The sequence below is a fragment of the Bacillus sp. MZGC1 genome, assembly GCF_002998605.1.
Taxonomy (GTDB): Bacteria; Bacillota; Bacilli; order Bacillales; family Bacillaceae; genus Bacillus.
This window is the reverse complement of record NZ_PVRE01000004.1, coordinates 1-57,671: the sequence shown is the minus strand read 5'-3', so window position 1 is coordinate 57,671 and position 57,671 is coordinate 1. Positions and strand designations below refer to the sequence as shown.

The window sequence follows — 57,671 nt, the reverse complement described above, 5'->3', positions numbered from 1 at the left end:
CAGTGTTTCGTTGATCAGACGCTGGACGAAAAAGCGCAAATGCGTGAGGAAACGGTAAAAGTTGAGTGAGTCTTCATCAAATTCCATATTGAGATGATATTTCACAATGGTGAGAATGGCGTTTACTTCTTTTGTGATATTGACCGTTGTATTCATGTCCTCATTGAGCTCTGCATTAATGATATGCATCGCAATAAAGCCTGCTTCATCCTCAGGCAGTTCAATATGAAGACGCTCTTCAATCATCTCAAGACAGTCCTTTGCCACAAGAAATTCATCTTTGTATAAGCGTTTAATCTCCCAAATGAGCGAATTCTCAATGAGGTGATTTTTCTTCAATCGTTCGATGGCGTAATGAATATGGTCTGCGAGCGATACATGCAGACTTTCGTTTAATCTTCGGTTCAGCTTTGTATGTGCATATTGAATCATTTCTTCGGTTACCTTGACCACATCATACGGAACCTCCAGAAGCAGCATTTTCATCCGCTCATGAACGGAGTGATCCTCCAGCCGGAAGACTTTATCGATTAACGCTTCGTCCACCGGGTCTCCAGGCCGTCGTTGAAACGCGATGCCTCTGCCCATGACGACGATTTCTTTTCCTTGTTCATCTATCACACTAATGACATTATTGTTTAGAACTTTTTGTATCTGCAACCCCAAACACCTCCGTCTATGACCCACAATCTTCACTCAAAATATGCTCTCATCTTAACACAACTGTCAAATCACTTGGTGTTTTTATCTGACTTTTGAAATAGATTTCATCATGATTCTACCCCTTCATAGCTGGTCTGATCATTCAATTGCCTGCATACAATACTCCGAGGAGGTGACCTTCAGTGAAGGCTTTTTTCTGGTCTGCATCATTTTTATTCGTGCTTTTATTCACACTCGTCTTTCTAGGAATCGTGTTTTTGCTTAGTGGACAAGGCATGAATCAGCTTTGGAAGTATGTGCTCATCTCATTTGTCACAGCAGCCGTTTTGCGCGGTGTCACCACTTGGCTGAGGCAGCACGTGATCCATCATTTATCAAAATAAAACGGCTGCCCGCGATATTCAGGCAGCCGTTCCTTTATTCTTTGGATGATGCGGCTTCTTGCTGAGAAGTACGCAGCTCATCATTAATTTTTTTCGCATCCTTTAGAAATTCTGTTTCAAATCCACTTTTGAGTGCCCACATATAAAATAGCAAGGCAACCACTGTAATAAGTGCCATGTCCCAGCCATAATGAATGACGTTATAGCCGCCGAATTTGTCACTGCCAAGGCAGGAAATCGTCATCATCACAAGCAAGTACACGACCATCCAAGCACCCGCCTTAAAGTTGCGGCCGAAGCCTTTCCACTTCGCTTTTGCTTGATAGTAAAAATAGATCGGAAGACCGATGAGGATAATGAACAGCACCTGACCTGTTAACGGCCACCTCGCCCAATACAGCGTCAATGAGGCAAAGACAAAGCCGAGAGGAGCAATGATGCTGAGTCCTTTTATTCGAAGCGGACGATATAAATCTGTCCCTGTCTTTCTCAGTGTCATAACGGTCACTGGACCTGTCAAATAAGAAATGAGCGTCGCAACTGAAATGATTTCTGCAAGTACACCCCAGCCTCTAAATAAAAACAGAAAGATAAACGATACGGCTAAGTTAAAAAACATCGCTGGACGAGGCACACCGTAAATAGGGTGCAGACGGCCAAGCACGCTTGGCATGTATTTGTTTTTTTCCATTCCATAAATCATACGGGACGTCGTCGCCGTATACGTAATCCCTGTACCAGAAGGTGATACAAAAGCATCTGCATATAAAATCAGAACCAGCCAGTTAATCCCAAGCGCAATGGCAAGGTCAGCAAATGGCGAGTTAAAATTCAAATGGCCCCATCCATTCACAATCATGGACGGATTGACAGCACCGATAAAGGCGATTTGTAAAAGCACATAAATTAAAGTCGCAATCAAAATGGATCCAACAATGGCGATCGGAATCGATCGGCCTGGATTTTTCGCCTCACCTGCCATATTAATCGGGCTTTGGAAGCCATTGAAGGCAAACACAATCCCTGATGTCGCAACAGCTGTCAGCACACTCGCCCAGCCGTTAGGGGCAATACTTGTTCCAGAAGTAAAATTCTCACTATGAAAACCTACGAATAAGAGCGCACCAATTGTTAATCCTGGAATGACAATTTTAAACACAGTAATGAATGTATTCGCTTTTGAAAATAACCCAACTGTCCAATAATTGAGCAGAAAGTAAATCACAAGAAGTACACTGGCGACCATGAGCCCTTCTGTCGTCAAAACCCCTTTTGTGACCAAATGGCTTGTCCACTTTGCCCACTCCCAAGGCCATGAGCTCATATACTGGACAGAAGCCACCGCCTCAACAGGAATGACGGAGACAATAGCGATCCAGTTTGCCCAAGCAGCAATAAACCCGATAAAAGAGCCGTGTGAATATTGCGTATATTTCACCATTCCGCCTGCCTCTGGAAACATCGATCCGAGTTCACTATAAGACAAAGCGATAAATAAAATCACGACCATCCCAATCAACCAGGACAAAATAGCAGCAGGTCCGGCAATTTGAGCGGCACGCCAAGCACCGAAAAGCCATCCTGAACCAATGATTGAGCCAAGACCTACCATCATTAAAGCGAAAGTTCCCATTCTACGATGCAAATGATTCATGTTCATAACACCTTTCGATTAAATTACAAAGCATGTGCCCAAGTAAGCATCTTTCTTACTTGCAGCTCACTTTTCATTCAATTGACAAATATTTCTTCAATTAAATCTTTACCCTTGTTCATTTTTTCGCCTGTTTTATTATCTCTCAATTCTCTATTTTCTGAAATAGTCGAACATGCTTATTTCTAAAGAAAGCGCTTTTTCAACGATTCAATCTATTAGACTGAATAACTACCTTTACCCTTATTTTGAAAAAAACAAAACAAAAAAAGAAAGAGGAAATGAATCCCTCTTTCTTCTGAACCCTCTCGTGTATAGAAAAAAAGGATAAAGGGGTCCCTCTATCCTTGTGAGATTGCTTGTTCTTTTTCAATCACAGCTAGTCTTTCTTGCACTTCTTCTTCAGACAGATTGTGCTGTTTCACATAAAGGTTACGTTCACTTGTACGGCATTCATGGCTGCAGCTGCGCATATACTTATGCTCGCTCTCTTCTGTTGCAATCATTTTGCGGTTGCATGCAGGGTTTGCACAGTTCACATAACGCTCGCAAGGCTCACCGGTGAAGAAATCTTTTCCGACAACTACATGCTCTGTTTGATTCACTGGCACTGTTAAGCGGGTATCAAACACATAGCATTGACCATCCCATAGCTTTCCTTGAACTTCTGGGTCTTTTCCGTACGTGACAATTCCGCCGTCAAGCTGAGAGACATCTTCAAAGCCTTCACGCTTTAACCAGCCTGAGAATTTCTCACAGCGTACGCCGCCTGTGCAATACGTCAGGATTTTTTTCCCTTCAAGAATCTCTTTATTGTCACGAATCCACTCAGGTAATTCGCGGAATGTCTCGATATCAGGACGTACTGCCCCTCTAAAGTGGCCGACATCAAACTCGTAATCATTACGTGCATCAATCACAACGGTATCAGGTGATTGCATTTGCTCGTAAAATTCAACCGGGCTGAGATGTTTACCTGTTAATTCTAACGGATTCACGTCATCTTCAAGGCTAAGATTCACTAGTTCATTCCGATGGCGGACGTGCATTTTTTTAAACGCATGACCATCTGCTTCGTCAATTTTGATCGGCATAGACGCAAAGCGCGGATCTTCTTTTAACGCTTGCATGTACTTGTCCGTTTGCTCAATGGTACCAGAAACAGTTCCGTTCAAGCCTTCTGCTGACACAAGGATACGGCCTAACAAACCAAGCTCCTTACAGAATGCTAGATGCTCTGCTGTAAACGTCTCTGGGTCCTCAATGGGGACATATTGATAGTAAAGTAAGACACGATATTGTTTTTCCATATATATAAACACCTCTTAAATTTAATCAAAACATACCGTTCTTTATCATACAGGAAATACATACCTAAAGGCAATGTCAGCGGCTCAATTCCATAAAACGGAAGGGTCTTTCTCCTCATATTATCGATTGTTTGACAGAACTTTCTGTAAAATGAGATGATTTATGAAATATGATGTTGTAAAGGAGCAGAACGCAATGATCCAGCCAGAAGATATCGTCAGAGACATTCTTCTTTCCCATAGCGAAGAAGCCGTCCACAGCTTGACAACAGGGCAGCACTCGCAAGCATTTGCGGATGTAACGGATACCATTATTACATTAGCCGGCACGGTCGGCGGGTACGGGGGACGCTACGGCAGAATGGCAGGAGCTCACGCCATCCATAACGGATTGACATTTATTGAAGAAACGCATCACGTATTACATGGTCAAAAAGTGGCCTATGGCATTCTTGTTCAGCTTGCCGCAGAAAACCGAATGAGCGAAGTAGAAGAATTACTTGAGCTTTATGAAACACTCGGATTACCTAGAAATATGCGTGAGCTTGGCATCACAGCTCAGCTGGAAGAAGCCGCAAAAACAGTGGCAAGCCATGCTGCACGTGAAGACGAAACCTTTTGCTTGATTGGAGACTATTCTAAAGAGCAAATTGCCGACGCCATTCAAGTCATTGAAAACGTATCAGCCTCGAAAAACCGTTAAATAAAAAAAAGCACAGGCATCCACCTGTGCTTTTCTTTCGATTAAAAATCAAAGTTATCTGGATCTGGACCTGTGCGCTCATCTTCATTGAGCTGATCGATGACACCCATCTCATGTGCGGACAGCTCGAAATCGAAGACTTGTGTGTTTTCGATGATTCGGCTCTTCGTCACAGATTTTGGAATGGTGATAATGCCATGCTGCAAGTCCCAGCGAAGAATGACTTGTGCCACGGATTTGTCATGTTTTTTCGCAATATCCTGAAGAACAGGATGGTTCAGAAGCTTCCCGCTGCCTAATGGTGACCACGCTTCTACATGAATCCCTTTCTCCTTGCAGTAGTCTCGTAAAGGCTCCTGCGTCAGCTTGGGATGCAGCTCGATTTGATTGACCATTGGCACAACTTCTGCCTCTTCTAATAAATCATCTAGGTGGTGCTGATGGAAGTTACACACACCGATGGCTCGAACGCGTCCATCCTTATACAGCTTCTCTAGTGCTTTCCAAGTATCTTTATATTTACCTTCAACTGGCCAATGAATTAAATAAAGGTCTAATACATCTAGCCCAAGCTTGTTCATACTTGTTTCAAAGGCTTCAAGTGTTGCTTCATAGCCTTGATCACGATTCCAGACCTTTGTCGTAATAAACAGATCATCGCGAGAGATGCCTGATTGCTGAATGGCTTTGCCTACCCCTTCTTCATTTTGATAGGCCGCTGCTGTATCAATGCTGCGGTAGCCCGCTTCAAGAGCGTCTTTGACTGCATTTACAGCCTCATCCCCATCTTTTACCTGCCATACACCAAAGCCTAGCTTCGGCATTTTTACTCCGTTTGCTAATGTGACTGTATCTGTTAACCCACTCATCAAACAAACCTCCGCTTCATTTTTGCTTACCAAGCACTATACCCAAATTTTCTATTGATCATGCATGAATGTGCGTTGGTGTTATTTGATATATTGTCCTATATCGACCTGATTGGCGTCAACGATTTGGTATTCGCTGATCTTATTTTTCGTTTTAGAACCATCATATGTCTCTAAATAAGCTTGATCATAAAAGACGAATCCGTATGTAACATTGCCTTCCTCTAACACCCTAATCCAATAAGACTCTTTTGTTTCTTTTTTAGCGCCATTCGCCTTCTTTAATTTCATACCTGAAAATTCATTCAGCAGCTTTTGAATATCTTCTTTCTTATCTACCACAACTTGCTCATTATCATGCTCAATTTGAATCGAAGTCACCTTATTCTTATCCAGTGAGGTCACATCATCAAAAGAGTATGTTTTGGTATTGATCATAAAATAAATACCTATTCCTATTAAAACCACTACACCTACACCAATGATCCACTTTTTCAACCTAGCTCCTCCTTCTATCCACGCCACACCTATTGAAACAACGAAGTCCAATCATCCTCCTCAGAGAACACTTGAATCCCGTGCTGTTTCAGCAAGGCGGACGTCACACCATCACCCGCTTTTGTCTTACCGTTAAACTCTCCCTGGTAAATCAGCCGGCTCCCGCAAGAAGGGCTGTACTCTTTTAACACAACCGCTGTTGCTTTCAGAGACTGAACCTGTTCCAGCGTGGCTTTTGCACCTTTTACATAAATCTCTGTGACGTCAGTTCCATGAACATCGACAACAGCAGCCTGCCCCCGTAAAACATCATATCCATCTCCGCCAATGATTTCTGCCGGTGGTCTAGGCGTAGAGAAGCCGCCAAGCAGTTCAGGACAAACTGTCACAGCCTTTCCTTCCTGCACAAGCTCTTCAATTCGCTGATCTAATCGATGGCTGCCATTATACCGGACCTTCAACCCAGCAAGACAAGCGCTGACCACAATCACGTCTGTTCCTCATTTTTATGGATTGAGCGTTTTTTACTGACTTTAAAATAAATACATACAGGCAGATAGAAGATCGTGTACCCTAAAAAGGGCAGGGCACAATACAAAGCGGCCGCCCAAACAGGTTCTTCAACTCCTGTAATACCAAAATAGTAAACAAATAATAGCAAGCTGACAAACAGTCCTACGAACGGCATGATGGCTGCTGACTTTTTAAAATTTTCCATCATTTCTTTCCCCAGAGAAGCTCCCTCCCTTTTAACATGATCAGGAATAACGTCAATATATGTTAATTTTACCATATAAAAAACCGAAATCATCTCATTTTCTACGATGGTTTCGGTTTTTTTAATCTATATTTTTTCTTTCCATGCCTTCAAAAAGCGCTCAATTACTTGTAATTCATCTTCATGAAACTGCTGGAGAAATTCTAAGTAGGACGCGACGGCTTTTTCATGTAGTTCATCATGCAGCGCTGCCAATTGCGTGCCTTTCTCTGTCAATGAATAGTAGACAGATTTCTTATCCCCTTGCCGGTGGCAATAGTCCACCATGCCTTTATCAATTAGTTTTTTCACAGCCTTTGTAATGGCAGGCTTTGATAGTTTTAGTTGTTGAGAAAGAAATGTATTATTTGATTCGTTTGGATTGGCTTGAATCATCGATAAAATGTGAAGCTGTGTGAGTGTCCAATCTTGCTTGAGTGTATCAGTCGTGGTAATCAGTGGATCTGTTGGATCATTCCGTCTCTTTTCCCTATGCATAATCAGATCTTGAATCGCTTTTAATACAATCTGCTCTTTAGTTTCCATCTGAACCTCCACTCTTAACTGGTTAATAAAATGGTACTAATAATTAAAAGAGGAGTCAAAAGAAATGTCAGTGTGAGAAAAAGAACAGGCCATCAGACCTGAAAATGGTGTATGCACTTTTCTACTAGTTGACCCATCATGTCACAGCTCCTCTTTCTTTTATTTGCTATAATTCATGGAAAGAAAGGCTCTTTTCGTGAGATGTTGAAATAATATAGAACAGAAAAAAAGCTGCCTATCATGAGGCAGCTATTCAGCACGATGCTGACGATCCATATAAAGTGGTGGTCTCTTCAACGAAATCACCGCACAGCTAAAGGCAATCAGCACAAACACTGCACCGAATTTCGCCAGATCAACAGATGAACCGGTCATCGTAAACAGGACACCGCCAACCGCTGATCCAATTGAGATACCAATTTGCAAGGCCGATGTATTTAAGCTTTGCTGAATATCAGACGTCACAGGATCTGTTTGAATCAAATAACTCTGCAAGGCAGGCGTTAATGCCCAGCTAAGCGCTCCCCATAGGACAACCATGATCATAAAGAGGACAAACACACCCGCTGTATAAGGAATGATAAACATCACAACTGCAAACGCGATTGTCACCAGCAAAATGGCTTTCCCTGAACCCAGCTTGTCACTAAGCCAGCCGCCAAACCCATTCCCGCCAATAGATGCAAGCCCAAAGACCAAATAACAAATACTAATCCAGAACGGGGTCATATGCAGAACTTCCATTAAAAACGGAGTGAAATAAGAATAAAGCATATAATGACCTGCCAGCATAAACAAACTAATCAAGTGTGCACTAAAAATTTTCGGATGCCCTAAAGAACGTATTTGCTCTCTAAGAGGTGTCACTTTTTCAACAGGCATTTTCTCCAATAGGAAATAGATCAGCACCATCGATATCGCTGATAAAATACTGATTCCTAAAAACATCACTCTCCAGCCAAAGCTCTCTGTAATAAAAATACCGATCGGTACACCGAGAACAAGTGAAGAACTAATCCCAATAAAAATCAGCCCTAATGCCTTCGCACGATGCGCTGGTTCCACCAATTTAGCAGTGATCGTCAGTGACAACACCACGACAAGCGCTGTACTCATTGCGATCAATACCCTAGAGATCATGACAAGGGCAAAAGTCGAACTAAAATATGTGAATACATTCCCTATTGTAAACACCAATAACGCGATTAGATAAAGACGCTTTCGTTCAATTTTAGCTGTGGCAGTCAGCAGCACAGGTGCTGAAATGGCATACACAATGGCAAATACGGTGATAAGCTGCCCAGCTGTCGCAAGAGATACATTCAAATCCTCTGCAAGGCTTGGCAAAATGCCCCCGACCACAAGCTCAACTAATCCAACCGCAAAAGTAGAAACGGCTAATAAATATACTCTCCAGTTCATGTCTAACATCCCTTCTCTATATCATCGCTTTCACTTTTGATACAGGGCGCAGACAAACAAAAAAACCCTGATTACAAAAAAGGAAAGCGCGCTTTTGTAATCAGGATTTATCGGATCCTGGTAGAAACCCTCAAACCATATTATTGAGGTTATACAAGTCTATTTTTTTCTTCAAATATATTAGCATAGCCTTACATAACTGGCAAGCTGTAAAAATAGGAAATGACTGCAAATTCACGATCAAACAAAGCACTCAGAACAGCATGAAAAGAAACCCCAGTACAACTTGCTTTCTCCTGCATTTACAGGTAAACTGATGAAAAATCAACGAACATTGATCAACGTAGATCTGGAATAGTAGCTTGAATTGACCTTTAACAGAGAGGGAACCGTGCTGAGAAGTTCCTACTGACATCTTCAAGTGAACCTGCCGATTTAGTTCTGTTTCATACAGCGGTTCATACCGTTATCATGATCGAGTGTAAAGCTGTGCTTTAAATTAGGGTGGTACCACCAGGAATGGTCCCTAACTTAAAGCACAGCTTTTTTGTTTTTACAAAGGAGGAACATGCAATGTCAAAGAAACAATTTGTTGAAAAAATCACAAGCATGGAAGACGACTTTGCCCAGTGGTATACAGATGTTGTCACAAAGGCACGCCTCGTCGATTATTCAAGCGTCAGAGGCAGTATGATCATTCAGCCATATGGCTTTAAAATTTGGGAGAATATTCGCGACGAACTTGACCGCCAAATCAAAGAAACAGGGCATGAGAATGTGTATATGCCGCTCTTTATCCCAGAGAGTCTGCTCCAGCAAGAAAAGGATCATATCGAAGGCTTTGCTCCTGAAGTGGCGTGGGTGACACATGGCGGTGATTCGGAATTACAAGAAAGACTCTGCGTCAGACCAACCTCTGAAGTGCTGTTCGCCGAGCATTATAAAAACATCATTCACTCCTATCGTGATTTACCGAAGCTATATAACCAATGGGCCAATGTCGTCCGCTGGGAAAAGACAACACGTCCATTCCTTAGAACCCTTGAATTCCTCTGGCAGGAAGGGCACACTTGTCACGAGACTGAGCAAGAAGCGATTGAAGAAACAGAAAGAATGCTCCATATCTATGCGTCTATTTGTGAAGAGCTTCTAGCGATCCCTGTCATTAAAGGCAGGAAAACAGAGAAAGAAAAATTCGCTGGCGCCCGCTTCACCTATACAGTCGAAAGTCTGATGCATGACGGAAAAGCCCTGCAAACGGCCACTTCTCACTTCTTCGGAAACGGATTTGCCAAAGCATTTGGCATCGAATTCTTAAACCGCGAAGGAAAACTAGAGCATGTCCAGCAAACCTCTTGGGGCTTTACGACAAGAATCATCGGTGCCATGATCATGGTGCACGGTGATGACAGAGGACTCGTCCTTCCGCCAAACATTGCGCCAGCCCAAGTGCGAATCGTGCCAATCGCCTCTCATAAAGAAGGCGTACTCGATCATGCCTACGAGTTGAAAGATCGACTCACCCGCATCGCACGTACTGACATCGATGCAAGTGATAAACAGCCAGGCTGGAAGTTCAACGAATGTGAAATGCAGGGCATCCCTCTACGTGTCGAAGTAGGACCAAAGGACATCGAAAAAGGACAGGTGATGCTCGCAAGACGAGACACTGGTGAAAAGCAAGCTGTCACATTAGATGCACTTGAACAAACCATCACATCCACGCTTGAAGACATTCAACGGACAATGTACGAAAAGGCGAAAGAACGATTACATGAAAAAACATCAAAAGCTCACACAATTGAAGACATTGAGCACATTCTTTCAGAAGAAAACCGATTGATTAAAGCCATGTGGTGCGGTGACGAAGCCTGTGAAAACGACATTAAAGAAAGAACAGGGGCGACCTCACGCTGTATCCCATTTGAACAGGAATCCGTTTCAGACACATGTGTCTGCTGCGGAAAGCCTGCATCTGATATGGTCTTCTGGGCGAAAGCTTATTGAGAATCGAAACGAAAGAGAAGCATCCTTTACGATGCTTTTTTTTTGTTAAAAAGACCCAAACACCCATTGACCTCACCTGCACGATCCCCTATAATTCATATTAATATAATCGGTTTTTAAGACTTTAACTGGAGTGGTGATATATGAAGCGCTGGCCCTCACTGTTTGCCGAACGCTGCCCTAAATGTAAAACAGCATTAGAAGTCTCTAAGTCCAATGCCCTGCAAGGCAAAGTCGTGAAAACATGCCCCAACCTTCATTATCAAAAAGAGTTTCATCCAGCCCTTGAAACATATATCGAGCACGATGACGTCAAATAAAAAAGACCAACACGCTTTGTTGGTCTTTTCTTTATAATAAATCCAGCCAAATTTTGACCGCTGTCGCCGTAATCATCACAGCAAGTGCCCATTGTAAGTAGACGGCGTTGATTTTCTGACCGACCTTAGCACCAATCGGAGCGGCTATTAAACTTGCCAGCATCAGCACAACCGCAGGAAGAAGCATGACTTGACCCGTCAATACCTTTCCAGTCGATGCACCGATCGCAGATAGAAACGTAATCGCAAGTGAGGACGCAATCGTCATCCGGACAGGAATTTTTAAAATAGACAGCATCACCGGTACCAATATAAATGCTCCACCCGCGCCTAGCACCCCGGAAACACTGCCAATCACAAAGGCAATACCTGCCGCAAGCCCTTTATGAAAAGTGACTTCTCCCTCTGAGTCTGCACGCTGTCCCTTTTTTGGGATCAGCATAAGGATCACAGCCACTACCGCGAGCAATCCATAGACGAGATTCATCCCATTCTCTGGCATAAAGTGAGATACATAACTGCCTAATAAGCTGCCCGCCAATATACTGCTCCCCATATATAAAATCAACGACCGATGTAAATACCCGCTTTTTCGGTAGGCCAATACCCCACCGAGCGTCGAAAAAAGCACTTGAATAGCGCCAATTCCTGATACCTCGTGAGCCGATAGTGCCATCACACCGACCAGTGGCGGGATATAAAGCAGCATAGGATAGTTGATCACAGATCCCCCGATCCCCACCATTCCTGATAAGAAGGAACCAATACATCCGATGATAAAAAGTGTAATCAAAAACGCAAAATCCACGCTGGTCTCCTCCTTTGCAAAAGGAAAAGGGGATCTTCAGCAGATACCCCTAACATCCTTTAGGACCCTTTTCTCACCCAGAACTTCAGCACATGTCCTTCATCCGTCTGCGTGATCAATTCATGTCCGCTTGACTTCGCCCATGCTGCCAAGTCAGCTTTAGCTCCTTTATCTGTTGCATGTATTTCTAAAACTTGACCTTCCGCCAAGTCGTTCATTTTTTTCTTTGTTCGAATAATCGGCATTGGGCATGCAAGCCCTGTGACGTCTAACATTTGATCTGATGTCATTTCGTTGTTCCTCTCCTCTTATTTTATTGGACATTACCGAATCGCACAACGGTTTGGACCAATTTCCATTTCACGCTGCGCTTCATCGTCTGGGCTCAGCTTCCCCATATTGGTTTGACGAATGTCTTGATAGGCGTTTGGTTGTGCAGGTAGGTTCTTCGTGACCATTTCTCTAAATACGGCTTCATCATCAATATTCAGTCCATGATTTTCTTCAAATAGAACGCCTAGCTCCTTCCAAACGCTTCCGTCTTCATTAACTTCATCCATGATCATGAAATGCGCTGGCAACACAATCAATTCTTTTGAAAGTGCGCCATATCGGTCATATAGGGTTTCTCTCAAATCACCTACCCAGTCCTCCGCCATTCCAGCGAGGTCGGGTCTTCCAATCGAATCCACGAACAAAATATCACCTGAAAGAAGATATTGATCATCCACGATAAAAGATGTTGACCCAATCGTATGCCCCGGCGAGTAAAGGGGGTGAATATCAATGGAAGCCGCTCCAATCGTCATCCGCTGCCCTTCTTCAAGACGGTGATATTCAAAGATCACCTCTTCTGCATCTTTTGGCGGCAGCCAGTAGCTGGCACCAGTCTGTTCAGCCAGTCTTTTCCCGCCAGAAATATGATCCGCATGAAGATGAGTATCCAACACTTGCGTGATAGAGACATGATGTTTTTTAGCAAAACGGGTATAGATATCCGTCATTCTAGCTGCATCTACAATTGCGGCTTCTCCATTCGACATGATCATATAAGACAGACATCCCTTGCCCATACGCACAAATTGATACAGCTCTCCACCGCCGGTTAAATCCCCGATCTTCACTGGCTCTAGATGCTCGCTCCACGCCTTCATACCGCCTTCTAAATAATGGACCGTTCTGCCCGTCTCTGACAGCATCTCCGCCACCATGATAGAGGAGCCTTCCTTGGCACAAACCACCAACACTTCACGGTCATAAGGAATGTGAGATAAAATGCCCTCTACTCCTTCAAGGAGATCAAAATAAGGCACATTCATATGAACGATTGCTTCCCCTTCGATCTTCCAATCCTGAACATCCGCTTGATTTCGCACATCTAGCAAAAAGAGCGGTTCTTTGTTCACGATCTTTTTTGTTAACTGCTCTGCGTTCATCGCTTTTACCGTCATGTTCCATTCAGCTCCTATTTTTCAATCGCTCCTGTCCAGCTATTCATGCCTGGCACGATGTTCACCAATTGATGAAATCCTTTTTCTTTTAACTTTTGCGCAGCTAATTCACTTCTTCTGCCTGAGTGACAGATCAGGTAAATGTCCGTCTCCCGGCTCAATTCCTCCGCACGTTGTTCAACCTCACCAAGAGGAATATGAACAGCTCCTGGAATATGCCCCGCCTCGTATTCATCCAGCTCTCGCACATCTAAAATAAACAAAGATGGATCTTCTTTTACTTTCTGTTGAAAAGTCTCCAAAGACATTTCCGAAATCATGGACTTCCCTTCTTTCTCTTGTTCTCCGCCCTTACGAATCAAATGATGAAGCACCTGGCCTTCTACTTTTGTTCCTAAAAATTCGTGGCCTGCACTTTTTGACCATGCCGCTAGATCCGCTGCTGATCCTTTATCAGTGGCTTGCACTTCAAGCACATCGCCTGGCAAGAGCTCATTCATTTGTTTTTTTGTTTTTACAATCGGCATCGGGCATGCCAGTCCTTTTGCATCTAAAATGACAGTTGGTTGCTGCATGTCTTCTCCTCCTTTAAATAGGGGTAGGGGTATATTTTATTGCGCATTTAATGCCAAGCATTCATGCCACCCTTGATGTTTGTAATCTGAGTAAATCCCTGCTTCTTCAATATTTTCGCCGCCTGCATACTTCTCATTCCGCTTTGACATATCACATAGACCTCTTCATTTTTCTCAAGCTGAGAAGCTCGTTTCTTCAAATGAGACAACGGGATGTTTTGAAAGCCTTTGATATGATTTGTTTGAAATTCACTAGAAGATCGCACATCAATGAGCTGTTGACCTTTGCTTTTCAGCTTCTTTTTCATATGAGCTGCATCCATTTGCTTCACACCTCGTACCGGCAGAAAGCGGCTCACGAGTAATCCAATCACGATGATGAGTAAAATCGTCTGCATCATCCTGCTTCACCTCCCTAGATAAATAAATTCACACGTCCGATTTCAGCTTCTGCTAAATATGCCGCTACACCAGCATATTGAATATCATTTAATAACTCTTTCTCCTGTAATCCTAAAAGGTCCATCGTCATTGTACATGCCACGAGGTTAATATCCTGCTCCTTCGCCATCTCAATAAGCTGCGGCAAGGTCATGGCGTTGTGCTTTTTGATCACATGCTTGATCATTTTCGGCCCCATTCCTGCAAAGTTCATCTTGGACAGCCCCATACGATCAGCACCGCGCGGCATCATTTTGTCGAACATTTTTTCTAAAAATCCTTTTTTCATCGGTACCATCTCATCCTTACGCAAGGCGTTCAGCCCCCAAAACGTATGGAAAATGGTCACCTCATGATCATAGGCTGCTGCACCATTGGCAATAATGTAAGCTGCCATCGCTTTATCATAATCTCCACTGAATAACACAATCGTCGTGCGTTTTTTCTGTTCTTCCATTCTGCTCCTCCTTCAATAATTACCTATAGGGGTATATAGAAAATAAAAAATATACATATACCGGTAAGGGTATATTACATCAAGTAAAAAAATCCGTCAACCACCAAAGGCTGAGGAATTTCTTACCGGCTTTTCACCAATAGCTCAACTGCCTCTTTCACAAGACCTTCCGTATCCTTGCCTTGTTCAAGACTTTCACGAACACATTGCTCAAGATTTGTACTCACAATCACACCCATTGCCCGATCAATGGCATTACGTGATGCAGACAGCTGCGTCACCACCTCGCGGCAATCCTTGCCTTGCTCCATCATCGCAAGAACCCCTTTAATCTGCCCTTCAATCCGGCGAAGACGGTTCTTCATCTGCTGATTATATTCCATGAATAAGCACTCCTTTCTAATCTTTGTATGAACAGATAGTATACCCTAAGAGGTATTTCGTCAAACATGATGATTGTATTAAAAAGAGAGTTACTGAGATGAATGTCACAGCAATTCCTCATGTTTAAGTACTTCCTCCCTCCTTTGAACGGATAAAAATGTAGATTTCAAACCTATAGGACAATGCACACTTTTACAATATCATTCTATTTCCGTATTACTTATTAAATCATACTTGGATAAGTATATTCCTCCAACTATCAAAAGAATAATACAAAGAAAAGGTACTATAATTAGTGTCATAGTAATTGAGACAACTGGAGATAAACCAAACATAGGATGCCTAATCAGCATAAATGCATTTCCAAGTAGCATTGGGTTGTCTGAGAAAATGGAAAGAAATAGTATGCAGATACAGACTATGAAACTATAAATTGTTTTAAAAATTAATGATAATAAAGCAAAGATAAAAGTGAAAAGAAATGTCCCAGCTATATTTAAGAGAATTGAATAAACAATAATTTGACTATAAGAGAATTGAAAAGAGGAATATCTTAAAATACTTTCGCCGTAATCTGTCAAATTATTTACTGTACCCCCACTCAACTTCCATACAAAACAGGTTAAGGACAATATTAATATGTAAAAGATCAATATTGCAGTACAACAAAATAATAGTTTGCTTACCCATAATTTAAATATTGACTTTGTTCTAACTCTAATAAAGGCACTATGGGCAAATAGATCTTCTTTTATAAAAGTATTTACCAATATTGCACCACTTAATTGAAATATAATCCATCCAAAAGGAAATTCAATTGTTTGTTGTTCGACAAGTTCAAAGGGAACACCCGTAAAGGTTTTACCAATAATATCCCAAAACGCAACATTACTTTTAGATAAGCTAATATGCAGAAAGTAAAGGTAGTATAGAAAATTAAATAAGCCTAGAATAACTATAATGATAAAGATCTTTGCAGTTCTATGAAACCCAAGAATCATATCTCTTTTAAAAAGTAATAATAAACCAATCATGTATAAAACCCTCTCTTATCAACTAACTAGAACATAGCATAACATAACGTTTAAGTTAAAAAAATGCAAAAAAAGGTGTATTTTTCTTTATTTTATTGTATAATCTTCACGTACCGGTACAAATTATGGTTTTAGTGGTGAAAATAGTGAAAAAGATATTTACATTTTTTTTAATTTTATTAATGATATCTTTGATTAGTGCTTGTCAATCAAATAAGTTCAATAACACAATAAAAGACAAAGCTCCAGATCCTTCTGTAAGTATAAAAGATTTGGATAATAGTACAAAGGATGAACCAAAACTATTCTATTTTGATACTGAACAAAAGCAAAGTCTTTTCAAAGTTATATTTTGGGAAAACCTGAAAGAGGACCTTTATTATCAAGGTCAGATTAAGAATAATGATGTCGCAATTGAGAATGTTTTCAAAGGAGAGGACCTCGAAGTTGGACCACTTCCTAAAAATTACGAATTAGCGATGACCTTTAGTCAAAAAGAACCTACCCCAACAAAAATTTTAGGAAAATTGAAAGATGATAGGGGTATTACACATCAATGGGAGCAATCTTATGATATCCCAGATGCTGATCACGATTTTTTAATTAATTTACCAAGATTCAAAGGTCAGAAAGCAGAAATAGCATTAAGAATGATTTGGCTAAATAAAGATAATAATTGCATAGGTGTTGCAGATAAATATTTTGTTGTAAGTAAACAGTGAGGAGAAGACCGTTGAAAAATAAAATAATCATTACCCTAACTTTAATTCTAGGAGTAACCTTTTCTACTATAGGAATTGTGCATGTCTATGCAGGAGAACCAAGTGGCAACTATAAAGATACTAATTATAATTTTAGATTTCTAAAAGGAAATCCATATGATGAGACAACATCTAGAACAAAATTTACTAAATCTTGGTATTATATGAACAGTGAAAAGAATAATACTTCTTATGTAGCCTGGGCCAGATCTAAAGGAAAAGATGTTTCAGATGGCCACTATTATACAATTAAGAAAAATTATAAAGGAGTACAACTCCTATACAATTTGGCAGTTGAAAAAACATTCTTGGGAATAGGATATCCGCCTGTTTCGATTGGTGCTAAGAAGAATGCAGCTGGTTATGCTAATGGCGTATGGAGTCCCGATTACGATAAAAAAAGCCCTTGATTCTATTAGGCTTTTTAAAATCAAAAGAGAACTATATGACACAGCGACTCAGAATTAACTGAGTCGCTTCTACATTTATTTTTAAATAAACGAAATGGAGAGATACATGTTTTATTTGCTTATATTACGATTAATAAAACGCCCATCTTTTTACATATCATTAGCCATTGGAGCAATTCTAGCAATTGCATATTTTTGGACAGAAGAAATGCCACTAAAAGAACATTTAGAACTTACTGGAGGAATTTCTTTTACCCCTTATACAAAATGGATGGGGATTGGTGGAATATCAGATTATCCAGCACTTTACATGTTCTTATTACCAATTTTAGCAACACTTCCATTTTCAGATCTGTACTCAAGAGATCGATCAACTGGTTTTATTCGCTTTTTAATGATTAGAGGAAAACAAAAACAATATTTCTTTAGTTTGTTTCTTATAAACTTTTTAGCAGGTATGCTCACAGCTGTCTTTCCTCTATTATTAAATATTTATTTGTCTTTCATGAGACTTCCAAATATAAAACCTGATAGAGCGATTAACAATGAGATGCCTTTAGACTCTGATAATACTTTCTTACCAGATCTATATTATACACATCCCTTTGTTCATATGCTTTTATATGTCATATTGATTGGTATTTTCTCTGGTATGTTCGCAAGTATAGCTTTGGGATTTGGAATGTTTATTAAAAAATCATTTGTTGTTCTAATTACACCTTTTGCAAGTTTATATGTCATAAACATGGTACTTTCAACACTAGGGCATCAGGAAATGATATCAACAAGCTTCTTGCAACAACAGGCTACAGATGGTGTGAGTCTAGCAAGTCTTGTTTTACACTTGTTTATCGGATTTATGTTAAGTTTTTCATTATACATTCTAGGGGTTAAAAAGAATGTTATTCGTTAAAGAACTACATATCGTTTTACTCGACATATACCGTTATAAAGTGCGATTATTCATCTGGTTTTTTTGTTATTTGCTCTGTATTTTATATTTAGTCAAAGAAAGTATACCGCAACATGGAATAATGGGAATACCACAATCTTTAAATTTATTTTTCTCTTCCTATACATTTATTTTTCCAGTATTACCTCTTTTTCTAATGTTTTTTTCATTTGGAATCGTACCTTTTTTTGACTCTTCTCGTTTTGTTCGTTATCAAAAAAGAGAAAGAGTATTTTTATCGTTATTATTACGTGTCTTTTGGATCTGTCTAATATTCACTCTCATATACCTAATCGGTGGTTCCCTTCTGGGTGGCTTCCTGTCAGGAAGGTGGGACAACGTTTGGCTGTCTACAAAAGGCGCTCCGTACTTAAACTATGGCGATCAACTACCTTTAGATGAATATTTTTCATCTAATATCATGTTAATTAGATATCTGATTACAAGTTTATTGGTATTCTATCTGATCGGACTATTTGTTGTGGTTTGCTATTTGTTAAGTAAAAATTATATATACAGCTTTATTATCATTTCATCTACTGTGATTCTTGATAAAATGCTTAATATTTATTTTGGCTTTTCTTTCATTAATGACTCTCTGTCATTAGAAATGACATCTTGGCTTATACCAGGTTTATTTTCTAGAATGATTTATTTATTTAGTGGTTTTGGATTACTTTTTACTTTTCTTGCATATAAAATTTTTATCAAACAAGATTTTTTAAATGATTACGGCATTGATCATGAAAAAGAATGTTAATCGAGGTGAAACTCATGTCAGAAGAATATATTAAAATTGAGGCATTAAACAAATTTATTAAAAAAAACCAAGTCCTTAAGAATATTAACTTATCATTAAAAAAGGGGAATATTTATGGTTTTCGTGGACCTAATGGATCCGGAAAAACAATGTTATTTCGTGTATTATCCGGATTAGTAAAACCAAGTGATGGAAAAGTCACTGTAGGTGGGAAACAATTACACAGAGACATCTCATTTCCCGAAAATGTTGGAATATTAATAGAGTATCCTGGTTTTATCCCAGAATATACTGGTTTTGCTAACCTAAAATTACTCTCTATGATTCAGAATAAAATTAACGATAACGAAATTTCTGCTGTGCTTTCTCGTGTAGGGCTTGATCCAAATGACAAAAGAAAGTTTAAAAAGTATTCACTTGGAATGAAACAACGTTTGGGAATAGCTCAAGCAATTATGGAAAAACCGGATTTGCTCATTTTAGATGAACCTACTAATGCTTTAGATGAGAAAGCAGTCGAAATAGTACATCAATTACTCGTAACATTAAAAAATGAAGGTAAAACAATTTTAATTGCTAGCCACGATAAAGAAACTCTTCAAAAGGTTTCAGATACGATTTATGATATTGAATCTGGTGAAATTATAAAAGAAACGATTGTTAATAGGGATAAAGAAAAATGAGAAAAAAAGTAATAGTAATTTCAGTGATGACTATAATTTTTATCTTAATCAGCATGCTCCGCTATCAACAAGTGAATAGTGAATACTCCAACTATAAAGTAACAGAAAAAAACCTTACGACAAATGAAACATTTGAATTTCTAAAAATAAGTCATACGTTTAAAAAAGCTAAGAAAATTAATACCATTGATGAAATGAGAAATAAAATAACAGAATACCGCATACCATTTACATTAAAAAATAAAACAAACGATAAACTACCCCTCCATCCTGAATTTTATAGAATGATGAGGGGAGAGGAAGAAACCCAGACAATAGATTTTATTAATAATAAAACAGGGAAAAGAATTAAAGATATAAATCCTCATCAATATATAAGCGGTATAGTCACCTTTACATTTGGAAATAATGGTGAGAGAAATTTAAAAACTCCTAAACTCCATATGATTGGGAGCGATGGAGTATCAGTTGAGAAATTCATTGTGGAAATTGACTACTTCAAGTAACATATACTATTCATATCAAAAGAAATACATCCTATTGTCCTCTTCTACTTTAAGAGGATTTTTTTTATAAAAAGACGAATTCTCACTAAAGGAAAAATACACAGTAAAATAATACATGAAAGCAGGTGACCCATGCCAAACAACCAAACACCCAATCCACTCATCAAAGAAAAATCACCATACCTCCTTCAACACGCCCACAACCCAGTTCACTGGTACCCGTGGGGGCAGGAAGCCTTCGACAAAGCCAAACGTGAAAATAAGCCAGTGCTTGTCAGCATCGGTTACGCCACTTGTCACTGGTGCCACGTCATGGCCCACGAAAGCTTTGAAGATCAGCAAGTTGCTGATATCTTAAATGAGCATTTCATTTCAATCAAAGTCGATCGTGAGGAGCGTCCAGATATCGACTCGATGTATATGTCTGTTTGTCAGATGATGACGGGGCAAGGCGGCTGGCCGTTGAACGTGTTTGTCACACCTGATCAAAAGCCTTTTTATGCGGGAACGTATTTTCCAAAAAGAAGTGCTTACGGACGCCCTGGCTTTATCGAGGCACTGACACAACTCTTGGACGCATATCACAACGATCGCGATCATATCGAATCATTGGCAGAGAAGGCGACAAATAATCTGCGGATCAAAGCAGCAGGGCAGACAGAGAATACGCTCACCCAAGAGGCGATCCACAAAGCCTATTATCAGCTCATGAGCAGTTTTGATACGCTGCACGGCGGATTCGGCTCTGCGCCAAAATTCCCTGCACCTCATATGCTTTCATTCTTGATGCGCTATTACGAATGGACTGGGCAGGAAAATGCGCTATATGCAGTCACGAAAACATTAGATGGAATCGCAAATGGTGGTATATACGACCACGTCGGCTCAGGTTTTTCTCGTTATTCAACAGACGAAAAATGGCTTGTGCCGCATTTTGAAAAGATGCTGTATGATAACGCCTTGCTCATGGAGGCTTACACAGAAGCGTATCAGCTTACTCAACAGCCTGAGTATGAAAAGCTTGTCCAACACCTGATCCACTTTATTAAACGAGATATGATGAATCCGGGCGGCTCCTTTTATTCAGCGATAGATGCAGATTCTGAGGGGAAAGAAGGGCAATATTACGTTTGGTCAAAAGACGAAATCATGGCTCATTTAGGCGAGGACCTTGGCGCTTTATTCTGCGCTGTCTATCACATCACAGAAGAGGGGAACTTTGAAGGGGCGAACATCCCTCATACTATTTCCACCTCTTTTGATGACATCAAAGCCTCTTTTTCGATTGATGACCATACGCTTCAGTCTAAGCTGCAAGAAGCCCGGCACATTTTACAATCTGTCAGACAGCAGCGACCCGCACCGCTTGTCGATGACAAGGTGCTCACATCTTGGAATGCGCTGATGATCTCTGCGCTCGCCAAAGCAGGAAGGGTATTCGGTGCAGAGGAAGCCATCCGCATGGCGAAGCAGGCGATGTCTTTTCTAGAAACACACCTCGTCCAACATGAGCGGCTCATGGTCCGCTATAGAGAAGGTGACGTGAAGCATCTTGGCTTTATCGAGGATTATGCGCATATGCTTTCTGCCTATATGTCCTTATACGAAGCAACCTTTGAACAAGAATGGCTGGAAAAAGCCACAACAGTAGCTGAGAACATGTTTGAGCTGTTTTGGGACAAGGACAAAGGGGGCTTTTTCTTCTCAGGATCAGATGCGGAAGCGCTCCTCGTTCGAGAAAAAGAAGTGTACGACGGCGCCATGCCTTCTGGTAACAGCACCGCACTCAAGCAGCTTCTCACGCTAAGCAGACTGACCGGACGTCAGGACTGGCTAGACACATTAGAGCAGATGTTCAAAGCCTTTTATGTCGATGTCTCTTCCTATCCAAGTGGGCACACAGCGTTTCTGCAAGGGCTCCTTGATCAATATGCAACAAAAAGAGAGATCATCATTCTTGGGAAAAATGGCGACCCTCAAAAAGAACGGCTTTTACAGGCGCTTCGGAAACGATTCATGCCTTTTGATATCATATTGACCGCCGAAACTGGACATGATCTAGCACAAATCGCACCTTTTGCAAAAGATTACAAAACAATCGACGACAGGATCACTGTTTATATTTGTGAAAACTACAGCTGCCGCCAGCCCATTACCAATATTGACGAGGTGATGGGGCAATTATTCCACGATTGAGCTTGTCATAAGATGACTGTGAGAAGACAAAATGAGGACAAACAGATAAAAAACATGTCAATCCGCTAACAAATCGGCTGTAAGGTTTTATTTTTCCTAAAAAACGGTTAGAATGCGCACTAGACGTTCTCATACCGAAGGGAGAGAAAATGATGAAAAAGATATCATATACACTCATCGCTTGTCTGTTATCTGTTGGGCTTGCAGCTTGCTCGTCAAACGATGCGAAACAAGATAAGCAAAACGATTCAGCCAAAAGCAAAGAAACAACACAGGCTGACCAAAAAGAGCAGCAAAAGCAAATGGAAGAGATGCAAAAGAAATTAGACGCACAAAAAATCGATGATCAAAAGGTCGTTGCGACCGTCAACCAAGACAAAATCACAGGCAGTGAATATAATAGCGCTCTATCAACCATTCAAGGGCAGCTTCAGCAATCAGGGCAAGACCCAACATCTAAAGAAGGCGCAAAAGCAGTCAAGAAACAAACCATTGATGCGCTCGTAGGTCAAGAGCTCATCCTGCAAGATGCTGAGAAAAAGGGCATCAAAGCCTCTGACAAGCAGGTAGATAAACAGCTAAAAGAAGAAAAGAAACAATTCAAAGACAACGCTCAATTTGAAGAAGCTCTTAAGAAAAGCGGACTCACAATGGATCAGCTGAAAAGTGACATTGCCGACAGCATCAAATACAGCCAGTATGTCGACAAAGAAATCAAATCAGCCTCCGTCTCTGAAAAGGACGTCAAAGCGTACTATGATCAATACGCTGATGAAATGAAAAAACAAAAGCAAAAAGCACCTGAATACAAAGAGGTTAAATCACAAATTAAAAAACAGCTAGAATCTCAAGAAAAGCAGAAAGAAGTACAAAAAGAAATTGAAAAACTAAAGAAATCTGCGAAAATTAATGTATCTCTGTAACAGCTAAGAAAAATCCGCCATTGTGCGGATTTTTTTCGTTACTTGACGAACTGTTTTTCCAAAATAATGACAAAAGCCTCATCATAAACGTCTCTTCCATCCGATATGATGGGAGTACAAAAGAAAGCGCTATCAATTCTTTTGTCTCTTAAAAAGTACAAGATCAAACGCCGATCTCGTACTTTTGCTTCAGTCAATCGGACAACTACAGGAGGAGGATCTTTATGTTCAAATGGTTTAAACCCGCTCCGCATATCGACAGGCTCGATGATGCCAAAACAGATGAGACGTATAAGCGGCTGCGGCTGCAAGTCTTTTTAGGCATTTTTATCGGGTATGCGGGCTACTATTTGCTGCGGAAAAATTTCGCTTTTGCTATTCCTTATCTACAGGAAGAAGGGTTCACGAAAAGTGAATTAGGCTTTGTACTCGCAGCTGTCTCTATCGCCTATGGCTTTAGTAAATTCATCATGGGGATGATCTCAGACCGCTGTAACCCAAGATACTTTTTAGCCACCGGACTCTTTCTTTCAGCCCTTATCAATATCCTATTTGTCTCATTTCCATGGGTGACGTCAAGTGTATGGATCATGTTCTTATTCATGTTTTTAAACGGCTGGTTCCAAGGCATGGGGTGGCCGCCATGCGGACGGACGATGGCACATTGGTTTTCGGTTAGTGAACGTGGAACGAAAATGTCCATTTGGAACGTCGCTCACAATATCGGCGGGGGAATTCTTGCACCGCTCATCACCTTAGGGATCGTGCTGTTTGCGACGTGGAAAAGTATCTTTTTCTTCCCTGCCATCATTGCCATTATCGTCTCCTTCGTGATCATTCTTCTCGTCCGGGATACCCCGCAATCCACTGGTCTTCCGCCAATCGAGGAATATCGCAATGACTATCCGGCACAGCAGTATGAAGATCAAGAAAAAGAATTAACAGTGAAAGAGATTTTATTTAAGTATGTACTCAACAATAAATTCCTTTGGTATATCGCCATTGCCAATGTCTTTGTGTACTTCGTCCGTTACGGTGTCGTTGACTGGGCGCCGACCTACTTAACAGAAGCAAAGGGCTTTTCACCAGAGCATTCACGCTGGTCTTATTTTCTTTATGAATATGCAGGCATTCCGGGGACATTGTTGTGCGGCTGGATCAGCGACCGATTCTTTAGAAGCCGCCGTGCACCAGCGGGCGTCCTCTTTATGGCTGGGGTATTAATTGCGGTGCTCGTTTACTGGTTAAACCCTGCTGGCAATCCAATGGTCGATAACATCGCCCTTATCAGCATCGGCTTTTTGATTTACGGACCTGTCATGCTCATTGGACTTCAAGCCATTGACCTTGCTCCTAAAAAAGCGGCTGGCACTGCGGCCGGACTCACTGGCTTCTTTGGCTATATTGGCGGCTCTGCCTTTGCCAATGCAATGATGGGCGTCGTCGTGGATCATTACGACTGGACAGGAGGCTTCATTTTACTGGTTGGTTCTTGTGTGCTTGCGATTGTCTTCCTGGCGATGACATGGAATACAGGGAAGCGCGTAGAGCAGGCTTCATAAAAATCACATAAAAGATTCATATCCGCCCAACATGCCCTTTACATCTATTTCTTATGATGGAGGCAGTTACCGTAAAAGGAGGATAAAATATGAAGAAAAGTAGATTACTTGCTTTCGTGTTGCTCTCTTTTGCTTTACTGTCTTTTGCGTGGGTGCCGACCACCATATCGGCACATGAACATCTTTTATCTCCAGATCGTATTTTAACCGTTGCACACCGCGGAGCATCAGGGTATGCACCAGAGCATACCCTGGCTTCTTACAAACTCGCCACAAAGATGAATGCGGATTACCTCGAACTCGACCTTCAAATGACAAAGGATGGACATCTCATCGTCATGCACGATGAAACCGTTGACCGGACCACAAACGGAACAGGCTGGGTCAAAGACCTCACACTTGCCGAAATCAAACAGCTTGATGCTGGTACTTGGTTTAATGAAGTCAATCCCGACAGACAAAACGCCAACTATATCGGACAGCGAGTCCTCACATTAGATGAAGTGCTGCGATATTTCGGTAAACGAGAAAATTATTATATTGAAACAAAAAAACCAGACATCTATCCGCAAATGGAAGAAAAACTATTGGCGACCCTAAAAAAACATCATCTTCTCGGGAAACACACAAGAAAAGGGCAGGTCATTATCCAATCCTTTAGTCAAGACAGCCTGCTAAAACTACAGAAATTAGATCCACGCCTTCCCAAAGTACAGCTTTTAGACAGAACCCAAATGACGTCCATCACAGATGATCAACTCGACTTCATCAAATCTTATGCATTGGGTGTCGGACCGAATTTTAGAGCATTGACACTTGAAAACGTACAACAGGTCAGAAGCCACGGACTCCTCCTCCACCCCTATACGGTCAACAACGAAGCAGACATGACCCGTCTACTTCAATACGGCGTCACCGGTCTTTTCACCAACTTTCCAGATGTTTTTCAGCGTGTGAAAGCTTCACTTTAAACAAAAAGCCTTGCGGTCCATCCCGCAAGGCCTTTGATTATTTTACCGTTTGATCAGAAGAAGCTGTTTCGATCGGTTTCCGTTTCCCGATCCCAAAGACATAGAAGCTAAGCGCTACTAGAATCAAGAACCCAATGGCCACGATTAGAGAAATACGCGTATCCTGATTAATGAGCATAAATACAAGCACCATCAGTAAGAAACCGATTGTCAAATAATTAGAAAATGGCGCTAGCGGCATCTTGAATGGATGTTGATCAAGCGCAGATCCCTTCGCCTTTCTAAAGCCGATATGACTAATCAAAATCACAAACCAAGGCACCATACCAGGAAGTACACTCGCACTGTACACATAGACGAAAATGTTTGGTGGAGCAACATAATTGAGGACAACTCCTATCGCTAAGCCAATCAGCACAGCGAATGTCCCAAAATACGGTACACCATTCTTCGAAATCTTGGTGAAGAAAGCAGGCGCCTGCCCATTCACACCTAATGTATAAAGCATACGACCCGCACTGAAAATACCACTGTTACAACCAGACATAGCTGCTGTAATCACGACGAAGTTAATAATACCAGCTGCTGCTGTAATCCCAATTTTCGCAAACGTCGCCACAAATGGACTGCCAAGGGTATTCAGCTGATCCCAAGGATACACTGTCACAATGACAAAGATCGCACCGATATAGAAAATCAAAATACGCCAGATGATACTTTTGATAGCATTGGTCAGTGTCTTTTGCGGATTTTGCGCTTCACCTGCTGTAATTCCAATCAATTCTACACCTTGATAAGCAGCAATGACGAGCGACAATGCAAACAAGAATCCGCTAAATCCACCTGTAAAGAACCCGCCATGCGCCCACAGATTAGACAATCCAATAGGTGTTCCGCCATTTCCAAATCCAAAGAAAATAATGCCTAGACCCGCAATGATCATCAAAATAATCGTCACAATCTTGATCATCGCAAACCAAAATTCGAACTCACCGAACGATTTAACCGAAATCAAATTGGCCGCTCCCAAAATAATCATCGCAATTAATCCTGGAATCCAAGCTGGCAGCTCTGGGAACCAATATTTCATATAAGCGCCTACTGCAATAATTTCCGACATCCCGACAATGACCCACTGGAACCAGTTACTCCAAGCTGTCATATAACCCGCAAGCGGATGAATATATTGGTGACCAAATGTAGCAAATGAACCTGTACTCGGTTCAACGTATAACATTTCTCCCATCGCACGCATAATAAAAAAGATAAAGATACCACATACTGCGTACGCGAGAAGAACCGATGGACCTGTCCATTGAATGGCCTTGGCTGACCCCATAAATAAGCCAACACCAATCGTGCCGCCGAGTGCGATCATTTGAATATGGCGGGCACTTAACCCTCTCTTTAATTCCTTTTGAGCCACTTTTCTTCCCCCTCATCAACAAACAACATAAAAAATAAAAATCAGAATGTTCATTCTGATTGAGAAACATCAATCTTTCGATGTATATTATCATAATAAATCTACCCTTAAAAAACAATTGTTTTTTTGAGGAAAACACTATTATCAAAATATTCCGACGATAAAAGAGATTCAAATTGTTTTATATTGATATATTGAATCAACGAGTGAAAGTCACCTTCAATGCTTATGACTTATTAGAAACTGACCGCCTCTTATATCAATCTCAAAGGATCGTAGTCCATTTTTATGCACCATTTTGCCCTTCTCTAGATGACAAGAAAAGTCATTCCGAAAAGCACCGGATCTTTTCTTTACATAACAAGTAAACCCATCATTTTCCGGTATCTCCACTTTGACATATGCTCCTGTTGAAGTAGATTTAAGTGAATCTAGCATCTTAGTAGAATGAATCTGCATCCTTCTACCTGTTACATGCAGATCAACGTCCGAAAAAGCACCCGTCAACTCAACTTTTGACGATGTGGCGTGCAGTAATAATCTCTGCGCGACCAGCTGCCGACTAGAAATAAGTCCACCTACTGTCTCTAAATGGAGATGTTTGATTTCACCTGATAGCATCGTCTTTCCAGAAGTTAAATGACAAGAGACATTTTCCACCTTCAGCCTCTCTGCCTGAAGATTTGTTCCTTTACAACGAAGAGATATGGACTGTAATTGTTGTTTAGGAAGATAAATAGCTACATCGGTTTTATAAAGGTGAAGCCCTAAGCTGAGTATTTTTTTTCGTCGATCTTGAATGACCAGCCGTCCATCTCTTACCTGATGATGCAGCAAATAACGTTGGGGAAAAGCTTGATTGGTCGTTTGACGAATGAATAGATAAGGATGATCATGATGATGAATACGCACCTCTCCCAATAGCCAATCCAGCGATAATTCTACGACCGATTCTTCAATTCGAACCGTATGCTCCACAATGTCTCCCTCCTTTTTTCAACGCGGCTCATCTCTCTTGAAGCCGGATGATACTGCCCCATAATTCCAAGATCACAATGAGAACGGCTGCGATCATGACTCCTGACAGAATGAAATTCATTTGATCATTTCCATAAAAAGCAATTAATAGGTTTCCTAAAACAGCACATAGAACAATCGCAGTCAGAATGGTCATGGAGGTAGATTTCTTCATTAACCCCACTCTCATCGCAATCATGCCAATACCGTTGATACAACAAGTAAACACTAGGTACGTTTTGATCACAGTGAACATCACATCAGCTGTCAGCGCATCCTGAACAAAGGGGAAGAACGTTTCAGTGACACTAAACACAACAAATGAGGGAATGATGCTACACAGCATTGCAATCGTAGAAAAGCACAGCATCCAGACCATTCTCGAAAGGAGTGATGCTTTCAGACTTGATGAATGAGGTTCATGCTCTTTCAATGCAGTCACCATCACTCGACAATACATCAAGGCTGTGACGATCGAAAAAAAGATCATCCATACTATACTGGTCAACAAATAGATATTCGGATATTGCTGAAAACCTATTTCCTGTTCAACCTGTGCAACAAACGCGACAAAATAAATAAACACCAGCAGTACAATGCTTGCAATCATACTAGATTGAATATAATGTTTCATATGGCTTTTTCTTAGCTCAAGTTTTATGAAGTGAAGCATAAGGCATCCTCCTATGAAATGAATTTTTCTTTTTGTCTTTTATCTGACCATTTAGGTTCCAGGCTGATCATATCCACCAATTCCAGCATAATGCGCTGTGACCTTTTGAATAAATAGATCACTCACTACATCCACTCCAAGCCCTTTCATCATCTGTTGTAAAAACAGCAAACGCTGACTAGTTTCCTGCTCATCACGAGCAAATAGTGTTGGATTCAGCCATATATTCACGAGAAGCATAAACACTTCTGCCACTTCACCAGGAAAAGCAGTCTTCATCGAACCATCATCAATTCCTTCTAGAATGAGCCTTTTAATTTTAAGCGCATCCTGATTTACTCCTGCCTTCATCCCTTCCACCACAAACTGCGGGTTTTTGATCTGATCAACTAAGATTCCATCAATTGAGTGAGACTGTGGATCTGCCACAAGCTTCTCTAAAATAAGCTGCAGCTTCTCTTTTGCATGAACTGCCTCTGTATGCTCAATCAGATCTTCAAGCTTCTCTGTCGCATGACGAAATTGCCGATCCATCACGGCACGTAATATTTCTTCCTTCGATTTGAAATGATGATAAATAGCACCCTTAGACATGTTCAATTCATGGATGATATCCTGCAAACTCGTCTTTTCAAATCCTTTTTCCTGAAACAGCTTCGTCGACACATCTAAAATTTGCTTGATTGTCTTTTCTGGATACTTATTTCTGGCCAAATGAAACGCCTCCTCTTACATACCGACCGTTGGTATGTATTTTAATCTACTTCATGATAAACTGTCAATATAGGTTCTTTATATAAAATAAATAAAAAAGACCGCTCACACGGTCTCCTCAAGCTCAAACTGTAAATTCACTGGAACATCTGGCAATGCAGAATCCTCCACCATATTGGTTGTAGGTGTCTTCTCATTCACTTCCTCAAATCGAAACCCATCTGCCCATACCGTTCCCTTGCCGCTGAGCAAGACACCAAAATGAATGGATTCACTGTGAGAAGGGATATCTAAAACAATCGCATATTGAAATGAAAATGAGAATATCCCACTATTTCAGGCACCTGCCCTAATACAGCTCATCCATCAAATGCGACTCAAAATAGAAAATCGCCTCTTGCGTGACAGACTATACATCATCTCGCTCACCTCTACTTGGTCATAATTGCGGTCATGATCTACTTTGAATAGATTCAGCTATTTTTCCTAGAACGCTTTCCTTTGATAAATAGCAGTAGAAAGCCCCCAAGACAGCAGGTAGATAAGCATAATCAGCACAGCTGACCCAGTATATAAAATAGGTATCGATAATTTCATGATAAAATCTGTGATCCCACTGAATTGCTCCGCTAAATAGGCAACAAATGGCGGTCCTATACCAGATAAAAGGATAAAGCCAATAATCACTGCCGTTGTGATATAGCCAGGCTTCAAGATATAAAACAATGGAAACGTACACGCCGCAAACAATAAAAACAGCCCGCTGCCAATCGCAATATCCGTCAGCGAAAACAGCTTCCCAAAAACAAATAAAGCAGCACTTGTCAGCCCGATTGCGATAATCATATAGAAAACGGCACCAAGATAACGTGATGCGATAATTTCTTTACGTGTATAAGGCAAAGAGTTTAATAGAATATTCGTTTCTGCCTTCTCATCGTACGCATATGTGTTAAAAGGTATGAAGAAACTAGCGACTAGAAAAATCAATGCCGGATGCGCATCCATGAGAATAAAAAATAAGATAAACGGAAGAAAAATAATCAGCTGCTTTTTCTGCAAAATCACATCACGCTTCATTAAATGAAACATGCGCCACCCCGCCTTTCAAATAAAACATGATATCCTCAAGCGACGCCGGTTCGATCACAACAGCGTCTCCAAAAATATGATTCACTTCACCGATCCGATCTGTTAATGCTTCAAACCCTGCTGCTGTACGCTGAATATGGACAAAAGCCTTTTCTGTGTCTCGATCCAACAAATCCAGGCTTCCCTTCACAAGCGCATAATTCTCCGCTACCTCATGAACCGACTGTTGAAAGACCAATTGTCCATTTTGTATAAACGCAATATAATCCGCAATCCGGTCTAAATCTGTTGTCATATGTGTTGAGAAAAATATGGTCCGGTTCTCATTAATCATTAACTCTTGTAACGTTCCTAACAGCTCTCTTCTAAAAACTGGGTCTAAACCGGCTGTTGGCTCATCCATGATAATCAGCTCTGCATGATGTGATAGCGCAATCGCAAGTGACGCCTTCATCTGCATCCCTTTTGAGAATGTTTTGATTGCTTTATGCAGGGGCAGGCCAAACTGTTCAATATATTGATGGAAAAGACGGTCATCCCAGCGTTTATAAGCAGGTGCCACAATCCGTTTAATGTCTTTTAAATTCAAACCTGGGAAAAAAACGTTGGCATCGTAAACAAAGCCGATTCGTTCCTTAATCTCTTTTTCATGGGTGTGATAATCTAATCCGAAAATCTTGACCTCACCTGAATCTGGTTTTAACAAATTCATGATCATTTTAATGGTGGTCGACTTACCAGCTCCATTTTCTCCAATAAACCCTGTAACAAAGCCTTTCTTGACCTGCAAATCGAGACTCTTAACTGAAAAGTCCTTGAATCGTTTTGATACTCCTTTGAATTCAATCACATGCTCCACTCTTCTCACTCCTCATACAAGAACTTTAATAACTGCTGCAATTCATCAAAAGATAAGCCTAATTCCTTGCCGTTTGTGACAACCGCTCCAAGCTGATCTTCAATCACCTTCAATTTTTTCTCTCTCATGACCTCTAGGTTTTGTTCCGCAACAAATGATCCCTTGCCTACAATCGAATAAATAAATCCTGCCTTCTCTAACTCTTCATATGCTCGCTTTGTTGTGATGACGCTAATTTGCAAATCCTTCGCCAGCTTTCGAATAGACGGCAGTGCCGAGCCTTCCGCCAGCTCCCCCGTTAAAATCATCGATTTGATTTGATTCGTAATTTGCTCATAAATGGGCTCCTTAGAGTGGTTTGAAATCGTAATCTGCATATAAAAACCTCTTTTTTCTGTACTGGTGTTTGGAACAAAATAATGTATATACACTATATATACATTATATACACTTTGGAAGAATAATCAACCACTTTTTGATTGCAACTCAATTAAAAAAACCGCACAGCTCTTCAGCTATGCGGCCTTCCCCAACAAAATTTATCTCCAATACACCCATTTTCCCATCATCCACTCCACCGGACCTCTTCTCCATTTTTTCAAATAGAGATGGCTGATGAACAGCTGCGCTGTATACAGTCCGACAGCGAGCAGCAGTCCCAACATTGACCCCAATTGTCCAAATAGACCAAGTCCATAAGAATAGAAAATCGTTGTACAAATGATCGACTGCGCCAAATAGTTTGATAGAGACAAACGGCCAAGTCCTGCAAGCAGACGTTTGAGGCCTTGGGCTGCCTTCGAATAGTAGAAAACAATAAAGGCTTGAATATACCCGATCGCCAGCACATAACCACCAAGAATCATCACAAATTCACTCCAAGGCGCATCAATGAACGTCGTACATTTTAGCGCAAGGCCGACGACAATGACCCAGACCCAGCCTTTGCGATAGGCCATCCCTCGATCTTCTTCTGTGAGATGCCCTCGTTTACCAATCACCATGCCTAGCAAGGCGAACGGTCCCACCATCATCGTACCGAAAAGAAACCCTAGTATTGGCATGAACATAATGGTCATAATCGCCAGAATAATGGTCACAATCATCATATCGTCTTCAACTGTAACCCTGCTGAGCAATATATCCCCATATGCACCCTTCGCATACACATCGGTTAAAAGTTCATCGTTCCCATAAACGAGGTTCATCATATATGGCACAACGACTAAAGATAACGCCCCTAATACACCAGACCAAATAAGCATTGTTTTGATCCGGCTGCTCAAAAACATCATCAAGAAAAACGTACAAGCCCCATAATAAAGAAGAATGTCGCCATTCCAAATAAAGATGTAATGCAGCATCCCAAGCACAATCAGACCAAAGCCTCGGCGAACGACAATGGCATTCGTATTTAGTCCCTTGGCTTTCGTTGATTCAATCAGCTTGATAAAAGAATACCCAAACAAAAAGGAGAAAATCGGATAAAACGACCCTTGGAACAAAATTTCCGTCAGATAAACGCCGAATTCCTGCCCCCAAAAACTCGAATCAAACATTTTCTCAAAATCATAATCATATTGAAAATTAAGCATATTCACGATCAAAATACCTAATAAACTAAAACCACGCAAACTATCAATGAACTCAACCCTAGATCCCTTCAACACGACAGCTCCTTCGGAAAATATAAAAGCATATTTATCCTACCACACTTTCAAAAAATTGGTCTCTACACCCATGTAAAAACATGTGTTTTAAGGTAAATTTAATAAAAAAACCTAGAATATACATTCTAGGTATCTTACTGATGAATTATGAATGATGATTTTCTTCTTTCCGCATCACACGTTTCAAATAAAACAAAATCCCCAATCCGAAAAAAATCAACGCTAACTCCCAGTCTGCACGAATCGAAAACCATTTCAATATCATTAAAATCAACAAAACCGCTCCAAACCCTGCGAAAAAAACTGCGTTTCGTTTTAATTCTTTGTTGGATTGAAACAAAATAACATCCCCTATTTTTATTTAAGATCATTTTCTCCCTTCAATAAGAGAAGATCAAACCTCCTCATCACCCTAAACCATCTCCTGACACGCCCAAGCATCCACCTCTACCTTTAAAGCAGGAGAAGCCAATGCCACCACATAAATCATCGTCATACAAGGGAGATGATCGCCTAAGAACTGCCCCATGATTCGTTTTCTACTCTCAGCATCGAACTCTCCCACGAGATAAAATACTAGTTTCGTTATATCTTCCACGGCCATATCTGCCGCTTCTACGTTTCGTTTCACATTCTCTAACGCTAGTTCGAGCTGCTCCAAAGGGTCCAACAACCTATAATTCTTGTTTTCTAAAAAGAAACCATCCGATGAGAAAAAAGAAACCAATCAATACCGATACACCTAGAAAGCTTGTAAGCGCCTGATCCGAATAAGTCCCTCTATGAATCATCTCCTCGGCGGCACTTGTCACGCCTTTAGGCGCAAACTTCCCTAATGTATCCTCATAAAATGAAGGAACAGTAAATAGAATAAGGTTGATCACAAGCGATACACCGCCGGCTGTGACCGAACGCGTAAAGAACGCCGAAGCACAAATGGTCGACACGACAATCAGCAATAAATTGGGGTAATAAAGAAGCGTTCCTTTTAACACATTGACCCAATCCAGATGCCCAAATTGAATGTCCACATAATAAACGGAGGCAAGCACCGCCACCACCAAACTAAACAAGGTCAAACCAGCATAGGCGCATATTTTTGAGACATAATAACTCATTCGACTGATCGGCTTCACCATAATCATCGCAGTCACCCCAGAGGCACGCTCTCCAGCGATCGTCCCCATCACAATCATAATGAGAATAAAAACACCAAGCGAATCGAATTTACTCAATGCACTCGCTAAAGCCTCACCAGCGCTAGGCTCTGGTATATAAAATGTGGACCCTTCAGGTAAATTAGCTGATTTCGATAAAAGATCCGGCAGCATTTTGAGCGTAATAGGCTGCGTGATCATTAAAATCGTAAAAATGATTGGCACAAACAACATTTTATAACTAGTGAATAACTCCCTAAATTCCTTTTTCAACATCATCATGCAGTCACAACCTTCATGAAAATATCTTCAAGCGTCAGCTTAGATAGTCGATAATGGAGGATAACACCACCTGATTCAGTGATCAGACAAGGCAGCTCCTTCAATGCCGTTTGCTGATCTTTGACTCGAACCTGATAACCGTCCCCTGTCTCAATGCATTCCTCCATCCAATCCTGCTCTTTTAACAAAGCCACTAATTTCGTATTCTTTTGTTCTAATTGAAATTCAATCACTGGCTGGATATAGTCTTCTTTGATCTGTTTCATGGAAGAGGACATTTCAATTTTTCCACTGTTGATCATGATAATATGATCCGCCACTCGTTCAATGTCATCTAAAATATGGGTCGACATAAAGATCAGCATCTCATGCTTTAGACGCTCAATCAAAGTCAGGACGTCTTTTCTCCCCATGGGATCAAGTGCAGACACAGGCTCATCTAGAATAAGAACCTTCGGGCTGTTGATGAGCGCCTGTGCAATGGCGAGCCTCTGCTTCATCCCTCCGCTATAACTGCCAATGGTACGATCCTTCGCCTCATACACACGGCAAAGCTTCAGCAGTTCCTCTGTTTTGGAACGAATGATTTTTTTCTCTAAATGAAATAACCCGCCAACCCAATGCATCCACTCCTGACCTGTCATATCCTGATAAAATGCAGGCTGCTGCGGACAATAGCCAATCACATGACTAATGTCATCCATGTCCTTTGTCACATCCATACCCGCCACCTTCACGACGCCAGACGTAGGACGAGCAAGCCCCGTCAAAATCCGAATCGTCGTTGTCTTACCTGCTCCATTGGCTCCTAAAAACCCTACACATCCGACCTCCCCAACAGAAAACGAAACGTTTTTTAAAACTTCATGCCGACCATACGATTTCGTCAGCCCTTGACACTCCAGCATATTCAAGCAAATCCCCCCTACTAAGATTGTTTACGACCAAAAATGAAATACGCAATAGGACCGGCACTCGCCACGAACACAATCACCAAAGCCCAAACCCACTTCACCTCTCCTCTGATCCTAGATGGATCTCTTTTCAGCAAATCAAACAAACCAATCACCATTAAAATGGCTTGCAGCAAAACGAGAGGTAAAATCATCTTCAAATCCATCCACGCCACTCCTTTTTCATAACCAATTTGTTTTGATATCACTTCTTTTGACGACATGAAGAGTGAATTCGTTCAAATGGATTTTATTTTTATCGATCGAATGGTCTATAAGTTATAAAAAAGCCCAGTGAAGGTGCGTTCACTGGGCTTGCTTGTTAAAGAATCTCAATCTTTATTTATAACTACAAGTTTTTACTTATTAAATGCCACCACTAAATATTGCCAATAGATATTTTTTCTCAAAATGATTAATTCTCTTAGAAATTTCTTGATTCAAAACACTTTTTCTTTTATTATCAAGAAATTCTACCAACTGTTCGTACAAATCAAATATCATTATTTCCTCTAATAATTCACTTTCAGATATAGGAAATCTCTGTGCCTTCATGCCACTAACTGTAATTAAACCCTTCTCATTGTCTATATACAACCAGCTAACTCCGTAATAATTTCCACTTTCATCCTTACCAATCCAAACATTAGGAATTAGACTTTTGATTTTTTTTTGTTCAGAAAGCTTTCTAATCTCATTTCTAATCTCAAGGGTCAAAAATAATGGAAACTTTTCTTTATTGTCACCTATTGAATAAATTGATTCCGGAGAAAATGGTTCATCATATGGAATTGCTCCATTCTCTTGTGCTTTATAGAAGGCTTCAGCTAAAAACCAAACATCAACACACCAACTCAAAAGATCAAGATTACGATATTTTGTGTCTAAGTACCGAGAGTTAATTCTCAATAAAGGAAGATCAAATCTATCTGCCAATCTATTTTTAATATCATCTCGAAATTTTTGAGTTCCTGTTCTATGATATTTCCCATCAAATTCAACTGAAAATAATGGTAGAAATGTCTTGTTGTCATAGACAGTAAAATCAAAGTGCGATTTTAAGGCAAAAGAATACTCTTCATTTGAGATTCCACTATTCGTAATAGAAAAAATATCTGCTAATCTGACTTTTGGAAATACAGAAGTATTAACGTTTTTACAAACCTTATTGATTCTTTCATAAGTTATATTTTCGTATTTATTAAAAATCTCCTTGTTCACTATTTCTCGTATCCTCTCAGTAATTTTTTTGCAGACACTTATATAAACTCAATAAATAATACATGTTTGACACTTCGACTTTAAGTACAAAAATCCTCCCATAATATCTACTCGGTTAAAGCCTCTGATAAATGGGCATTGGAAAAGCTTATAAACATTGAATTAATACCAATTTAAGTTAAAGATTTCTTAAGTCAAACATTATCTTTTCTATTTTTATATACAAATTAATTTGACACAAAAATACCCCTTTAGAAAATGATATCTAAAGGGGTATCAAAAATCCGATTTAATTTAACCCTACTCCACCGTCACACTCTTCGCAAGGTTACGTGGTTTATCCACATCACACCCGCGGTGAAGGGCTGCGTAGTAAGCGATGAGCTGTAATGGGACAACAGATGCAAGTGGTGCAAGTGCTGGGTGTACAGCTGGAAGGACGAAACGGTCGCCTTCGTCTTCTAGGCCTTTTAGTGAGATGACACATGGGTTTGCGCCGCGTGCAACGACTTCTTTGACGTTACCGCGAATGCTGAGGTTCACGTGCTCTTGCGTTGCAAGGGCAATGACCGGTGTGCCTTCTTCAATTAAAGCAATTGTTCCGTGTTTGAGTTCTCCACCAGCAAAGCCTTCTGCTTGGATGTAAGAGATCTCTTTTAGTTTTAGTGAACCTTCAAGGCACACATAGTAATCAAGTCCTCTTCCGATAAAGAATGCGTTACGTGTCACTGTGAAGAAGTCACGAGCGATTTGTTCCATTTCATCCTTTTGATCGACAAGGGCTTCCATTGCGTTTGCTACAATCCCAAGCTCTTTCACAAGGTCGAAGTCAAGAGATTGACCATTTAATTCAGCTGCAACGGATGCAAGGATCGCAAGAACAGCGATTTGCGCTGTGTAAGCTTTTGTTGAAGCCACTGCGATTTCTGGTCCTGCATGAAGAAGCAATGTGAAGTCCGCTTCACGAGAAAGCGTTGAACCTGGTACGTTTGTGATCGTTAATGCTTTATGACCAAGCTCTTTGACTTGAACAAGTACAGCACGGCTGTCCGCAGTCTCCCCAGATTGAGAAAGGAAGATGAACAACGGCTTTTTCGATAGAAGCGGCATGTTGTAAGAGAATTCACTTGCTACATGGACTTCTACAGGTACTTTCGCCCAGTCTTCAATATATTGTTTACCAACAAGCCCTGCATGGTAGCTCGTTCCACAAGCCACGATGTAAATGCGGTCTGCTTCTGCTACTGCGCTTGCGATATCGCCAGCGACTGACAGCTTGCCGTTTTCGTCTTGATATTCTTGGATGATTTTGCGCATGACAAGCGGCTGCTCATCCGTTTCTTTTAACATGTAGTGAGGATATGTGCCTTTCTCGATGTCGCTTGCATCTAGCTCAGCGATATAAGAAGGACGTGTCATGATATCACCGTCAAGGTTTTTGATGATCACCTCGTCTTTAGTGACAATGACCATTTCTTTATCCATTAATTCCGCATATTCGTTTGTTACTTGAAGCATCGCCATTGCGTCAGAAGCTACAACGTTGAAATCTTCTCCGAAACCAACCAATAATGGGCTTTTGTTTTTCGCCACATAGATTGTTTCTTTGTTTTCGTTATCGAAAAGGGCAATTGCGTAAGAGCCTTTTAGTTGAAGAAGCGTTTGACGGAAAGCTTCCTCTGTATCAAGACCTCTGTCCACAAATTGTTCGATAACTTGAACAACAACCTCTGTATCTGTGTCGCTTTTTAGTGTGACGTCTTGTAAATATTCGCGTGTCAATTGTACATAGTTCTCGATGACACCGTTATGAACAAGCGTAAAACGGCCAGAAGCACTTTGATGCGGATGCGCATTTAGATGGCTTGGTACACCGTGTGTTGCCCAGCGTGTATGTCCGATTCCAGCTGAAGATGCTACATTTGCATCAACAACTTCACGAAGCTCAGCGATACGTCCTTTTTCTTTGAACACATGCACGCCTTCTTCGTTTGCCACAGCGATACCTGCTGAGTCATACCCGCGGTACTCTAGCTTCTCTAAACCCTTTAATAAGATTTCCTTCGCATCATTCTGACCAATATAACCTACGATTCCACACATAAATATTCTTCCTCCCGATCATGTGAAAGGGACAAAGAAAGCCTACTAAAATAGAAGGGACATTTCTTCGTCCCTCTCTACATGTTTAATTTGGGAGATCATGTGTATTCCCTTTGTACAAAGAGTCACCTCTTTGCTTTAAAGAAACACTTACGGCTGTGATCTCTTTTTTGATCAGCCGGGAGGCATCCGCCGAAAATTCGATAACCTCCATCCTCGTCAACTAAGCATCTTTCGTCCGATCGCTTAGTTCGGGCGCTATAATTATAAGAGAGTTGCTGAACATCTACCCTGCCTTTCCTGATAGAATAAAAATCCAGTAACACAAGGATGATTGTACTATAAGGTCTGACCTCCGTCAATCACAATTTAGCGGGTGATCCCGCTCAAGAAAGTGAGACCTCCATACACTATATGCGATGAGGCTTGTCACGTTCTACCTTTGATGTGCTCTCCTATGTATGAAGGCAGCAAATTGCCCTCGCTGATAAGATTCGTACAAATCCATCCATTTATGACGTTTATTCGAAAAAAAAGCAAACCGCCGCTGGCGATTTGCTTTCATCTATTACTCGATACCCATTTCCTCTTTCACAACAGCGGTAATTCGAGTCACATATTCATCACACAGCTCTTTTGTTTTCGCCTCTGCCATCACGCGTACAAGCGGCTCTGTTCCAGATGGACGAACAAGAATACGGCCATCACCGTTCATCTCTTTTTCGACCTCTTGAATCACTGCTTTTACTTTTTCATTTTCTTCTACTTTATATTTATCAGACACTTTCACATTCACTAGAAGCTGCGGGAATTTTTCCATTTCAGCTGCAAGCTCTGACAATGTTTTTCCTGTTGCTTTGAGTGTATTGACAAGCATGATCGCAGAAAGCATGCCATCACCTGTCGTATTGTAATCAAGGAAAATCAAATGGCCTGATTGCTCACCGCCGACATTATAGCCATCCTTTTTCATCGCTTCAACCACATAGCGGTCACCAACAGCGGTTTGGATGCTCTTAATGCCTTGTTTCTCCAGCGCTTTATAGAAGCCTAGGTTACTCATGACCGTGGACACGACGGTGTCATCCTTTAATCGGCCTTCACCCTTCAAATAACGTGCACATATGTACATAATTTGATCGCCGTCTACAATATCACCTTTTTCATCGACAGCAATTAAACGGTCTCCGTCACCATCAAACGCAAGACCAATATCTGCACCCTTCTCCTTCACAAAAGCAGAAAGTGCCTCTGGATGAGTTGAGCCGACACCATCATTGATATTCAATCCGTTTGGTGATGTTCCCATTGTGGACACATCTGCATCTAAATCCGCAAATAAATGTGTCGCTAGAGAAGAGGTTGCACCGTGAGCACAGTCAAGCGCCACGTGAATACCTGTGAAATCCTCGTCCGCTGTCTGCTTCAAGAATTGCAAGTATTTCTGACCACCTTCAAAGTAGTCATTCATCGTTCCAAGATCCGCTCCAACTGGGCGTGGCAATTGATCGACCGGCTGATCCATCAGCTGCTCAATTTCATTCTCCTGTTCATCAGACAGCTTAAAGCCGTCACCGCCGAAGAATTTAATTCCGTTGTCTTGAACTGGGTTGTGAGAAGCAGAAATCATGACACCCGCTTCTGCGTCCATTGCCTTCGTTAAATAAGACACACCAGGTGTTGAGATCACACCTAGACGCATCACTTCAGCGCCAATTGAAAGTAAGCCTGCAACGAGCGCTCCTTCTAGCATATGACCGGATACACGTGTGTCTCGTCCAACGAGTACCTTTGGACGTTCTTTATCCTTCGTGAGCACATAGCCGCCAAATCTCCCAATTTTAAATGCGAGCTCTGGCGTTAATTCGCTATTCGCCACACCCCTTACACCATCAGTTCCAAAGTACTTGCCCATGTTTCAATCGCTCCTTTTTTACCATTCAAGAGGACGCTTCGTCCTCTTTTTTATCTTCTTTGATCCGCTGTCTTTGACTTGATTCTTTCTTTGCTTTATCTTGCGTGGATTCTTCTTTACTCTTCTCATCCTGATCATCGTCATCAGAAGATGGATCCTTGCGATCATTCGTAGACGCTGGCTGATCTTCTGTCTCAGTAGAAGTCAGTTTCACTTTGACCTTTGATCTCGATAATGTCCACGTCACATTTTGAGGACCGTTCACTTGAATTGTGACCTCATGTGTTCCTTCGTTCAAGTCCCCAACATTGATATAGGCTTCAACGTCTGAAGCCTTTAGTTTATCAATCGCACTCTTTGATCCCTTTGCTGTTAACGTGAGTCGTCCAGAAGATGGGCTCACAAAATCAGAGGTGAGATCCTTGCTCAGACCTACGACAGAAATTGGTACATTATCGATCTTTTTTTCTTGCGCTGTTGCAACCTTCACTTTGATCTTGACGGTTTCGGGCGATACCTTTTTCACACCATCTGGCAGGGGAATGTCGGCATCAATCTCCGTATCATCTTTGATCTTGCTTAGGTCCAGCTTGACGCCATCAATAAAATCAAGCGAATCCAGCACTTTTTGAGAGCCGTACACTGTGACCTCACTCGGGCTTGTCTCAATACTTGAGATACTGATCCCATCCGGCAAACTGCCAGTCCGCTCTATTTTAAACGGAACCTTTTTGCTTGGACTTGAGATGGGAACTGTAATATTCACCACAGACGGACTCAATTCGACTGGCAGCTCATTCCCGCTGCTATCATACACAGTGAGCTTCGCTTCCTTTTCAATTTGCTGATCGACATCCTCTAGGTTCACAAATGCTTTAATGACAGAAATTTTGTCGATTACGTCCTTTGAACCAGTGACTGTGACTTTTTTCGGATTCACAATAGGCTGTTCAGGTGAATAGCCATCTTTGATTTTATTTTGATTATAAAATTCAGTTTCAACAGGAAATTCTGCTGTTGTTTTTTCTTGTATCGTCACCGTCGTCACAGATGGGTTGATCGATAGTGTGAGCCCTTTTGATACATCTCTTGCCTTCAGCTCCACTTTATGGGTACCTGTGGATAAATTCTGCATATCTGCATATATTTCGAAGTTCTTTGTTTGTCTTGCTGTTTTCACAGCACTCGTTGACCCTTTAATCGTCACATTGACTGTTTGCGGCACGCCAGTAACGACGTACTTCTCGTCATCATAATACGCCTTAACAGGAATGTCGGTTAAAGTTGCTTCATCTGTCGTCGATGTTGGGAAAAAGGATTCACCGATTTTTTTCGGCGTGGGCGCTTGCGCTGAATTGACTGCACCATACAGCAATAAAGCGAAGACCAATGCAAGAAGCTTTACGGCCCAGCGATTATTCAAAATCTTATCCATTTTTCTTGCCCCTCCAATACCATTTGGTCGAGGAAGCATCTTTGCTGTTCTTACTAAATTCAGCAATCAGCATTTCTTCAAGCGCTTCTTCTGTCAATTCTCGGTGGAGATCACCATTTCTTGCGACAGAAATGCCGCCTGTCTCTTCAGAAACGATGACGGTTAAGCTGTCTGTCACTTCACTAATTCCGACTGCCGCCCGGTGACGCGTCCCCAGTTCCTTAGAGATAAAAGGACTTTCTGACAGCGGTAAATAACAAGCCGCAGCTGCAATCTCATCACGCTTCATAATGACAGCACCGTCATGAAGCGGTGTATTTGGAATGAAAATATTAATGAGCAGCTCTGAACTCACCTTTGCATTCAAAGGAATTCCAGTCTCTATGTAATCATTCATCCCAGTATCACGCTCAATTGTCAGCAGCGCGCCGATTCTGCGTTTTGCCATATATTTAATTGCTTTTGTAATTGCCTCGATCGTTTTCTGCTGCTGTTCCTCTATAGGTGTCCCGCTTCTTGAGAAGAAACGGCCGCGCCCAAGCTGCTCAAGCGCTCTCCTTAGCTCTGGCTGAAAAATAATAATGATCGCAAGGAATCCCCACGTAATCGCTTGATCCATCAGCCATTGAAGTGTGTTAAGACCGAGATACGCACTTCCCATCCTGACAAGAACAATGACCACAATTCCCTTTAAAAGCTGAACCGCTTTTGTTCCGCGGATGACCATCATTAATTTATATATCACATACCAAACAACGAGAACATCAACAGCATTACCGAGGTACTGCAAAAAAGGAATATCCCCTAAAGCCATTTCCTCGTCCTCCAGAATTTTCAGTTATTCTTCGTTTGATGCATTTTTAATAAAAAAAGAGACTATGTGTAAATACATAGCGTGGCTATTATACCACATTTTGTTTCAGCAAGGAAAACAGTTGCCATATATGGCTGGCGTGCTAGTTCGCATACATTCTGACCTATAATATAGAAAAAGAGCAGCCCCATAAAGAGACTGCTCTCGACCCGTATGATTACTTTTGCTCTTCTGGTCCAATGACCCGCATCACATTTTGTGCTGTGGATTTCATTTTGTACCAAATCCAATCAAACACTTCATTAATTTCATTAATTTGACCAGTGACTTGTCCGGCAGAAGCAGTCAGCTGTTCCCCATTGACGACGGTGACATTTCCATCAACCTTGCCTTCTACAATCAGCTTGCCATTTTTGACAGTGACATCACCTTTTACGGTTTCCCCTTTAGGTACGGTCACTGTATCATTTACAACGACGAGATTCGACTGTTTTGACACACTGAAATTATGATCGGTATTCCAGCTTGTAAACAGACTGCCTCCCATCAAAATGAGAAAGAGGGCAGCGGCCACCATCAGCGGATGAGCTTTGATCCATCTTTGAATCGACACACGCTTTTTTTCCTTTGGAAGACCTGCCATCACCTTTGCAGTGAAATCAGATGGTGCTTCTATATGAGATGTACTCTGCACAAGCGCGATGGATTTCTCAATTTGTTGAAAATGAGTACGGCACTCCTCACACGATTGCAGATGGCTTTTTAATTCTTTTTCGTCTTGGGGCTCAATGTCCCCGTCTAAATACTGATGCATAAGCAGGACGATTTTTTCCTGACAGCTCATCAAAATCACCTCACTCAAAGGTCTCTCAACTGTTTCCGGAGAGCCTCTCTACCCCTGTGTATTCTCGTTTTCACCGTACCAACGGGTATATTCAGAATCTCGCTAATTTCTTTTAACGAGAGTTCATCAATATACTTTAATACGATGACCGAACGATATTTATCGGGTAATCTTAGAATTTTTTGCTGAATGGTACTCGATAATTCAAGAGACACCACCTCTTCCTCTGGCAAAATGCCATCAGCAGCAATTTGAGAATACATATTCAATCCTTCTGTTCCTGCCACCTCTGCATCTAAATAATAATCCGGCTTTTTTTTGCGAATACGATCGATGGTCAGGTTGGTTGCAATGCGGTACAGCCACGTAGAAAACTTACGATTCACATCAAAGCTTTCAATATTCACATAGGCACGAATAAACGCCTCCTGTGCAATATCCTCTGCTTCGTGTGCATTCCCAAGCATACGATAGCACAGCTGATAAATTTTGTCTTTATACAGGTCTACGATGTCTGCAAATGCGTTCTGGTCGCCTTTTTTCAATTGCTTAATTCTCTTTTTAATCATTGTGTCCATAGTATATTCAACCTCTGCCTTCACCGGTCTTTATGTATACGAATCTCTTTCCAAAAGGTTTCATTCTCCTCTAAAAAATAGTGTAACAAATTTTTGACAGCGTGTTACGCATATCCACCGGTAAAAACCTTAATATATCCTTAAATTTCTCCAAAACAAAAAAGAACGGGAACAAGTCCCGCTCTACAATAGCTTTTCGCCCATTAACGAACCAATCAACGCAACAGCTGCCTCGGCTGTTTTATTTTTTTCATCCAAAACCGGATTCACCTCAACAAATTCAGCTGAAGTCAAAATACCCGCTTCCTCTAAAAGTTCCATGGCAAGATGACTCTCCCGGTAACTAATGCCACCCGCCACAGGAGTTCCTACACCAGGGCACTCCGCTGGATCTAGTCCATCTAAATCAAGCGACAGGTGGACACCATCTGTTCTTTCCTTTAAATATGAAATGGCTTCCTCCATCACCCTTGTCATCCCTAAACGATCTATTTCATGCATCGTATACACTTTAATGCCTTTCTCTCTAATCAATGCCCGCTCTCCTTCATCTAAGGATCGAGCACCAATTATAACAACATTCTCAGGCTTCAATTTAGGGGAATAACCACCAATGTTCGTTAAATCAGCATGCCCAAGACCGAGACTGACTGCAAGCGGCATACCATGTATATTTCCAGAAGGAGAGGTTTCCTCTGTATTTAAATCACCGTGTGCATCATACCAAATGGCACCTAAGTTTTCATAATGCTTGGCTACCCCCGCAAGTGTTCCTATCGCAATGCTGTGATCACCGCCTAAAATGAGCGGGAATGAGCCTGATTGCACAATACTGTCAACCTTCTCAGCTAGCAGCTGATTCGCACTAGCATTCTCCGTTAAATTTTTTAGCTTTTCACTTGTATATAAACCTTTCTCATCATCTCTTTGTTCAACCAAAATATCGCCGAGATCCTCCACATCAAATGAAAGCGATTCCATTTTTTCTTTTACGCCTGCACACCGAATCGCACTCGGTCCCATATCGACGCCCCTTCTCATTTGACCCAAATCCATCGGAACTCCGACAATCGTGACCTTTTTTTGATCTCCCATATGTACATCCCCTTTCCGTTCATGCTTATATTTTACTTTCTCGATGCCTTCTGACTCAACTCAACAATATTTTGAATAGTTATACATTCCGTCTGCCAACATAAAAAAAGACACCTTTTTGTAAAAGGTGTCTTAACTGGGCTAGCTGGATTCGAACCAACGCATGACGGAGTCAAAGTCCGTTGCCTTACCGCTTGGCTATAGCCCAAAAATGGTGGAGGGGGGCGGATTCGAACCGCCGAACCCGGAGGGAGCGGATTTACAGTCCGCCGCGTTTAGCCACTTCGCTACCCCTCCACATATGGAATTGATAAAGAAAAAACAGTGCCGGCAAGAGGACTTGAACCCCCAACCTACTGATTACAAGTCAGTTGCTCTACCAGTTGAGCTACACCGGCATATGGTGGAGGATGACGGGCTCGAACCGCCGACCCTCTGCTTGTAAGGCAGATGCTCTCCCAGCTGAGCTAATCCTCCACATCATGGTGACCCGTACGGGATTCGAACCCGTGTTACCGCCGTGAAAGGGCGGTGTCTTAACCGCTTGACCAACGGGCCAGTTTGTCAAGTTTGCTGTTTCCGTGAAGCTGACAAAAGTTATTATATACAGGTTGTCCCCCTTTTGTAAAGGGGATTTTTATTTTTTTTATTTTCTAATTATTTACCTCCAGTTAGCACAACGTTTCGAGTGAAATATAATTTCAATATTTAAATATAATGTTGAAATTTCATATCACACTGAATATACTGAAAATGAAGAAATAAGGAGGAATGTCGCATGCAGCCATCTCAATTGCGTTCTTTGACAACAGAATCAAGAAACCCTAACACAATGGGAATATCACAAGCAGATCCGCTCGAAATACTCCAGCTGATCAATGAAGAAGATATGAAGGTCGCTCAAGCAGTGAACCGTGTCCTACCACATGTCAAAACAGCAAGTGACTTCGCCTATGAATCCATTTCAAATGGGGGTAGACTCGTTTATTTAGGAGCCGGGACAAGCGGCAGACTTGGCGTGATGGATGCTGTTGAATGTCCCCCTACCTATAGCGTCTCACCTGATGTGATTGTCGGTATCATGGCAGGCGGCGACTCTGCTTTTTCACATGCTGCCGAAGATGTGGAAGACAGTGAAGAAGCCGGCAAACAGGATTTAGAACACATTCACCTGACATCAAAAGATACGGTCGTCGGTATCGCCGCCAGCGGCAGGACACCCTACATCATCGGCGCTTTAAACTACGCTAAATCCATCGGCGCAAAAACAGTAGCCCTCAGCTGCAATGAACAAGCAGAAATTAGCGAGCTGGCAGACTGCGCCATTGAAGTCATTGTAGGACCAGAAGCCATCACTGGGTCAACACGAATGAAAGCCGCATCCGCTCATAAAATGATTTTAAATATGCTTTCCACCTCTGTCATGATCAGACAAGGTAAAGTATATGAAAACCTGATGGTTGATGTAAAAGTCAGCAATCATAAATTAAAAGAACGCGCCATCACCATCATTCAACATGTGACAAACGCTTCCTATGAACAAGCCGTGAAGACTCTTGAAGCAGCAGACTTAGAAGTCAAAACCGCCATCGTCATGCTCCAAACAAACACAGACAAAAAAACAGCCAAGGATTTACTCAACAAAGCGAATGGCCATATCGACAAAGCCATCTCTCATCATCAATCCTAAAGGAGGCAGAGCTCATGTCAGCAGGTGGACTCACCCTACTACACACAATGAAAGCAAAGCTCCCCCAATCTGAAAAAATCATTGCAGACTATATCCTTGCCCATCCTGACAAAGTCATTAAAAGCACAGTACACGAGATCAGTCAGGCAGCCGGAGCAAGCAGCTCTGCTGTCATCCGCCTTTGTAAATCTCTCGGGCTAGATGGCTATCACGATTTAAAAATGCGAATCGCTGGAGACTTGATGCACGACGATAAACAAGGCTATCGTGATATCGAACAAGATGAACCGCTTCAATCCATTATTCAAAAAACAGCAGGAAACTCGATTCAATCGATTAAGGACACCGCTTCTATTTTAAATGCAGAAGCATTAGAAAAAGCTGTTCAATTACTGCTGCATGCAAACCAAATCCATTTTATCGGCGTCGGTGCATCTGGCATCGTCGCAGCGGATGCCCAGCAGAAATTTCTCAGAATCAATTATGCAGCGACTGCCTTCACTGACATGCACATCGCATCAACGGTCATCGCAAATGCAGGAAAGAATGACATCGTGTTCGGTATATCCTTTTCAGGAGAAACGTTAGACATCATTCAAGCCCTTCAGCTCGCAAAAGACAATCAAGTGAAAACCATTGCCTTAACGCATCCTGGTCAAACAAGCGTTTCTGCCTTAAGTGATGTTCACCTATCGACGTCCGGTTCCAATGAAGCACCTTTTCGCAGTGCAGCCACTTCCTCTAGAATGGCACAGCTCTACTTAATTGATGTCTTGTTCCTCAGCTTAGCTTCCCGTCAATATGAAGAGACAGCGCAATATATTGACAAGACAAGACATGCCATCCGCTCCATGAAACGAAAATCAAAGGGGGATTCAACATGAGTCATCAAAAGAAATATCAGCAGTTGGCGAAAGACATTCTTTCTCTCTGTGGTGGTTCTGAAAACATCTCTTCCCATACACACTGTATGACGCGTCTCCGAATTACACCGATTGACAATGAACAAGTTCACATCACAGCAATCAAAGAACTCGATGGCGTCATTGGTGTCGTTGAGGCAGAAACGCTTCAAATCATTTTAGGTACAGGTGTTGTCAACCAAGTATCAAGTGCGTTTGAACAGCTGCTAAATGCCTCTGGCTCTTATGATTTAAACAATGAAGCACAAAAAAACAAGCAAGCCATTTCACAAAAGAACCGCACACCGTTCAAGCTGTTCTTACGACGGATTGCCAGCATCTTTATTCCTATCATTCCGGCACTCGTTGCATCAGGTCTTATTACAGGGATTACGAAAGCAATCGTGCAAGCAGGCTGGCTCGATGAAAAGTCTCAAGCAGCGATCATTTTAACCGTTATTGGTTCAGGCTTGTTCGCATATCTCGGTATTTTAGTCGGATCAAATGCCGCAAAGGAGTTTGGAGGCTCTCCTGCATTAGGCGCATTAGCTGGTATCCTCATTATTAACCCAGCCTCCGCAGACATTATGTTATTTGGCACAAATATTCTACCAGGCAGAGGCGGGCTCATCGGTGTTCTTCTAGCCGCCATCTTTATGGCACTTGTGGAAACCCAAATTAGACGCTTCGTCCCGCAATCACTTGATATCATCGTCACACCAACCATCACACTACTCATTACAGGTATTTTTACGTACGTTGTCTTCATGCCAGTCGGCGGATTTATATCTGATGCCATCACCTCAGGATTAACTTATCTATTAAATATGGGCGGAATCTTCGCTGGATTTGTTCTTGGTGCGACCTTCCTTCCACTTGTTGTGACAGGACTTCACCAAGGACTGACACCAATTCATATGGAACTCATTAATTCCATTGGAGATGACCCGCTTTTGCCAATTCTCGCTATGGGCGGTGCAGGACAGGTAGGTGCGGCATTCGCCATTTATATGAAAACAAAAAAGAAAAAACTCAAAAGAGCCATCGCAGGTGGACTTCCTTCAGGGATGCTCGGCATTGGTGAACCACTCATTTTCGGTGTTACACTCCCGCTGGGACGACCATTTCTCACTGCTTGTCTTGGCGCTGGAATCGGCGGCGCATTTCAAGCCTACTTCCAAATTGCAACGAAGGCGATTGGTGTATCAGGTCTCCCATTAACCTTTATTGTTCACACACATCAAATGCTTCTTTACTTAATCGGACTCTTTATTGCATATGTCGCTGGATTTATTTTCACATACTTATTTGGTTTTCATGATGATATGGCTGTTGAATTTGAGGAAAAATAAGCAATAGGAGGTCTAACTCTTGAAGAAATACTTTCTCTTAATAACAAGTCTGCTCATGCTCCTTGGATTACCCGTACAAACATTTGCAACTAGCTCCCATCCTGTATCGTCTTTGTCTAAAACAGCACCTGAAGAATATCCCGTCTTAAAAAAGGCAAAACGACCGGAACAAGCAGGTTTTTCTTCCAGGCAGCTTAGGAAGGTTGATCACATGATTCAAAACGACATCAAAGCAGGATTTCCAGGAGGCGCACTCATCATTATCAAAGACGGAAAAATCGTCCATCAAAAAGCCTATGGCTACAGGCAAAAATACGAAGGCACAACTGAACTTAAATCATATAAGAAAATGAAAAAGAATACACTGTTCGACTTGGCATCCAACACCAAAATGTATGCGACCAACTATGCCCTGCAAAAGCTCGTCTACGAGAAAAAACTGGATGTGAACGAAAAAATACAATCCATCCTGCCAGATTTTAAAGATGAACCAGATGCAAAGGTAACCGGTAAAAATCAACTTCGTGTAAAAGATCTTCTGACCCATTCTGCCGGTCTCCCTTCCAGTGTCTTATTTTATAGCAAAGAAGCAGCCGGCACCTTTTTCTCTCAAGATAGAAAGACAACGATGAAATGGCTGCCGAAGGTGCCGCTGCAATACAAACCAGGCACCCAGCACATTTATAGTGACATTGATTACATGCTGTTAGGCATGATCATTGAGAAAAAAACAGGTATGCCTCTTGATCAATATGTAGAGTCGACAATCTATCGGCCGCTAGGTCTCAAACATACAATGTTCAATCCACTGCAAAAAAGATTCAAACAAAAGCATTTTGCAGCAACCGAACGTTTAGGTAATTCGCGAGATGGTGTCATTGATTTTGAAAACATTCGCAGGTACACCCTGCTAGGCGAAGTCCACGATGAGAAAGCATATTACTCAATGGCAGGTATCTCTGGTCATGCTGGACTTTTTTCTAACATATCAGACATGGCCGTGCTGCTCCAGCTCATGCTGAACAAAGGAGGCTATGGAAAAAAAACCATCTTTGATCAAGCTTCTATCGATCTCTTTACAGCCTCTTCTGATACAAACCCAACTTACGGGCTAGGCTGGCGTAAAAACGGTCATACTGACATGGAATGGATGTTTGGAAAATATGCAAGTAACGAAGCCTATGGACATACTGGCTGGACCGGAACCATGACATTGATTGATCCAAAACATAATCTAGGTATCGTCTTGCTGACAAATAAGAAACATTCGCCTGTCGTTTCACCTGAAACCAACCCAAATCAATTTGAAGGTGACCTTTTCCCAACTGGTACTTATGGAAGCATCATGACCGCAATCTACGAATCTTTTAAGTAAAAGGAGGAATTCGATGTTAAAAGCTCTTTTCCCCGCTACTCTGGTTTTGGCCCTGCTAACCTCTTCCATTCCAACGGAAAAGGTTAGCTCTGCCCCTCTTCCAACCGCAAAACAAATGGTGCAAGACATGTCCCTGGATGAAAAGATAGGTCAAATGCTCATGCCAGACTTTCGCAATTGGCAAACAAAAGATGAATCTGCACCTACAGGCTTAACAAAGATGAATAAAGAAGTGTCACATCTTGTTGAAAAATATCATCTAGGCGGTGTCATCTTATTTGCGGAGAATGTCGTTGATACGAAACAAACCGTCAAACTCACCCATGAATTTCAAAAAGCATCACCAAAGATTCCATTACTCATTTCAATTGATCAAGAAGGTGGAATCGTCACAAGATTACAAAAGGGAACACATTTCCCAGGAAATATGTCGATTGGTGCCTCTAGAAGTAAGAAAAATGCATACGACACAGGTAAAATCATCGGCAAAGAACTAAACGCACTAGGGATCAATACAAACTTCTCTCCTGTGCTTGATGTGAATAATAACCCAAACAACCCCGTCATTGGTGTCCGTTCCTTTAGCTCTGATCCTGCTCTTGTCACTAGGCTTGGCCTTCAAACCATGAAAGGACTTCAAAAGGAAAAGACCATTTCCACACTAAAGCATTTCCCGGGACATGGTGATACAGCCATCGATAGTCACTATGGCTTGCCGCTCGTAGAACATGACCTAGAACGTCTTAAAAAAGTGGAGCTGTATCCGTTTCAACAAGCCATCAACGCTGGTGCGGATATGGTCATGACCGCTCATGTTCAATTCCCTGCCATTGACCACACAACGTACAAAAGCAAAAAAGATGGCGAGGACATTATGGTTCCAGCAACCTTATCGAAAAAAGTCATCACACACTTATTAAAAGAAGAGATGGGCTTTCAAGGTGTTGTGGTAACAGACGCCCTAAATATGAAAGCGATTGCAGATAACTTTGGGCAGGAAGAAGCCGTGGTGATGGCTATTAAGGCAGGTGTCGACATCGCCCTTATGCCAGCACCAGTCACCTCTCTAAAAACAGAAAAAAACCTAGAGAATGTGTTCAATGCTGTAAAAAAGGCGATTGTAAAGAAAGAAATTCCGATGTCTCAAATCAACCAATCTGTCGAAAAAATTCTTCAATTGAAAATCAAACGCGGCATCATTTCTTCCAAGAAACCCATCACCCTTGAGAAAAAAATCAAAAAAGCCACTCAAGTCGTTGGGAAAAAGTCGCACCGGAAAGCAGAACAAAAAATGGCACGTGAAGGGATCACCCTGCTTAAAAACAACGAAAAGACCTTACCATTCAAGCCTAAAAAGAATAACAAGATCTTGGTCATGGCACCTTACGAAGATCAGACAAAAGCCATGTCTGTCACAATTGACTCTCTGATCAAACAAAAAAAGATCAAGCCTGTACGTATCCAATCATATGCGTTTGCGGATAAGACCTTCACCAAAGAAACAGCCAAACTGATTCAAGATGCTGACTATGTGATTACCGGCTCTTACGTTGTCCAAAATGACCCAGCTGTGAATGATGGTGTGATTGATGACAATGTACAGGACCCGAAAAAATGGGCTACTGCCTTCCCTCGTGCTGTTATGAAAGAAGCAGCAGCACAAAACAAAAAAATGGTCATCATGAGTCTAAGAAATCCTTACGATGCGGCAAATTTTGAGGAGGCTGATGCCTTACTAGCCGTTTACGGTTTTAAAGGCTACTCAAACGGGCAATTCAATCAGCCAAATATTCCTGCTGGATTAGAAGTGATATTTGGCGCTGCATCACCTAAGGGCAAATTGCCTGTGGATATCCCATCTGTCACTCATCCAAATCAAACCCTGTATCCATTCGGCTATGGACTCAACTTGAAAGGGAAACAGATCAAATAGGAGGGATTCTCTTGAAAAAAACAGCAAGCTTGATACTCGCAAGCATTCTCATTATGAGCACATTGACCGCCGCCTCCCCCGCAAACCAAGAACGAACAGATACAAAAGGAAAAAAAGCAGCCGTCAAAACAGGGATTGAAACACTACTCTCAGGCAACCTTTCATGGTTAAAAGGGAAAAGGGTCGGCCTCATTACGAACCCAACTGGTATTGATGCAAATATGAAAAGCAGTGTCGATCTCCTATTTGAGCATCCAAATATCAAGCTTACTGCTCTATATGGACCAGAACATGGTGTGCGCGGCGATGCACAAGCAGGAGAAGGCGTCGAATCCTATACCGATGAAAAAACGGGTCTCCCTGTTTACTCTCTCTATGGAAAAACAAGAAAACCAACGCCTGATATGCTTAAAGATGTAGATGTTTTGCTGTTTGATATCCAAGATGTTGGCGCTCGTTATTACACCTATATTTATACGATGGCCTATGCGATGGAGGCCGCTAAAGAAAACAACATTCCCTTTGTTGTCCTAGACCGTCCAAACCCCATTGGCGGACTAAAAGTAGAAGGCCCTGTCTTAGAACCTGAGCACGCTTCATTTGTAGGGCTCTATCCAATACCATTAAGACATGGAATGACCACTGGTGAACTAGCAAAATTCTTTAACAAAGAGTTTCATATCAATGCTGATGTCACAGTCATCAAAATGAAAAATTGGAAGCGTTCCATGACGTTTGATGACACGAAGCTGCCGTTCGTCCTTCCTTCACCTAACATGCCGACAGTGGATAGTACCTTTGTATATCCCGCCACAGGATTAATTGAAGGAACAAATGTCTCTGAAGGCAGAGGAACAACAAAACCGTTCGAGCTCATTGGCGCTCCATATATCAATAGCAGCGAACTAGCAGATCATTTAAATCAGTTAAAACTAAAGGGTGTACAATTTAGACCAGTATCATTCACCCCCACTTTTTCTAAACATGCAGGTAAGCTATCACACGGTGTGCAGCTATACGTCACAGACCGCTCTTCATTTGAAGCGGTAAAAACAGGGTTATCCATCATCAAAGCCATACATGATTTATATCCAAAAGACTTTCAGTTCCTTCAAACAGGCAGCTTTGATAAACTCATCGGAAATGGTTGGATCAAAGAAGAAATCAATCAAGGTACTTCCGTCAAACACATCATGAAGCGCTATCATCATGACCTCAAATCGTTCGAAAAGAAACGGAAGAAATATCTCATCTATTAATTCGCAAAAAGACCTCCATCTCATAAGATGGAGGTCTTTTCATGATAAAGATTTAGTCACAGCAGGCGCCTTCAGCTCAAAACGATTGAGTAAGAAACCAAACAAGGCAGCAAGCACTTGCTGAAATAGCATGCCAATCACAACAGGGACAGCAACAGCAGGCGGGAAAAAGCTAATAGCAAGCACAGCTCCGGCACTAATATTTCTCATGCCGCCCGTATACACAATGGCCACAATCTCCCCTTGAGTACATTTCATCACCTTTCCAATCAACCATGCAAAAGCATATCCACTCATCGCAATGAAAAAGACAGTCGCTGCTTTGCTAAAAAATGCAACATCCAGTTCACGCAAATATGGGGCGACAACAGAACTGTTAATCGATACGACAACAAACAAGCCTAATTTTGAAAAAGGAGACAGGGTCTGACTAATTGTTTTCGTCACCGATGGCTTTGCATACTGGCGAACGAGCATCCCTAAAATAGAGGGCAGTACCACCATACCAAACAGCCCTTTCATGATCGCAACCATGTCCATATGGACCTGTGTACCGACGAAGAGTGACAAGCTTACTGGCACAATCAATGGCGAAAGCAATGTATCAATTAAAATGATAGATAACGTTAACCCGACATTCCCTTTATACATCGCCGCCCATATTAAACTAGAAACACCTGTTGGAATCACCATCGCAAGCGTCAAACCGGTGATCGTCATGGAATCACCCGCAAATATCAAATGCCCCGCTGACCAGGCATAAAGGGGCATCAGCACATGTAAAATCATAAACGATAAAATCAAAGGCAATGGGTGCATCACCGTATGCTTTAAAGCTGAAAAAGTAGATGACAAGCTCCCTGAAAATGTCATCATGGCAAATACCCAGGGCACCATAAACGTAAAATCCTTTAAATAGGCCGACAATAATACACCGAGTAACACACTAATGGGCGTAATAAGCGGCATCATCCGGCCGAGCACTTGGTTCAAACGCACAAGCATGCCGGCCACCTCCATCCTTCACTTTCTTACCTTTTCTATTGTAACAAACAGAAAGATCTTTTTAAGAACCATTCACCTGTTTCACAAGCTTTCGACTCGAGGTATCCATTCCAACTACGTCTACCTGTACACCAGCTGCTTGATACTTTTCCTTTACACGTTCTATCGCTGCCACGCCTGATTCATCCCATATACGCGCTTCAGACAAATCAATCACAACGGCTTGGAGATCTTTCTCCTGATGGAACGCTTGGATGAAATCAGTGACAGAAGCAAAGAAAATTTGCCCTTTAATTCGATACACCCAAATACCCGCTTGGCTTTCTGTAGAGGTAATATGAAGCTTTGATATTTTTGCTACAAAGAATATCGCACTAAGCAGCACACCTGCAAACACACCTTTTGATAAATCATGAGTCAACACCACAGTCACGACCGTGACAATCATGACAATAGAATCTGTTTTCGGATTCTTTTTTAGCTGCTGAAAGGAACTCCAATCAAATGTCCCAACGGAGACCATAATCATCACAGCCACAAGAGCAGCCATCGGAATTTGAACCACCACATCTCCGAGTACAAAAATCAGCACCATTAGAAATGCGCCCGCTACAAAGGTAGAAAGACGGCCACGCCCGCCTGCCTTCGTATTAATCACTGATTGACCAATCATCGCACAGCCAGCCATACCACCAAAGAATCCTGCAACCACATTAGCAATCCCTTGACCTCTCGCTTCCTTGTTCTTACGACTAGACGTCTCCGTCATATCATCGACAATCTGTGCAGTTAAAAGAGACTCAAGTAAACCAACCATCGCAAGTGCTAAAGAATAAGGAAAAATGATAGTAAGTGTCTCCCAGCTAAACGGTACTTGAGGAATCAGAAAAGCAGGCAAAGAACTAGGAAGCTCTCCCATATCTCCAACCGTTCTAACATCAATATGTCCAAATACAGCAATGATCGTCATGACAATAATCGCAATGAGTGGGGAAGGTATCACCTTTATCACCATCGGCAATAAATAAATAATCAACAAGGCGCCACCTGTCATGATATACATGGCCATTGATTCTCCGACGAAATGTGGAAGCTGAGCCATGAAGATCATAATAGCCAACGCATTCACAAAACCAACCATCACGGACCTCGGAATAAATTTCATCAGACGAGACACTCGGCAGAGTCCAAACACTATTTGAATCAGACCTGTTAAAATCGTAGCTGCAAACAAATATTGCAATCCATGATCGGCAACCAAATTAACCATGACCAGAGCCATAGCCCCTGTAGCGGCCGAAATCATACCTGGCCGTCCACCAACAAACGAAATCACAATTGCAATACAAAACGAAGCATACAACCCGATCTTCGGATCAACGCCCGCAATAATCGAAAACGCAATCGCCTCTGGAATTAAAGCCAGAGCCACTAAAATACCCGCAAGCACATCCTGACGCACATGCCCAAACCATTCTTGCTTTACAAATAAATCTTTCAAACCATCTACTCCTTTTTATATACATACCGAACAAGAAAAGAAGATCAACCAAACCTGAAGATGAAGAAAGGAAAAATAAACAATGCTTCACTTTCGGGGGAAAGAGGAACGTACAGAGTCTTTTGTTAGAGAGGATATCATCACTTTAGTAAGCATAAAAAGGCACTGAAGTATCAAGAACGAAAAAAGGCATATGTAGAAACCTAATGCAAAGCTTCCAAGCAAATTGCTCCATTCGTATAGCAATCTTGTTTGTAGTTAAACATGAACGAATTTAATATATATGAAAACAAACAAAAAAAGCCTTCTCATCATCGAGAAACCTTAAACATTAATCATTATAATTTAGAGGAAAGCTTCCAAGCGGGCTCGAACCGCTGACCTCTTCCTTACCATGGAAGTGCTCTACCTACTGAGCTATGGAAGCATGGCTCCGCAGGTAGGACTCGAACCTACGACCGATCGGTTAACAGCCGATAGCTCTACCACTGAGCTACTGCGGAATGATAAAGTAACTTCTTCCATTGGAAGGATATAAACAAAAAGCTTGGCGGCGTCCTACTCTCACAGGGGGAGACCCCCAACTACCATCGGCGCTGAAGAGCTTAACTTCCGTGTTCGGTATGGGAACGGGTGTGACCTCTTCGCTATCGCCACCAAACCTGATGGAGAGAATGTTCTCTCAAAACTAGATAACAATGTTCATGCTTCACATTAGAATATAGGTTAAGTCCTCGATCTATTAGTATCTGTCAGCTCCACGTGTCACCACGCTTCCACCTCAGACCTATCAACCTGAT

59 protein-coding genes, 7 tRNA genes, 1 rRNA gene, 3 pseudogenes and 1 riboswitch (1 of these 71 running past the window's edge) are annotated in these 57,671 nt (G+C 41.6%); of the genes and pseudogenes, 21 read left to right on the top strand and 49 right to left on the bottom strand.

The genetic code is table 11. The features are described 5' to 3' along the window. Positions 1-660, bottom strand: partial view of a BglG family transcription antiterminator LicT gene (gene licT / locus C6Y06_RS13615; RefSeq protein ID WP_106037044.1) — the 5' portion only. 177 nt of this gene lie to the left of the window's left edge; 660 of the gene's 837 nt are visible here — the first part of the coding sequence; the start codon lies at positions 658-660; the stop codon falls past the left edge of the window. A 185-nt stretch (positions 661-845) separates the two neighbouring features. On the opposite strand from licT, the gene C6Y06_RS13610 reads away from it, so the two are divergent. Then, a complete protein-coding gene (locus C6Y06_RS13610) occupies positions 846-1,046 on the top strand; it encodes a hypothetical protein (RefSeq protein WP_106037043.1) in 201 nt (66 codons plus the stop codon). Positions 1,047-1,080: 34 nt separating this feature from the next. Here C6Y06_RS13610 and aimA read toward each other — a convergent pair whose 3' ends face one another. Continuing rightward, complete coding sequence (aimA, locus tag C6Y06_RS13605; protein WP_106037042.1) at positions 1,081-2,700, bottom strand: glutamate/serine transporter AimA; 1,620 nt, start codon at positions 2,698-2,700, stop codon at positions 1,081-1,083. Between the two features lie 341 nt (positions 2,701-3,041). Continuing rightward, on the bottom strand, positions 3,042-4,010 hold the full coding sequence (gene trhO, locus C6Y06_RS13600) for an oxygen-dependent tRNA uridine(34) hydroxylase TrhO (RefSeq protein WP_060595437.1): 969 nt from the start codon (positions 4,008-4,010) through the stop codon (positions 3,042-3,044). Positions 4,011-4,206: 196 nt separating this feature from the next. Here trhO and C6Y06_RS13595 point away from each other — a divergent pair, with 196 nt between their 5' ends. Beyond that, entirely contained in the window at positions 4,207-4,713 is a 507-nt protein-coding gene (locus C6Y06_RS13595) for a dehydroquinate synthase/iron-containing alcohol dehydrogenase family protein (protein WP_223251452.1), read from the top strand. A 41-nt stretch (positions 4,714-4,754) separates the two neighbouring features. Here C6Y06_RS13595 and C6Y06_RS13590 read toward each other — a convergent pair whose 3' ends face one another. The 6 genes from C6Y06_RS13590 to C6Y06_RS13565 form a co-directional block, all read right to left on the bottom strand. Beyond that, positions 4,755-5,582 (bottom strand): aldo/keto reductase, encoded by an 828-nt coding sequence (locus C6Y06_RS13590; protein ID WP_106037041.1) that lies wholly within the window; start codon positions 5,580-5,582, stop codon positions 4,755-4,757. An 81-nt stretch (positions 5,583-5,663) separates the two neighbouring features. Continuing rightward, positions 5,664-6,080 (bottom strand): hypothetical protein, encoded by a 417-nt coding sequence (locus C6Y06_RS13585; RefSeq protein WP_060595435.1) that lies wholly within the window; start codon positions 6,078-6,080, stop codon positions 5,664-5,666. A gap of 29 nt (positions 6,081-6,109) precedes the next feature. After that, positions 6,110-6,571, bottom strand: a complete 462-nt coding sequence (locus tag C6Y06_RS13580) for a 2-thiouracil desulfurase family protein (protein WP_106037040.1) — start codon at positions 6,569-6,571, stop codon at positions 6,110-6,112. Further along, positions 6,568-6,798, bottom strand: a complete 231-nt coding sequence (locus C6Y06_RS13575; RefSeq protein WP_223250469.1) for a hypothetical protein — start codon at positions 6,796-6,798, stop codon at positions 6,568-6,570. The genes C6Y06_RS13580 and C6Y06_RS13575 overlap by 4 nt, the downstream gene beginning before the upstream one ends. 126 nt (positions 6,799-6,924) lie before the next feature. Beyond that, the gene (locus C6Y06_RS13570) at positions 6,925-7,383 is read right to left on the bottom strand and encodes a MarR family transcriptional regulator (RefSeq protein WP_034664352.1); all 459 of its coding nucleotides are present in this window, start codon (positions 7,381-7,383) and stop codon (positions 6,925-6,927) included. A gap of 249 nt (positions 7,384-7,632) precedes the next feature. Beyond that, positions 7,633-8,805, bottom strand: a complete 1,173-nt coding sequence (locus tag C6Y06_RS13565; protein WP_060595432.1) for an MFS transporter — start codon at positions 8,803-8,805, stop codon at positions 7,633-7,635. A gap of 77 nt (positions 8,806-8,882) precedes the next feature. Continuing rightward, a riboswitch (purine riboswitch) is annotated at positions 8,883-8,982 on the bottom strand. 396 nt (positions 8,983-9,378) lie between these two features. Between C6Y06_RS13565 and proS the strand changes: the two genes are divergently transcribed. Beyond that, a complete protein-coding gene (proS, locus tag C6Y06_RS13560; protein WP_106037039.1) occupies positions 9,379-10,812 on the top strand; it encodes a proline--tRNA ligase in 1,434 nt (477 codons plus the stop codon). A gap of 143 nt (positions 10,813-10,955) precedes the next feature. Continuing rightward, positions 10,956-11,132 carry a hypothetical protein gene (locus C6Y06_RS20100; RefSeq protein ID WP_003216908.1) on the top strand — a complete coding sequence of 59 codons (177 nt, stop codon included), beginning with the start codon at positions 10,956-10,958 and terminating at the stop codon, positions 11,130-11,132. 31 nt (positions 11,133-11,163) lie between these two features. Here the strand turns inward: C6Y06_RS20100 and C6Y06_RS13555 are convergent, their stop codons facing one another. The 8 genes from C6Y06_RS13555 to C6Y06_RS13520 form a co-directional block, all read right to left on the bottom strand. Further along, positions 11,164-11,940 (bottom strand): sulfite exporter TauE/SafE family protein, encoded by a 777-nt coding sequence (locus C6Y06_RS13555; RefSeq protein ID WP_106037038.1) that lies wholly within the window; start codon positions 11,938-11,940, stop codon positions 11,164-11,166. A 59-nt stretch (positions 11,941-11,999) separates the two neighbouring features. Next, positions 12,000-12,230, bottom strand: coding sequence for a sulfurtransferase TusA family protein (locus tag C6Y06_RS13550; RefSeq protein ID WP_106037037.1), 231 nt, complete (start codon positions 12,228-12,230; stop codon positions 12,000-12,002). A gap of 33 nt (positions 12,231-12,263) precedes the next feature. Next, positions 12,264-13,391, bottom strand: coding sequence for an MBL fold metallo-hydrolase (locus C6Y06_RS13545; protein ID WP_106037036.1), 1,128 nt, complete (start codon positions 13,389-13,391; stop codon positions 12,264-12,266). 14 nt (positions 13,392-13,405) lie between these two features. Beyond that, entirely contained in the window at positions 13,406-13,966 is a 561-nt protein-coding gene (locus tag C6Y06_RS13540) for a sulfurtransferase TusA family protein (protein WP_106037035.1), read from the bottom strand. A gap of 47 nt (positions 13,967-14,013) precedes the next feature. Beyond that, on the bottom strand, positions 14,014-14,367 hold the full coding sequence (locus C6Y06_RS13535) for a rhodanese-like domain-containing protein (protein WP_106037034.1): 354 nt from the start codon (positions 14,365-14,367) through the stop codon (positions 14,014-14,016). Between the two features lie 14 nt (positions 14,368-14,381). Beyond that, positions 14,382-14,864, bottom strand: coding sequence for a DsrE/DsrF/DrsH-like family protein (locus tag C6Y06_RS13530; RefSeq protein WP_106037033.1), 483 nt, complete (start codon positions 14,862-14,864; stop codon positions 14,382-14,384). A 122-nt stretch (positions 14,865-14,986) separates the two neighbouring features. Continuing rightward, positions 14,987-15,247, bottom strand: coding sequence for a metal-sensitive transcriptional regulator (locus C6Y06_RS13525; protein ID WP_003217059.1), 261 nt, complete (start codon positions 15,245-15,247; stop codon positions 14,987-14,989). A gap of 201 nt (positions 15,248-15,448) precedes the next feature. Then, complete coding sequence (locus C6Y06_RS13520) at positions 15,449-16,282, bottom strand: hypothetical protein (RefSeq protein WP_106035998.1); 834 nt, start codon at positions 16,280-16,282, stop codon at positions 15,449-15,451. Between the two features lie 146 nt (positions 16,283-16,428). Here C6Y06_RS13520 and C6Y06_RS13515 point away from each other — a divergent pair, with 146 nt between their 5' ends. From C6Y06_RS13515 to C6Y06_RS13470, 11 genes and pseudogenes are all read left to right on the top strand, one after another. Continuing rightward, complete coding sequence (locus C6Y06_RS13515) at positions 16,429-17,004, top strand: hypothetical protein (RefSeq protein ID WP_106037151.1); 576 nt, start codon at positions 16,429-16,431, stop codon at positions 17,002-17,004. 11 nt (positions 17,005-17,015) lie between these two features. Beyond that, positions 17,016-17,453: a hypothetical protein gene (locus tag C6Y06_RS13510; RefSeq protein ID WP_060595424.1), complete on the top strand. Its 438-nt coding sequence runs from the start codon at positions 17,016-17,018 to the stop codon at positions 17,451-17,453. A gap of 106 nt (positions 17,454-17,559) precedes the next feature. Next, the gene (locus C6Y06_RS13505; RefSeq protein ID WP_060595423.1) at positions 17,560-18,366 is read left to right on the top strand and encodes a hypothetical protein; all 807 of its coding nucleotides are present in this window, start codon (positions 17,560-17,562) and stop codon (positions 18,364-18,366) included. Further along, positions 18,353-19,165, top strand: a complete 813-nt coding sequence (locus C6Y06_RS13500; RefSeq protein WP_060595422.1) for a hypothetical protein — start codon at positions 18,353-18,355, stop codon at positions 19,163-19,165. Before C6Y06_RS13505 ends, C6Y06_RS13500 begins: the two co-directional genes overlap by 14 nt. 14 nt (positions 19,166-19,179) lie before the next feature. After that, on the top strand, positions 19,180-19,848 hold the full coding sequence (locus C6Y06_RS13495; protein ID WP_106035999.1) for an ATP-binding cassette domain-containing protein: 669 nt from the start codon (positions 19,180-19,182) through the stop codon (positions 19,846-19,848). Further along, positions 19,845-20,354: a hypothetical protein gene (locus tag C6Y06_RS13490; RefSeq protein WP_106037032.1), complete on the top strand. Its 510-nt coding sequence runs from the start codon at positions 19,845-19,847 to the stop codon at positions 20,352-20,354. The genes C6Y06_RS13495 and C6Y06_RS13490 overlap by 4 nt, the downstream gene beginning before the upstream one ends. 132 nt (positions 20,355-20,486) lie before the next feature. After that, positions 20,487-20,978: pseudogene (locus C6Y06_RS20340) on the top strand (thioredoxin domain-containing protein); the annotation flags it as partial. An 84-nt stretch (positions 20,979-21,062) separates the two neighbouring features. Next, a complete protein-coding gene (locus C6Y06_RS20520; RefSeq protein ID WP_317615044.1) occupies positions 21,063-22,550 on the top strand; it encodes a thioredoxin domain-containing protein in 1,488 nt (495 codons plus the stop codon). A 152-nt stretch (positions 22,551-22,702) separates the two neighbouring features. Beyond that, a complete protein-coding gene (locus C6Y06_RS13480; protein WP_106037030.1) occupies positions 22,703-23,473 on the top strand; it encodes a SurA N-terminal domain-containing protein in 771 nt (256 codons plus the stop codon). 224 nt (positions 23,474-23,697) lie between these two features. After that, on the top strand, positions 23,698-25,035 hold the full coding sequence (gene glpT / locus C6Y06_RS13475) for a glycerol-3-phosphate transporter (RefSeq protein ID WP_106037029.1): 1,338 nt from the start codon (positions 23,698-23,700) through the stop codon (positions 25,033-25,035). A gap of 89 nt (positions 25,036-25,124) precedes the next feature. After that, positions 25,125-26,006 (top strand): glycerophosphodiester phosphodiesterase, encoded by an 882-nt coding sequence (locus C6Y06_RS13470; RefSeq protein WP_106037028.1) that lies wholly within the window; start codon positions 25,125-25,127, stop codon positions 26,004-26,006. Between the two features lie 37 nt (positions 26,007-26,043). Here C6Y06_RS13470 and C6Y06_RS13465 read toward each other — a convergent pair whose 3' ends face one another. The 27 genes and pseudogenes from C6Y06_RS13465 to C6Y06_RS13335 form a co-directional block, all read right to left on the bottom strand. Next, a complete protein-coding gene (locus tag C6Y06_RS13465; RefSeq protein ID WP_106037027.1) occupies positions 26,044-27,432 on the bottom strand; it encodes an amino acid permease in 1,389 nt (462 codons plus the stop codon). Positions 27,433-27,651: 219 nt separating this feature from the next. Then, positions 27,652-28,410: a DUF4097 family beta strand repeat-containing protein gene (locus C6Y06_RS13460; protein ID WP_106037026.1), complete on the bottom strand. Its 759-nt coding sequence runs from the start codon at positions 28,408-28,410 to the stop codon at positions 27,652-27,654. A 28-nt stretch (positions 28,411-28,438) separates the two neighbouring features. Continuing rightward, positions 28,439-29,122: a bacitracin ABC transporter permease gene (locus C6Y06_RS13455; RefSeq protein ID WP_106037025.1), complete on the bottom strand. Its 684-nt coding sequence runs from the start codon at positions 29,120-29,122 to the stop codon at positions 28,439-28,441. A 51-nt stretch (positions 29,123-29,173) separates the two neighbouring features. Then, positions 29,174-29,806 (bottom strand): TetR/AcrR family transcriptional regulator, encoded by a 633-nt coding sequence (locus C6Y06_RS13450; RefSeq protein ID WP_106037150.1) that lies wholly within the window; start codon positions 29,804-29,806, stop codon positions 29,174-29,176. A gap of 135 nt (positions 29,807-29,941) precedes the next feature. Next, positions 29,942-30,145 (bottom strand): annotated as a pseudogene (locus C6Y06_RS13445) (AraC family transcriptional regulator); the annotation flags it as partial. Positions 30,146-30,322: 177 nt separating this feature from the next. Then, the gene (locus C6Y06_RS13440) at positions 30,323-30,928 is read right to left on the bottom strand and encodes an ABC-2 transporter permease (RefSeq protein WP_106037024.1); all 606 of its coding nucleotides are present in this window, start codon (positions 30,926-30,928) and stop codon (positions 30,323-30,325) included. Further along, positions 30,906-31,787, bottom strand: a complete 882-nt coding sequence (locus C6Y06_RS13435) for an ABC transporter ATP-binding protein (RefSeq protein ID WP_106037023.1) — start codon at positions 31,785-31,787, stop codon at positions 30,906-30,908. Before C6Y06_RS13435 ends, C6Y06_RS13440 begins: the two co-directional genes overlap by 23 nt. Before the next feature lie 5 nt (positions 31,788-31,792). Then, the gene (locus tag C6Y06_RS13430) at positions 31,793-32,164 is read right to left on the bottom strand and encodes a GntR family transcriptional regulator (protein WP_106037022.1); all 372 of its coding nucleotides are present in this window, start codon (positions 32,162-32,164) and stop codon (positions 31,793-31,795) included. Between the two features lie 162 nt (positions 32,165-32,326). Next, positions 32,327-33,454 carry a DUF418 domain-containing protein gene (locus C6Y06_RS13425; protein WP_106037021.1) on the bottom strand — a complete coding sequence of 376 codons (1,128 nt, stop codon included), beginning with the start codon at positions 33,452-33,454 and terminating at the stop codon, positions 32,327-32,329. A gap of 148 nt (positions 33,455-33,602) precedes the next feature. Further along, positions 33,603-33,797, bottom strand: a complete 195-nt coding sequence (locus C6Y06_RS13420) for a hypothetical protein (RefSeq protein WP_106037020.1) — start codon at positions 33,795-33,797, stop codon at positions 33,603-33,605. A 72-nt stretch (positions 33,798-33,869) separates the two neighbouring features. Continuing rightward, positions 33,870-34,121: pseudogene (locus C6Y06_RS13415) on the bottom strand (RidA family protein); the annotation flags it as partial. 10 nt (positions 34,122-34,131) lie between these two features. Next, positions 34,132-34,896 carry an ABC transporter permease gene (locus C6Y06_RS13410; protein ID WP_066031412.1) on the bottom strand — a complete coding sequence of 255 codons (765 nt, stop codon included), beginning with the start codon at positions 34,894-34,896 and terminating at the stop codon, positions 34,132-34,134. Further along, positions 34,893-35,810, bottom strand: a complete 918-nt coding sequence (locus C6Y06_RS13405) for an ABC transporter ATP-binding protein (RefSeq protein WP_066031413.1) — start codon at positions 35,808-35,810, stop codon at positions 34,893-34,895. The genes C6Y06_RS13410 and C6Y06_RS13405 overlap by 4 nt, the downstream gene beginning before the upstream one ends. A gap of 14 nt (positions 35,811-35,824) precedes the next feature. Further along, complete coding sequence (locus C6Y06_RS13400) at positions 35,825-36,016, bottom strand: PLD nuclease N-terminal domain-containing protein (RefSeq protein WP_106037019.1); 192 nt, start codon at positions 36,014-36,016, stop codon at positions 35,825-35,827. Positions 36,017-36,215: 199 nt separating this feature from the next. Next, a complete protein-coding gene (locus C6Y06_RS13395) occupies positions 36,216-37,070 on the bottom strand; it encodes a DUF2726 domain-containing protein (protein WP_189288363.1) in 855 nt (284 codons plus the stop codon). Between the two features lie 300 nt (positions 37,071-37,370). Next, entirely contained in the window at positions 37,371-39,173 is a 1,803-nt protein-coding gene (glmS, locus tag C6Y06_RS13390; RefSeq protein ID WP_060595399.1) for a glutamine--fructose-6-phosphate transaminase (isomerizing), read from the bottom strand. A gap of 568 nt (positions 39,174-39,741) precedes the next feature. After that, entirely contained in the window at positions 39,742-41,088 is a 1,347-nt protein-coding gene (gene glmM / locus C6Y06_RS13385; protein WP_034664420.1) for a phosphoglucosamine mutase, read from the bottom strand. Between the two features lie 25 nt (positions 41,089-41,113). Beyond that, positions 41,114-42,523: a CdaR family protein gene (locus C6Y06_RS13380; RefSeq protein WP_060595398.1), complete on the bottom strand. Its 1,410-nt coding sequence runs from the start codon at positions 42,521-42,523 to the stop codon at positions 41,114-41,116. Then, on the bottom strand, positions 42,516-43,337 hold the full coding sequence (cdaA, locus tag C6Y06_RS13375) for a diadenylate cyclase CdaA (protein ID WP_060595397.1): 822 nt from the start codon (positions 43,335-43,337) through the stop codon (positions 42,516-42,518). Before cdaA ends, C6Y06_RS13380 begins: the two co-directional genes overlap by 8 nt. A 217-nt stretch (positions 43,338-43,554) precedes the next feature. Beyond that, complete coding sequence (rsiW, locus tag C6Y06_RS13370) at positions 43,555-44,181, bottom strand: anti-sigma-W factor RsiW (protein ID WP_106037017.1); 627 nt, start codon at positions 44,179-44,181, stop codon at positions 43,555-43,557. Between the two features lie 14 nt (positions 44,182-44,195). Continuing rightward, entirely contained in the window at positions 44,196-44,759 is a 564-nt protein-coding gene (gene sigW / locus C6Y06_RS13365) for an RNA polymerase sigma factor SigW (RefSeq protein ID WP_003217112.1), read from the bottom strand. 183 nt (positions 44,760-44,942) lie between these two features. Then, positions 44,943-45,854: an arginase gene (rocF, locus tag C6Y06_RS13360; RefSeq protein WP_106037016.1), complete on the bottom strand. Its 912-nt coding sequence runs from the start codon at positions 45,852-45,854 to the stop codon at positions 44,943-44,945. A gap of 136 nt (positions 45,855-45,990) precedes the next feature. Next, positions 45,991-46,062: transfer RNA gene (locus C6Y06_RS13355), tRNA-Gln, on the bottom strand. 4 nt (positions 46,063-46,066) lie between these two features. Beyond that, positions 46,067-46,151: transfer RNA gene (locus C6Y06_RS13350), tRNA-Tyr, on the bottom strand. A gap of 28 nt (positions 46,152-46,179) precedes the next feature. Beyond that, positions 46,180-46,252 (bottom strand) — tRNA-Thr (locus C6Y06_RS13345). 3 nt (positions 46,253-46,255) lie between these two features. Next, positions 46,256-46,331: transfer RNA gene (locus C6Y06_RS13340), tRNA-Val, on the bottom strand. A 6-nt stretch (positions 46,332-46,337) separates the two neighbouring features. Further along, positions 46,338-46,412 (bottom strand) — tRNA-Glu (locus tag C6Y06_RS13335). A gap of 220 nt (positions 46,413-46,632) precedes the next feature. Here C6Y06_RS13335 and murQ point away from each other — a divergent pair. From murQ to C6Y06_RS13305, 6 genes are read left to right on the top strand one after another with little or no spacing between them, the layout of a single operon-like run. Beyond that, entirely contained in the window at positions 46,633-47,544 is a 912-nt protein-coding gene (gene murQ, locus C6Y06_RS13330) for an N-acetylmuramic acid 6-phosphate etherase (RefSeq protein WP_066031424.1), read from the top strand. A 14-nt stretch (positions 47,545-47,558) separates the two neighbouring features. Then, on the top strand, positions 47,559-48,428 hold the full coding sequence (locus C6Y06_RS13325) for a MurR/RpiR family transcriptional regulator (RefSeq protein ID WP_060595393.1): 870 nt from the start codon (positions 47,559-47,561) through the stop codon (positions 48,426-48,428). Further along, positions 48,425-49,798, top strand: a complete 1,374-nt coding sequence (locus C6Y06_RS13320; protein ID WP_106037015.1) for a PTS transporter subunit EIIC — start codon at positions 48,425-48,427, stop codon at positions 49,796-49,798. The genes C6Y06_RS13325 and C6Y06_RS13320 overlap by 4 nt, the downstream gene beginning before the upstream one ends. 19 nt (positions 49,799-49,817) lie before the next feature. Further along, positions 49,818-51,173: a penicillin binding protein PBP4B gene (pbp4b, locus tag C6Y06_RS13315; RefSeq protein WP_106037014.1), complete on the top strand. Its 1,356-nt coding sequence runs from the start codon at positions 49,818-49,820 to the stop codon at positions 51,171-51,173. Positions 51,174-51,186: 13 nt separating this feature from the next. After that, positions 51,187-53,106, top strand: a complete 1,920-nt coding sequence (locus tag C6Y06_RS13310; protein WP_106037013.1) for a glycoside hydrolase family 3 protein — start codon at positions 51,187-51,189, stop codon at positions 53,104-53,106. A gap of 11 nt (positions 53,107-53,117) precedes the next feature. Continuing rightward, positions 53,118-54,365 (top strand): exo-beta-N-acetylmuramidase NamZ family protein, encoded by a 1,248-nt coding sequence (locus tag C6Y06_RS13305; RefSeq protein ID WP_106037012.1) that lies wholly within the window; start codon positions 53,118-53,120, stop codon positions 54,363-54,365. Positions 54,366-54,404: 39 nt separating this feature from the next. Here C6Y06_RS13305 and C6Y06_RS13300 read toward each other — a convergent pair whose 3' ends face one another. The 5 genes from C6Y06_RS13300 to rrf all read right to left on the bottom strand — a co-directional run bounded on the left by C6Y06_RS13300 (position 54,405) and on the right by rrf (position 57,532). After that, complete coding sequence (locus tag C6Y06_RS13300) at positions 54,405-55,385, bottom strand: bile acid:sodium symporter family protein (protein WP_081311457.1); 981 nt, start codon at positions 55,383-55,385, stop codon at positions 54,405-54,407. 46 nt (positions 55,386-55,431) lie between these two features. Further along, entirely contained in the window at positions 55,432-56,871 is a 1,440-nt protein-coding gene (locus tag C6Y06_RS13295) for a SulP family inorganic anion transporter (RefSeq protein ID WP_060595388.1), read from the bottom strand. Between the two features lie 354 nt (positions 56,872-57,225). Next, a tRNA-Thr gene (locus C6Y06_RS13290) sits at positions 57,226-57,298 on the bottom strand. A gap of 1 nt (position 57,299) precedes the next feature. Further along, a tRNA-Asn gene (locus C6Y06_RS13285) sits at positions 57,300-57,374 on the bottom strand. Between the two features lie 42 nt (positions 57,375-57,416). Next, positions 57,417-57,532: ribosomal RNA gene (gene rrf / locus C6Y06_RS13280) — 5S ribosomal RNA — on the bottom strand. Positions 57,533-57,671 lie beyond the last annotated feature (139 nt).

Bases quoted from the DNA above. Each gene is read 5' to 3' on its own strand.
- aimA (WP_106037042.1), bottom strand. From the start codon at position 2,700: ATGAATCATTTGCATCGTAGAATGGGAACTTTCGCTTTAATGATGGTA.
- trhO (WP_060595437.1), bottom strand. From the start codon at position 4,010: ATGGAAAAACAATATCGTGTCTTACTTTACTATCAATATGTCCCCATT.
- C6Y06_RS13595 (WP_223251452.1), top strand. From the start codon at position 4,207: ATGATCCAGCCAGAAGATATCGTCAGAGACATTCTTCTTTCCCATAGC.
- C6Y06_RS13590 (WP_106037041.1), bottom strand. From the start codon at position 5,582: ATGAGTGGGTTAACAGATACAGTCACATTAGCAAACGGAGTAAAAATG.
- C6Y06_RS13575 (WP_223250469.1), bottom strand. From the start codon at position 6,798: ATGGAAAATTTTAAAAAGTCAGCAGCCATCATGCCGTTCGTAGGACTG.
- C6Y06_RS13570 (WP_034664352.1), bottom strand. From the start codon at position 7,383: ATGGAAACTAAAGAGCAGATTGTATTAAAAGCGATTCAAGATCTGATT.
- C6Y06_RS13565 (WP_060595432.1), bottom strand. From the start codon at position 8,805: ATGAACTGGAGAGTATATTTATTAGCCGTTTCTACTTTTGCGGTTGGA.
- proS (WP_106037039.1), top strand. From the start codon at position 9,379: ATGTCAAAGAAACAATTTGTTGAAAAAATCACAAGCATGGAAGACGAC.
- C6Y06_RS20100 (WP_003216908.1), top strand. From the start codon at position 10,956: ATGAAGCGCTGGCCCTCACTGTTTGCCGAACGCTGCCCTAAATGTAAA.
- C6Y06_RS13550 (WP_106037037.1), bottom strand. From the start codon at position 12,230: ATGACATCAGATCAAATGTTAGACGTCACAGGGCTTGCATGCCCAATG.
- C6Y06_RS13545 (WP_106037036.1), bottom strand. From the start codon at position 13,391: ATGACGGTAAAAGCGATGAACGCAGAGCAGTTAACAAAAAAGATCGTG.
- C6Y06_RS13540 (WP_106037035.1), bottom strand. From the start codon at position 13,966: ATGCAGCAACCAACTGTCATTTTAGATGCAAAAGGACTGGCATGCCCG.
- C6Y06_RS13535 (WP_106037034.1), bottom strand. From the start codon at position 14,367: ATGATGCAGACGATTTTACTCATCATCGTGATTGGATTACTCGTGAGC.
- C6Y06_RS13530 (WP_106037033.1), bottom strand. From the start codon at position 14,864: ATGGAAGAACAGAAAAAACGCACGACGATTGTGTTATTCAGTGGAGAT.
- C6Y06_RS13525 (WP_003217059.1), bottom strand. From the start codon at position 15,247: ATGGAATATAATCAGCAGATGAAGAACCGTCTTCGCCGGATTGAAGGG.
- C6Y06_RS13520 (WP_106035998.1), bottom strand. From the start codon at position 16,282: ATGATTGGTTTATTATTACTTTTTAAAAGAGATATGATTCTTGGGTTT.
- C6Y06_RS13505 (WP_060595423.1), top strand. From the start codon at position 17,560: ATGTTTTATTTGCTTATATTACGATTAATAAAACGCCCATCTTTTTAC.
- C6Y06_RS13500 (WP_060595422.1), top strand. From the start codon at position 18,353: ATGTTATTCGTTAAAGAACTACATATCGTTTTACTCGACATATACCGT.
- C6Y06_RS13495 (WP_106035999.1), top strand. From the start codon at position 19,180: ATGTCAGAAGAATATATTAAAATTGAGGCATTAAACAAATTTATTAAA.
- C6Y06_RS13490 (WP_106037032.1), top strand. From the start codon at position 19,845: ATGAGAAAAAAAGTAATAGTAATTTCAGTGATGACTATAATTTTTATC.
- C6Y06_RS20520 (WP_317615044.1), top strand. From the start codon at position 21,063: ATGAGCAGTTTTGATACGCTGCACGGCGGATTCGGCTCTGCGCCAAAA.
- C6Y06_RS13480 (WP_106037030.1), top strand. From the start codon at position 22,703: ATGAAAAAGATATCATATACACTCATCGCTTGTCTGTTATCTGTTGGG.
- glpT (WP_106037029.1), top strand. From the start codon at position 23,698: ATGTTCAAATGGTTTAAACCCGCTCCGCATATCGACAGGCTCGATGAT.
- C6Y06_RS13470 (WP_106037028.1), top strand. From the start codon at position 25,125: ATGAAGAAAAGTAGATTACTTGCTTTCGTGTTGCTCTCTTTTGCTTTA.
- C6Y06_RS13455 (WP_106037025.1), bottom strand. From the start codon at position 29,122: ATGCTTCACTTCATAAAACTTGAGCTAAGAAAAAGCCATATGAAACAT.
- C6Y06_RS13440 (WP_106037024.1), bottom strand. From the start codon at position 30,928: ATGTTTCATTTAATGAAGCGTGATGTGATTTTGCAGAAAAAGCAGCTG.
- C6Y06_RS13430 (WP_106037022.1), bottom strand. From the start codon at position 32,164: ATGCAGATTACGATTTCAAACCACTCTAAGGAGCCCATTTATGAGCAA.
- C6Y06_RS13410 (WP_066031412.1), bottom strand. From the start codon at position 34,896: ATGATGATGTTGAAAAAGGAATTTAGGGAGTTATTCACTAGTTATAAA.
- C6Y06_RS13400 (WP_106037019.1), bottom strand. From the start codon at position 36,016: ATGGATTTGAAGATGATTTTACCTCTCGTTTTGCTGCAAGCCATTTTA.
- glmS (WP_060595399.1), bottom strand. From the start codon at position 39,173: ATGTGTGGAATCGTAGGTTATATTGGTCAGAATGATGCGAAGGAAATC.
- glmM (WP_034664420.1), bottom strand. From the start codon at position 41,088: ATGGGCAAGTACTTTGGAACTGATGGTGTAAGGGGTGTGGCGAATAGC.
- C6Y06_RS13380 (WP_060595398.1), bottom strand. From the start codon at position 42,523: ATGGATAAGATTTTGAATAATCGCTGGGCCGTAAAGCTTCTTGCATTG.
- cdaA (WP_060595397.1), bottom strand. From the start codon at position 43,337: ATGGCTTTAGGGGATATTCCTTTTTTGCAGTACCTCGGTAATGCTGTT.
- rsiW (WP_106037017.1), bottom strand. From the start codon at position 44,181: ATGAGCTGTCAGGAAAAAATCGTCCTGCTTATGCATCAGTATTTAGAC.
- sigW (WP_003217112.1), bottom strand. From the start codon at position 44,759: ATGGACACAATGATTAAAAAGAGAATTAAGCAATTGAAAAAAGGCGAC.
- rocF (WP_106037016.1), bottom strand. From the start codon at position 45,854: ATGGGAGATCAAAAAAAGGTCACGATTGTCGGAGTTCCGATGGATTTG.
- murQ (WP_066031424.1), top strand. From the start codon at position 46,633: ATGCAGCCATCTCAATTGCGTTCTTTGACAACAGAATCAAGAAACCCT.
- C6Y06_RS13325 (WP_060595393.1), top strand. From the start codon at position 47,559: ATGTCAGCAGGTGGACTCACCCTACTACACACAATGAAAGCAAAGCTC.
- C6Y06_RS13320 (WP_106037015.1), top strand. From the start codon at position 48,425: ATGAGTCATCAAAAGAAATATCAGCAGTTGGCGAAAGACATTCTTTCT.
- C6Y06_RS13310 (WP_106037013.1), top strand. From the start codon at position 51,187: ATGTTAAAAGCTCTTTTCCCCGCTACTCTGGTTTTGGCCCTGCTAACC.
- C6Y06_RS13300 (WP_081311457.1), bottom strand. From the start codon at position 55,385: ATGGAGGTGGCCGGCATGCTTGTGCGTTTGAACCAAGTGCTCGGCCGG.